Source organism: Bradyrhizobium forestalis, assembly GCF_002795245.1.
GTDB lineage: Bacteria > Pseudomonadota > Alphaproteobacteria > Rhizobiales > Xanthobacteraceae > Bradyrhizobium > Bradyrhizobium forestalis.
This window is the reverse complement of record NZ_PGVG01000034.1, coordinates 1-55084: the sequence shown is the minus strand read 5'-3', so window position 1 is coordinate 55084 and position 55084 is coordinate 1. Positions and strand designations below refer to the sequence as shown.

The following is a 55084-nucleotide window of genomic DNA, read 5'->3' as shown; positions in this document are numbered from 1 at the left end:
AGCGCCTCGGCATCTATTCGATCTGGATGGACGTGCATGGCGACGGCCTGCCCAAAGGCTCGACGGTCAAGCCCGACCGCATCATCCGCTCGCTGATGGAGCTGGTGCCGCAGCAGGCGTAACGGCGCGCCAAATCAAAAACTGAAAAACAACCCCATGCACAGTAGGGCGCCGCTGCAAAATCAAGAACTTACGGATTTTACGAAACGACTTTGACTCGTCGGGCAAAACAGGAGCATGATGTCATCGTCGCGGGGCCTGCGAAAGCTTCTGCGTGAGCCGCATCCGCAACCGGTGCCTGCCGAGCCAGCCGATCGCGAGCGGGCGCAGCCAAGACCGTATCGCAACGCGCCGGTGGAATTTCCCGGTACGCACAGCCGGCGTGATCGGCCTGTCATGACGGCCTGTTAGCCTCGCATCGATCAACCTGAAAGGACAATCCATGGATCTGAAAGCCGGCGATGTCGTGATGCTGAAATCCGGCGGCCAGCCGCTGACGGTTGCGGAAATCAAGGAAGACGAGGTGCTGTGCCTGTGGATGGGCATGGAAGGCGATTTGTTCCGCGAGACGCTGCCGCTGGCCACGCTCGTGCAGGTGGAGGAAGACGAGGAAGAGGACGAGGAGGATGAGGACGAAGACGAGTAGGCACGCCTGAGGCCGCATCCTTGTTGGACCGGACTGCTCGACTCCGGCGCGCTTGATGTTCGCTTCTCTGCCATGGCGGCGCGATGGCGGACATCACCGGCGCCTTTGACCACCAGCCCGTAGGATGGGTTGAGCCCTTGCGAAACCCATCGCCAAAGCCCCCTCTCGCCATATTGAAGACGGACGATGAAGAAGCGTCCAGCCGGAACGAAGTTACGACCGCACGCGGTCATGACGGAACGCTCTCACAAAACGGAAGCGATGGGTTTCGCAAGGCTCAACCCATCCTACGAACTGGGGTGCAACCTCAAGCGATATGCCAATGATGGCTCGCGGCGCTGACGAGCAAATGATCGAGCCCCTGCGCGATGCTGTGCTCTACGTCGACCTGATGCCAACCATCGGCCGTCGCCTCCGCAAGGTATATCGATGGCCCATTCGCCGCGGTCCCGCCCATGCTGGGCTGGTACGCAAACGACACGTCTGCGGCCGCACCGGTCGCGCCGTCTCTCCAGACGAAATTGGCAAGACCGCTGATGGCCGAGCCGTCCGTCAGCGTCTGCGATGGACCGGACGGTTGGAGGCCGATAGAGGCGATTCCGATCGCATCCAGTGTCTTCACCTCGCCCGCTTGCGAGATGCCGTCGCCGTTGGCGTCCTGCCAAATCCGGAACTCGCTCCACCGGCTGTCGGCGGCATCGAGCTGGCTGTTGTGATTGGTATCGAACACTTGCACGAGCGCAGCCATATCGGAGGTCGTGCCCGGCGCCCAGGCCGTGAATACGATCTCTTTGCTCTGATCGATCACGCCGTCGGGCCCAGCACTCCCATCATCACCGAGATCGATTGCCAACAGACCATCGCCCCCGGATATCCACGCCGTGTGTTCGCGACCACCTAGCCCGTCCATGTCGAAGGAAGCGGACGAGCTGGACAAGGGCAAGAGATCGATGCCGTTGCCGTCAAGGTCGAGAACGACGGGAGAAGCTCCGATCACGCCGTCGCCGTTGAGGTCCTGATGGAAAACCGTCTCCAGCGACTTGAGAGACGGATCGGTACCCAGCACCTCCGGAGCGGCGGCAAGAGTCGTCACGAAGTTGCCGTTGCTATCCGTGTTCCAGATCGAGAACTTTCCGGTCGAGGAGTTCTTCCAGGCGACGTCATAGCCACCGCCTGCGACTTGTTCGGCGGCGATGACCGAGTAGGCTCCATAGTTGGCGGCAATCACCTGAGAGCCCTGATACTTCAGAACAGGGCCGGCCCCCGTGCTGGCATTGAGCAGGTAGTAATAGCCGCCATACAGGACCGTGCTGGTCGATCCGTTCGCTTCGATCGAGGGCACACCGATCGTGCCGTCGGCGTTGAGATCCTGATGAAGCGTCGACTCGAGCGCTTTGAGAGACAAGTCGTTTCCAAGCACCTCCGGGGCAGCGGCAAGGGTCGTCAGGAAGTTGCCGTCGCTGTCCGTGCTCCAGACCGAATAATGCGCGTTCGCCGAACCCTTCCAGACAACGTCATAGCCGCCGCCCGACACCTGCTCGGCGGCAATGACGGACCACGATCCCCAATTGGCCGCGATCACCGGAGAGCCCTGATACTTCAGAACAGGTCCGGTGCCGGTGCTGTTGCCGATCAGGTGGTAGTTGCCGGCAGACAGGACCAGGCTGGTCGACCCGAGTGCCTCGATGGTGGCGGGGACGCCGATCGTGCCGTCTCCGTTGAGATCCTGATGGAGCGTCGGCTCCAGCGCCTGGAGAGAGGCATCGTTGCCCAGTACTTCCGGGGCAGCGGCTAGGGTCGCCAGGAAGTTGCCGTCGCTGTCCGTGCTCCACACAGAATAATGCGGCGCGCTCGTCGAACTCTTCCAGACCACGTCGTAGCCACCGCCCGACACCTGCTCGGCGGCAATGACCGACCATGCCCCCCAATTGGCCGCGATCACTGGCGACCCCTGATACTTCAAAACAGGTCCGCTGCCAGTGCTGATGCTGTTCAGGTAATAGTTGCCGCCCGACAGCATCAGGCTGGTCGACCCGGCCGATTCGATCGGCGGCACACCGATCACGCCGTCGCCGTTGAGGTCCTGATGGAAGCTCGGCTCCAGCGACTCGAGCTCGTAACTCGCACCGTGGACGACGCCGCCGGTGCCATTGCCCACGACATTGCCGCTGCTGTCGGTGTTCCAGACCGTGTACTCGTCCGTGCCGGGCAGGCGCAGCGCAAGCTCGTAACCGAAGGCGGTTTGCTCCACGCCGAGAAGCGTCCGGCCTTCCAGCATGTTGGCCGTGAAGGGCAAGCCGCCGTATTTCAGCATGGGTCCGATGCCGTCGGCATAGAAGTAGTAGCTCATCCCGATCTGCATCAGCCTCGTCGAGCCGGCCGTATCGATCGTGGCAAAGCCGGCCGTCAACCCGGCACGGGGCGAGAAGTCGAGCGTCGTGCCGTCGGAGAAGACGAGCTTTTCGATTCGGTCGAGCGGGTCGAGCCAGTTCTGCAACGTGATGCGGTCGGCCATCTGGGCGAGCGCCAGGCCTGGATTGGCGGGATCCTTGATCCCAACGATCAGGTCGTTGCCCGACAGCTGGAAAACCACGTCGGAAGGCTTGATGCCGGCAGCAAAAGCCAGCGCATCGACGCCGCCATCGAGATGGCCGACGACCGTTCCTGACACGACGGTATGGTCGAAGATGGTATCGACACCGTCGCCGCGGCTGAAGACGTAGCTGTCATTGCCAAGCCACCCGTTGAGACTATCAGCCCCCTTGCCGCCTCGCAGGAGATCGTTACCTTGGCCGCCGAAAAGGTTGTCATCGCCGGCGCCGCCATCCAAGAAGTCCGCGCCGCTGCCGCCGCTCACGACATCATTCAGCGCACCACCGACCACGACGTTCTCGCTTGCCGCCACCCCGTAAAAATTGTTCGGCATGTCGTTGCGGCCGAACCAGATGTTGCTGCCGCCCGACGCGGTCACCATCTGGACGCCATTGCTGATCGTGGACGAGGCCGGACCATGGAAACCGGCGGCAGCAAGCCCATCCGTAAAGACGAGCTGGACCGTCTTGCCGGTGGCGTCACTCACCACGTCGGAGTGGCTCGCGAACACCGACAGCGCGCCGGGACTGTCGACGCTGCTGGGGACGTGAATGGCGATGGTGACGCTGCCGTCGCTGCCGTGCTTCACCGACAGGTCCGCGAGGCTGAAGCTCAGCCCCGCCTTGCGGATGGAATCGAGATAGCCCGTCACCATTCCGCCGAGGAAATCCACGGCGCCATAGTGGCTGAGGCCGAGATCCTGCACGCGCGCGAAGGTCGCGGCCCAGCCTTCAGTGAAGGCCGTGTTCGGATTCGCCGCGATCAGCGCGTTGATGACCTCGCGATTGTTCAGATAGCGCTCATAGTCCTGCGCCACCTGAAGATCGCCCGCCAGCGTCAGCATGTCGGCGGCATTGCCGTTGTGATGGGCGCGCTTCAGCAACAGATTGCCGCCGACTACTTCTGTTCCCTGCAGGAGTTCGATGGCGGCCTGACTTGCCGCCTGCTCGGCGGTAGCGTAGTGACTGAGGATGCCAAGGGGACTCCGCGGATTGTCAGGAATATCATTCCCCAGAATGTAGGGTGGGTAGTCCGTTCCAGATGGGGCGATGAAACCAATCACCTTTTGTAGGCTGTGATCGAGAGCAACACCGCCCACTGCCGTAAGATAGGCATTAGTCATGCCGATCGCGGCCTTTCCCATAGCATCAGAAATCGATGGATCGCCTCCGTCCTGCGAGTAAGCGTAGCTCGTCTCATACAGATAAGAGCCTGCCTTAATTCGGTTCTCTGCTACAGGCTGCCAATTGCTGGTCCCGAGTAAGTTTCCGATCAAGGTGCCGAGCGCTGTGCCCAAGAAAGCGCCGACGCCGGGAAGCACGAACCCGAGCACCACGTCGGTGACGACCGCCGCCGCCCCAATGATACCACCCACGGCTCCCGCGACCTGTCCGCCGATCGCGCTGCCGATATTTTCGGCGTGCACGATCTGGTTGGCAAGCAGCGAGCCGATCGAACCGCCGACCGCCGACGTGGCGTTGCTGAAGGCAGAGGTCCAGTTGACCACCCCGCGGGGGGATTTCTAACGGTTGGGCCGGCGTCATACGCAACGGTTATACGTTGCCCGAGGTCAACATACGAATAAAACACTCCGACATGGTATGCTCCCGGTACTTCATCAACTTTAAAATAGTAGATGCCAATCCGATCGTTGGCATCACCTGCGAACAGCGTAGTAGCCATCGCGAAGCCCCCTTCTGGCCGCCCTCAATTGTTCACGCTCACTAAGACTTATTCACTTATTCCTGAGCTGGACCTTTTGAAGCCAACTGCAACTGCCGCCGGTCCCAAATATCAAAATGCTCGAATCGGAATGTGGGAGCATGAACGAGGCACGCCCATTTGATCCGTTGCACACTCGCTCTGTCTTATTGGGAAGAAGATCACGAACGATTTGGGCCGTTGCTGGCTCTAGATAAAAAAGGCTTGTACCTTCCGCAGCAATACAGAAGGTGATCAGACCACCGTCTAGAGGAGCAATGGCGGTCCGAGGGCACGGCATTGGTCCTAGGCGGCCTGGCACAACAGTATCAGGAACGTCCTTCTGCCAAATGATCTGGCCGTTCGCAGCGATGCGCGTAACGCTCAATGGCTTTGCCGAAGGAGGCTTCGACCATGGCTCAGTCCACGCAGATGCAGCGTAAAGGTCGCCCTGTCCAGAAACAACTTTCATTAGCCAAGCAGAGCCTGGAGTTTGAGCCGGCTCTTGACGGACAAGTTGACGACCTAGAAGTCGACCCTCGGTGTCAAACCGCCATAAAGCGACGCGCACACCAGCGCCCACAGGGCTGCCCTCGATAGCTTCGAAAGCCATGACCGCAATCAAATCATTCAATACAGTGACCGAAGCGATTTTGCCTACCCCGAACGTCTTCTCCCAAACTATCTCTCCATCTCCAGATATCCGCGCAAGCCAGTTTGCGTCGTCCTCTCTCCCGACAATCACCGCGTCACCGCCGGGCAAAACCGCTACATCAACAATTGTGTTCTCACGATTGCGCGCAATCTCAATTTCCCGAATCACGTGCCCGGTCGGATCGAGCTTTGCAATGTAGCCATCAGACAAAGGAGTTCCGCCGATCGAACGTCGGATGTTCTGCGTTCCCCCGATCCAGAGCGAGCCGTCGACTGCCACTGCCAAATGGATGGCGGAGGCAGCAAGCATCTTCGCACTCTGAATTGGAACGCGGGTGCCAGCGCCAAGCTCGTTCGCGCCAATCGACAATGCCAGGCGCTTCTCACGATCTTGAAGGACGAGGACCGCCGTGCCGTTCGTCGCTGGAGCAACGTCCAGTATCGTGACCTCCGGGATAGACCAAAGGTATCTTGACGACGATATAAGACTGCTACCGCTACTCGGCTCGGCAGATAGAGGAATGTTCAGACAGGAAAGCGAGCCGAGGAAAAGCAATGCAACTAGGAACGTCCTGTTGATAGGCTCTAGGCAGATCTGGACAATAGATAACAGCCGACCGCGCCAAGCTACACTAGCAAATAGGAGCGGGCAAAAGCGGAAAATTGGCGGCATCGAGCTTACAACTTGCTCGGCTTCATTTGATCGCGCATCTCACTCTCGCCCCCAAACGGCGCAACCACATCGATGATCTTCCTGCTCATCCCACTCTTCCACTCCGCCGGCGTCAGCCGCACATCCCCAGCATCGATCCGCTTCGCGACGATCTCATCCGCCAGCGCCCAGAACGCGACGCCGACCGGCTGCTCGCCCTTGTAGAAAATCCGGAACTGCTGGAGCAGGATCGCCGGCATCACCAGCCATTCGAGATCGCCGAGCGGGATCGCCTTGTGGCGCGGCGACTGCGTCATCAGCCAGGTGATTTCGCCGAGCACCTGCGACACGGTCTTGGGCGGCGAGGCCGCTTGTGCCCCGGCGGCGGAGGCATCGGACTGGCTGGCGGCTTGCGCGCCGTTGGCGTGCGGAGCGCCGCCGGATGCGTCACCGAGGCCGGCGCTCGCCTGCCCTGCCATGTTCGGCGCCGGCTCCTCAACACGCATCGCAGCTCCCGTCTTCGTCATTCGCTTCGCTCCACGCGCCTTCTTCGCGGTGCCCGGCATCGGCTGCTCCTTTTGCGAGATCAGCCTGATATTAGGGCACGCGTCGCCTCATGCACAGCACGGCCGGTTCACGGCCGCGATGCGTCGTTCAGTCCTGTCGTCGTGGGATGTTCATGAGCATCGGCGGCAAGGCGCCGCGACGATGTTCCGGATCTATCGAAAGTCCTGCACTCCCAACCCCTGCGCGTGACGCTAGACGAAACAACCTGGACACATCAAGCAAAAAATTGATGCTGGATTTGGCCGCACGTTGCGCGTGTGGACGTCACGTGCGTGTCATCGGGGAGACGGTGCTGCTGCGCGAGGACGAATGTCACCGTACCCTCCGTCGTTCCGCAGGGCAATCTCATATGACTGTTGGAGGCGCCTGCACGCGCGCGAAGGTCGCCGCCCAGCCTTCGGTGAAGGCCGTGTTCGGATTGGCCGCGATCAGCGCGTTGATGACCTCGCGATTGTTCAGATAGCGCTCGTAGTCCTGCGCCACCTGAAGGTCATCCGCCAGCGTCAGCATGTCGGCAGCGTTGCCGTTGTGATGGGCGCGCTTCAGCAGCAGATTGCCGCCGACCGCCTCGGTGCCCTGGAGCAGATGCGTGGCAAACGACTGTGCCGCATCGAGAGGCAGCTTCTCAATTAACTTCAATCCCTGCCGCGCGGATCACGCGGGCGTACTTCTCAGTCTCTTGGGCGATGAACTCGGAAAATCGTGTTGATGAACCGAGGATGCTCGTTCCCCCGAGTTCCGCAATCCTGGTCTTCATGCTGGGGTTCTCGAGCGCGGCGTTAACTTCCCGGTTGAGCCTTTCGACAATGTCCGTCGGGGTCATTCTGGGAGCACCTATGCCGAACCACGAACCGGCCTCGTAGCCAGGGACAGTCTCGGCGGCACTCGGCACATCGGGCAGACTCGCGGACCTGTTCGAAGTTGTCACCGCAATCGGGATGAGCTCGCCTCGCCTGATGTGCGCAATCGACGAGGGCATGGGATCGAACATCGCGTCAATGCTTCCGGCCAAGAGAGCGGCGAGCGCGGGCGTTGAACCGAGATATGGCACCAGCGCAACATCGATGCCGGTCATCGTCCTGAACAGTTCGATGCCGATGTGCTGAGGCGTACCGTGACCGGCGAATCCGATCTTGAGCTTTCCCGGGTTGGCCCTGGCGTAGGCGATGAATTCCGCGGTCGTCCGGACCGGAACGGAGGGATGCACCTCGATCACCAGCGGGACCCGATACAAGAACGCAACGGGCGCGATATCACGGGCGAAATCGAAGTCGAGCCCTTTGAAAAGCGTCGAGTTGATAGTGTTCACCGGTCCACAAATGAGGAGCGTGTGACCGTCAGGGTCTGACCTGACCACCGATCTCGTCGCCACATTCCCGCTCTGCCCCGGCTGGTTTTCGATGATGAACTCCTGACCGAGTCTCTCGGAAAGCCATGGGGCGATCAAACGACCGGCGATGTCGACCGGCCCTCCGGCGGGAAATCCCACAACAAGTCGTACGCTTCGCGCCGGATAGCCCTCGGCCAAGGCGATCCGGGGCAGGACTGATGTCCCTATCGTCGCCAACGCGGCGTTCACAAAATCGCGCCTCCGCAGTTGCATGTCGACCTCCTTGCTGCCGGCCGTACAACTAACGTTTGGACCGCCATTCCGCTATGATATGCATAGGTCAATCTCGATACTTTTGAGGTATGATGTGGACCTACGTCGCCTTAGATATTTCGTTGCGGTTGCCGAGGAAGGACATATCACCCGCGCAGCGGAGCGCCTCGATATGCAGCAGCCGCCTCTCAGTCGCCAGATCAGCCTGATGGAACGAGATCTGGGCGTTCAGCTTTTCCGTCGCACACCTCGCGGCGTCGAAATGACCGTCGCGGGTCAAGCCCTGCTAAGCGAAGCCAAGGCGGTCCTTGCACAGTTCGATCGCGCGATTGATGCGACCCGGCGTGCGGCACGCGGCGAACAGGGCACCCTGTGTATCGGAATTGCGCCAACAGCGCCCTTTAACCCGCTCGTTCCAGACTCGATTCGTTGCTTCAGGGAAGCCAATCCGCTGGTTTCGCTCGTGTTGCATGAGGGGCTGAGCAATGACATCGTTGCGCAATTCAACAACGACCAGATGGACGTTGCCTTCGTGCGCTCGTCCCAGATCCATGCAGACGGGGTCATCGTCGCCCCTCTCCAAGAGGAGCCTTTGGTCGCTGCCTTGCCAAACCATCATCGCGCGGCAAGAACCAAATCCAAGGCAGTTTCCCTGAAGAGCCTTGCGAACGAACAGTTCATCATGATCGGGCCGGCCGGAACCGGTTTGCACGACGAGACGATCGCAGCTTGCCATAGAGCTGCCTTCACACCTCGTCTTGGCCAGCCGGCCCCCAGAATCACATCGGCACTCGGCCTGGTGGCGGCCGGGCTGGGCATCGCCCTGGTGCCTTCAACGATGCAGAGCGCGCGCATGAAAGGGGTCGCCTATCTTCCTCTTGCAGATGCCTCGGCAAAGGCCTTTCTTGGCTTGGCCTGGCGGCGAGACGATCCGTCGCCGGTCCTCAAGAAATTCTTGAGCCTGGTTCGGGCGATGGCAAAGAAAAGGCCTTCGATCTGACGTCGCCTGGTCGCTTCGGGTCAGGAGGTCCATACCGTCATCAGCCGAGCAATTCCCCGCCGAGTTCCCGTCGCGCGCGACCAGACCCGTAGGATGGGTTGAGCCCTTGCGAAACCCATCGCCAACCGAACGTCTCTCGCCATTTCGAAGAGCGGCCTCGAACGGATCGCTCGCCCGGATCGCGACCGAGTTCGACGCGATGGCGAAACGAAGACGGCGCCCAATCGCACACGCGCTTCACCAGCACAGGCTTGATTGCGCTGGTACGCGATGACGACGTAATGCTGTCGCGAAACAAGAGCGATGGGTTTCGCAAGCGCTCAACCCATCCTACGGGCTGCCGCCCTGTTTCTGGCTTCCAAGGCGAAGGCTGCCGAGTCCGACTCGGATGCTCTACGCGGTACGCCGAAGGACTAGAATCCGAAGTCGGGAGAGGCCACCAGCTGGAGCAGCCTCAATCGCAGCACGCGCCCTTACCATGCTGTTGGACTGGCGGGCACGGGACGGTCCCGTAGGAGCAGAACACACAACACTCCCCGGGCTTGGGCTTAAGTCTCGTGCGGCACGCCGCACAGTCATAAAAAAACTGGCAAGCATCGGTCGGCATGGTCTCTGTGGCCTGATGCTGGCAGACGGGACAAGTCAGGGTCGATTGCAGCTGCATAAGTATCCTATATGCGCGAACCTTAGATTATTGGAGGTAGGCCCTAGTCCGACTAACGCCGATATGCTTTGATGCGTGGAGGCGTGTTGCGCGTGGTGGCCCCCATGTACATGGTCATTCGCAAGTACACCAAGGTTCGTTCGGTAGCGGACGCCGCTCGCCGCGCCAAGAGCGGCGTCGGTGAGATCCTGAGACAATCGCCCGGATTCAGATCTTATTATGTGCTGGATGCGGGCGACGGCGTTGGTATCGCCGTGATGATATTCGACGACCGCGAAAGCGCCAATGCAGCGAACGCCAAGATCCTGGCGTTTGTTCAGGCGAGTCTTCATGACCTCGATCTTGGAGTTCCCGAAATCACCACCGGCGAGGTTTTGCTGAACATAGAGCCTCACGGGTCCTTGGGCGTAGAGTAGCCGAAAGCACTGCCAGCTGCATGGGGTGCCGCCCGCTGCTCGGGTCGTTGGCCCGGGAAATGCGACTGCGCGTACTTTCGAGGAGTGCAACAACATGAAGCAACATACCTCCGAAACATTTTCCCCCACGGCGGTCGGCTGGACACCGCTCGTGCTCATGGGCACCGCGATGCCGCCAAGAGATCCCGATGACGACGAAGAGGACGAAGACGACGACGAGGAGGAAGAAGACGACGCTGACGAACCGGCGGTCGTGCGCGAGCCGGACGAAGACTAGACTGGCGCGTGCTCGGCAGTCCGCGATATATTATCTCCCATGGGCTGGGATGCGAAAGACATAGCGCTCCTCAATAGGCTCTGGTCCGAAGGACAGAGCGCGGCGCAGATAGCGCGCCGTCTCGGGTGCAGTCGTAACGCGGTCTGCGGCATGCTGACCCGTCAGGGCCTGAAGCGCGGCCACAAGCCGCCCACGGCAAGACCCAAGATAAGGTCGGCCCCGAAGCAGAGGCCGACATCGTCGGCGGACTGCGCCCGTCCAGTCGCACAGAAGGTGCCTCGGAACTCGGCGGAGAGGCAGCAGCCCAAGGAATTCAGCAAGCAGCAGCTTTACGCCATTCTGGCTGAAGCAGTCAGGAACACTGGCTAAGAGTTCACCCCCAACGCGGCGGCGCTCCCGTCAGTGCCGGCCCAGCTCGACGGGCTTTCCCGAGGCTTCGGGCTCGGCTGGCGGCCAGGAAGAGGCATGGCTCTGGCACGTTGGCGCCGCAGATAACGGGCAACGCCCGAGACATTCGTTTCAGCTCAGATGGCAGCTCCGGCCAGCAAGAAGGCGCCGCCAAGCGCGACCATCACAAGTCCAGGCCAGTTCGATTTGATGCCGAAGCCGCTCCCTGGCCTTTCAGGTTCCAGGGTATCACGCCCGGAGCGAAGCCACTTTCCACCGCTGAAGCGGCCTCGCCAGATGGGCTGAAACGCCATTTGGAGGACGCCGCCAAAAACAAGGAGCACACCAAGCCATATGAGAGTCATGCTCACCTCCTCTACCCGCGAACGCCGAAAGGTGCGGCGCCGAGAACCGTCGTGCATTCAGCGTCTGCCCGCTGCTCTCGGAATCACACCGACCTTGAAAGTCGCCGGACGCACCAACGCCTCCACGTAGGCCGCTGGGCTATCGCATTTGAGAGCTTTTCTCCGCTGCCATCCTTCGAGACGCCCGCTTTAGGCGGGCTCCTCAGGATGAGGGCGGAGTGTGCGGCAGCAGTTTCAACGGGCACTGAGGCCGATTAGCCTCATCCTGAGGAGGCGCGTCAGCGCCGTCTCGAAGGACGAGGCGTGCGCGCAGGCTGCCGCCACGAGTCATATGCGATAGCCCTGACGTAGGCCGGGAGACCGCGCTCACCGGAGCTCAGGCCACGTCTGAGCGCCCTGCTTAGTCCTCGTGCGGTTCGTCGGTTTGGCTCCCTTCATCGTCTTGTCTTTCCTCCCATCCTCTTCGTCGTCATCAGGATCTCGGGGGGGCATCGTGTTGGCCATGATCGCGGAAGACATGCCGGTCGATCATAGCGGGAACCAGCTCGGGGAGCAGGGTCATATTGCTGCTCCTCGGAGGTGACCCTGGGGCACCCTACCCCTTTTTTGGCGGGGCAGACGCGAAATTGGCAACCAGCGGACGCACCGGGACAGTGCACTCAATGGCGCCAGCAGCATATCGCGTGCGACGACGTGCGGCTCGAGGCTGAGGCGCAGCCCGAGGTGCTGCGATGGTCGGGTGCGGCCAGATGGAGGCTGGCTGTTCAGCCCCGGCGCCCCGGTCCTCCGGCTTGATCTAGCGCAAGATTCTGCATCGCTCTCAGCAATAGCTTCAATCTTTCAATGGTTCGTTGGAGGCCACAATGATCATTGAGCGTCTGTCCCAAGAACACCGCAATATTGAAACGCTGCTCGCCGTGCTTGAGCACGAGCTTGAGATTTTCGATCGCGGGGACCACCCCGACTATGAAGTCATTCGCGCAATCATCAGCTATTTCGAACTTTATCCCGAGATATACCATCATCCCCTGGAGGAGTTGGTCCTTGCCAAACTAGAGCTTCGGGATCCGGCTGCGGCGGCAAGCGTCGGCAATCTGAGACTCGAGCACAAAAAGGGCGCCGATCGTCTGCACCGCGTTGCGCAGGCGATCGAGAGCGTTCTTTCGGATCGGGAGATCCTCCGGCAAAACGTGGACAATATCGTTCGCGATTTCATCGAGAGCGAGCGGCGTCACATCATGATTGAAGAGCGCGATTTCTTTCCTGCCGCTCTCAAGGCTCTGAGGCCTGCAGATTGGAGCGAGATCGCTTCGAGCTCAACCAATCATGAGGATCCGCTGTTTAGCGAGGCTGCCGAAGAGACCTTCGGCGCGCTACGACAGCGCATCTTGCAGATGGAGCACGAATCTGAAGTCGGACGACGCTAGAAGCAGCTCCGGCTGGCGCATCATAAAGCTAGAGATCGCAGCGCCGCCGGTTGGGATCCGCGCCGTCAATGCCTCGACCGTCTATCAGATCAGCTGCCTCGCAGCCGCCGAGATCATCACCAGCCCGCCCGTGATCACTGCAACGTCGAGGATCGCAGTGTGAATGTGCACCGGCATCCGTTCCACAAAAGCCTTTGCGAGAAATGCGCCCGGCACGGCCATTCCCCCGATCAGAAGCGCGAAGGCGAGCACCTGCGCCGTCACGGCGCCGGCGAGGCCGAACACCGAGATCTTGATGAGGCCGGTGCCGAGCGAGATCATCGCGTCGGTCGCGATCACGGCGGCGCCTTCGAGCCCTGCGGCCATCAAGAGCGAGAGCAGGATCACGCCGGAGCCGGAGGTGCCGCCGACCAGCACGCCGTAACCCACCGAGCCGGCGGCGAGACCAGTGTCGCCGATCTTGACCTCGCGGCGGCGGAGCACGCGGCGCAGCGGCACGCTCAGGATCAGCATGGTGCCGATCACGAGCGCCGCGCCGGCATTGGTGAGGCGCGTATAGCCGTAGGCGCCGAGCGCCGTCGTCAAGCCTGCGCAGGCGAGCACGATCAGCGCGCGGCGGCGATCGGCATGGCGGACATAGGCAAGCGCGCGGCTCGCATTGGTCAGCATCGCGGAGATCGCGATGATCGGCACCACGGGCTCGGCGCCGACCAGCGGCACCAGCACCAGCGGCATCAGGGCGCCCGTGCCGTAGCCGGCGAGACCGCCGACGATCGAAGCAAACAACGCCATCGTTGCTACCACAGAAGCTGAAGGATCGAGATGTCGGCGAAGCCCGAAACGATGGTCACGATTTCCCGTCGCGGCTGATGCGAGCCGCAGCTTGATCGGCGATGGCAGCGAGCGCGGCTTCCTCTAGGGGAAAATCCGCCGCAAGCCAAGCGTCCTCGGCGAGCGTCAACACATGTCCGAGCGCGGGTCCTTCGGCGAGACCGCGCGCAATGAAGTCGGCGGCCTTCAGTGGAAATTTCGGCGCGGTCCAGCGCTGCGGCAGCTCGGCGAGCGCATGCCAGCGCATTGAGGTGACATCGCCGCCGTCCCTCGCCCAGCCGAGCAACACGCGATCGTGATAGCGCTCGGGGCCGAGCCGGTAGAGCAGCCGCCGTGCGTTGGCTTCGTCCTTGGTGGCGAAGCGCCACCAGCGGTGACCCATCGAATCCAGCGCCTTGGCCTCGGCATTGGAGAGCCGCAAGCGCACGGCGACGCGCTTGGCATCTTCGGTGACGGCGACCGCCAGCGCGGCGAGGCGTCGCGTGCTGCTTGCGGGAAGGCCCAGCTCGCGCTCGATCGCGATCATCGTCGCCAAGGGGCCGGTATAGACGACGCCGCCGATCAGCGCTTGCAGCAATCCGCCCTCGGCCATGGCCTTTACGGCCGCGGCTGCACCGCCCGCCACCAGCAGCTTCAGCATCTCCATGCGCACCCGCTCGGCCGACAGGCTGGCCAGGCCCGCACGTCCCCGGATGCAGGCGAGATAGCCGGCGCGGTCGGGCTCGCCGGCGCCGAAGGCGGCGTGGATGCGGAAGAAACGCAGGATGCGCAGATAATCCTCGGCGATGCGCTGGTCGGGATCGCCGATGAAGCGCACGCGGCGCGCTTTGGCATCGGCGATGCCGCCGACATAGTCGTAGACGACACCATCAGCATCGACCGACAGGCCGTTCATGGTGAAGTCGCGCCGCTCGGCATCCTTCACCCAGTCGCGGCCGAACGCGACCTTGGCCTTGCGGCCGAAGGTCTCGGTGTCCTCGCGCAGCGTCGTGATTTCATAGGGGTGCCCGTCGATCACCAGCGTGACGGTGCCGTGGTCGATGCCGGTCGGCACGCCCTTGATGCCGGCGGCCTTGGCGCGCCGCATCACCTCCTCCGGCAGCGCCGTGGTCGCGATGTCGATGTCACCAGGCTTAAGACCGAGCAGCGCATTGCGCACGGCGCCGCCGACCACCCGCGCCTCCTCGCCATCAGCGCCGAGCAGCTCCAGGACGCGCGCGGTCCCGCCGGCGGTCAGCCAGGGCGCATGGGCAAGTAAAGGCTTCGCGCTCATCGATCGGCCCCTATTTTTCCACGCCCGGCACGAGCTTGCCGTTCTCGATATGGGCGGGAACGTAGGTCGAATCCGGCGGCGCGCCGGAGAAATGCGCAAGGCCGATCAGGCCCGCGATGACCAGCGCGAGCGCCGCCAGCGCAAGGCGCGCGACGATCGCGACCGGCCAGGAGGATCGCGCGAACAGGCCGGAGCGCGTGGCGGCCAGGAACAGCGCATAGACGGCAAAGGGGATGAGGAAGATTCCGAGCTCGGTCAGAACCGTCCGGATCATGAGGAATAGATCCGCTCATACAGCACACGCAGCATTCCCGCCGTCGCCCCCCAGATGTAGCGTTCCGCGAACGGCATCGCGTAGTAGGACCGCGCCATGCCGCGGAATTCCTTGCTGTGCACCTGGTGGTTCACCGGGTTCATCAGGAAGGATAGCGGCACCTCGAACGCATCATCAACCTCGGAATGGTTGATGGTGAGCGAAAAGCCCGGCCTGACCCTCGCCACCGTCGGCAGGATGCGGAAGCCGAAGGCGGTGCCGTAGAGATCGAGATAGCCGAGCGGCTCGATGAAATCCCGGGACAGCCCGACCTCCTCCTCCGCCTCGCGCAGCGCAGCGTCGAGCGGCGAGGCATCGGTCGCATCGATCTTGCCGCCGGGAAACGCGATCTGACCGGCGTGGTCGTTGAGGTGCGCCGAGCGCTGCGTCAGCAGGATGGTCGGCTCGGGATGGTCGACCACCGCGATCAGGACCGCTGCGGGGCGCACCGGCTGCTCGCGCGCGATGATCTCGAGCATCTTGTCGGTGCCGGGATCGCCCGAGGCGGGGATGATGTTGGGATCGTAGAGGCCGGCGGGCACGTCGAAGCCGAGCCGCGCCCTGGAGCGGGCGAAGAAATCCGCCGCGCCTAAGATGGCGGGATCACCCTCAGCCTCGCTCTTGGGGATAGGCTTGTTCAAAGCGCGGCCCTCACCTGCTCCGCATCGGCCATGGCGAAGAATTCGCCGGCCGACTCGACACCGAACATCGGCTGGCCATCGACCATCCGCTCCTCGCCCATGTCAACCAGATCGTAATAGAGCGCACGGGTCACCTTGGCCCAGAGATCGGCACGGACGTGCAGATAGGGCGTCAGTCCGCCGTCAGCCGCCTGCTCGAAGCGCAGCCGGTGCGCGGCATCGCAAATCACCCAGTCGTCGACGTTGGTGCGGAAGGTCAGCACGCGATGGTTGTCCTCGCCGCTCTTCAACATCTCGACTGCCATGAACGGCGCATCGTCGACGCGGATGCCGACCTTCTCCACCGGCGTCACTAGGAAATGCTTGTCGCCCTCGCGCTTCAGGATGGTCGAGAACAGGCGGACGAGGGCGTGACGCCCGATTGGCGTCCCCATGTAGAACCAAGTACCATCGGAGGCGATTCGGATGTCGAGATCGCCGCAAAACGGCGGATTCCACAGATGCACCGGAGGCAGGCCCTTTTTGGCGCCTTCGGCATTGGCAGCGCTTTTGGCGGCGGCAGTCAGCCCCTCAAGACCGCGATCGGCGCTCTGCCCTTGGTTCGCCATGGTTTGCCCTGACTCTGTGATTGGCACGATTGGTGCAGGTCTACGTTGTACTCGGGTGCGCGGTTCCATCCGGAATAGTCCGGTGTGGGAGGTCGCCACTTCGTGATGCCGTACATACCCCGAAGCCGATAAGGTGGGGATAGGTTAATTCAACGAATACATGGCCTTCCTGCAAGTCTAGCATAGGGCCCATGATCCGAACGATGTGCTGACGCGACGATGCAAGCAAGCCGCGCGGCAGGCTGAAGGAGCGAGCGAATGGCGGAGAGTGTCGAGAAACTCGAGGACGGGATCGTCCGATCGGCCGAGCAGGTGTCGAGCCAGATTCGCGCGGCCAAGGACGCGATCGCCTCCGTCATCTTCGGCCAGGATCGCGTGATCGAGAACACGCTGGTCACCATCCTCTCCGGCGGCCATGCGCTCTTGATCGGCGTGCCCGGTCTCGCCAAGACCAAGCTGGTCGAGACGCTTGGCGTCACGCTCGGTCTCGATGCCAAGCGCATCCAGTTCACGCCCGACCTGATGCCCTCGGACATCCTCGGCGCCGAGGTGCTGGACGAGAGCACCGCGGGCAAGCGCGCCTTCCGCTTCATTGCCGGTCCCGTGTTCGCGCAGCTCCTGATGGCCGACGAGATCAACCGCGCCAGCCCGCGCACGCAGTCGGCGCTCTTGCAGGCGATGCAGGAGCAGCACATCACCGTGGCCGGTGCGCGCCACGATCTGCCGAAGCCGTTCCACGTGCTCGCGACGCAAAACCCGCTGGAGCAGGAAGGCACCTATCCGCTGCCGGAGGCGCAGCTCGACCGCTTCCTGATGGAGATCGACGTCGACTATCCCGATCGCGATGCCGAGCGCCGCATCCTGTTCGAGACCACCGGCGCCGAGGAGACGCTGGCCAAGGGCGCGATGACGCCCGACGCGCTGATCACCGCGCAGCGGCTGATCCGGCGCCTGCCGGTCGGCGATTCCGTGGTGGAGGCGATCCTGTCGCTGGTGCGCTTGGCCCGCCCGGGTCCGGACGCCGGCGAAGCCGGCAAGTTCATCGCCTGGGGACCCGGCCCGCGCGCCAGCCAATCCCTGATGCTGGCGGTGCGCGCGCGTGCGCTGATCGACGGACGCCTCGCGCCCTCGGTCGACGACGTGCTGGACCTTGCCGAACCCGTGCTGAAGCACCGCATGGCGCTGACGTTCCAGGCGCGCGCCGAAGGCCGCACGATTCCGGACGTGATCCGGCAATTGAAGACACGGATCGGTTGATGGCAGCAGAGAACGGGCACGCAGCGAAGGAGACACTGGCGATCCGACGTGCCGATGGCGAAAGCCGCACGCTCGCCGCTTCGCTGCCGCGCCTGGTGCTCGAGGCCCGCCGCGTCGCCGCCAACGTCATCCACGGCCTGCATGGACGGCGCCGCGCCGGCTCCGGCGAAAATTTCTGGCAGTACCGCCGCTTCGTCTCGGGCGAACCGTCGCAGAACGTCGACTGGCGCCGCTCGGCGCGTGACGACCATCTCTATGTCCGCGAGCTCGAATGGGAAGCCTCGCACACGGTCTGGATCTGGCCGGACCGCTCGCCCTCGATGGCGTTCGCCTCGAAGACCGCGCGCGAGTCCAAGCTCGAGCGGACGCTGATCGTCGCCTTCGCGCTGGCCGAGCTGCTCGTCGCCGGCGGCGAGCGCGTCGGTATTCCCGGACTGATGGCGCCGACCGCAAGCCGCAGCGTGATCGACAAGATGGCGCAGGCGATGCTGCATGACGATGCCGACCGGCTGAGCCTGCCGCCGTCCTTTGTCCCCGCGGCGCTGGCCGAGATCATCGTGCTGTCGGATTTCTGGTCGCCGATCTCCGAGATCAGGATGACGCTCGCAGGGCTCTCCGGCTCCGGCGCGCATGGCACGATGGTGCAGGTCGTCGATCCCGCCGAGGAGTCGTTTCCCTATTCCGGCCGCGTCGAGTTCGTCGAGCCCGAAGGCTTCGGCGTGATCACCGCCGGCCGCGCCGAGAGCTGGGCACAGGACTACACCGCGCGGCTCGCGCTGCATCGCGACCAAATCCGCGCCGAGACCAACAAGCTGGACTGGCTGTTCACGACGCACGCGACCGACCGCTCGGCCGCCGAGCTGCTGCTGTTCCTGCATGCGGGCATGCAGGTGAGCAAGTCGGGCGCCCGCACCACCACGATCAAGGCGGGGCCGGCCGCATGATGGGATTGCCGCTCGCCTTCACGCAACCGCTGCTCCTGATCGGCCTCGTCAGCCTGCCCGTGCTGTGGTGGCTCTTGCGCGTGATGCCGCCGCGGCCGCGCCGCATCGAGTTTCCGCCGACGCGGCTGTTGTTCGACATCGCACCGAGGGAAGAGACGCCCTCGCGGACACCGTGGTGGCTAACCGCGCTCCGCCTGCTCGCCGCCGCGCTGGTGATCTTCGCCGCCGCCGGCCCGATCTGGAACCCGCAAACAGGCCTCGCCGGCAGCAAGGCGCCGCTGATGATCATGTTCGACGACGGCTGGAGCGCCGCATCGCACTGGGACGTCAGGATCAGGACCGCGGACGAGCTGATCGCCAAGGCCGACAACGACGGCCGCGGCATCGCGCTGGTGCCGCTGTCCGAGCCGAACCGCGACATCACCCTGATGCCGGCGGGGGCGGCGCGCGTCGCGCTGCGGCAACTCGCGCCAAAGCCCTATTCGATCGATCGCGTCGAGACGCTGGCCGCGGTCGACCGTTTCCTCAAAGTCACCGGCGACTGCGAGATCGCCTGGCTGTCCGACGGCGTCGACACCGGCCGCGGCGAGGACTTCGTGGCTGGCCTCGGCAAGACCGTCGGCGATCGCAGCCTGACCGTGTTCGAAGGCGGCACCTCCTCGCCGCTGGCGCTGGTCGCGGCCGAGAACGCCGCGGCGAAGATGATAGTGAAGGTGTTGCGCACCGACAGCGGCATCGCCGCCGGCACCGTGCGCGCGCTGGACCAGAAGGCGTCGCCGATCGGCGAAGCCCGCTATTCGTTCGGTCCGCAGGACAAGGAGACCGAAGCCGCGTTCGACCTGCCGGTCGAGCTGCGCAACGACATCACCCGGCTCGAAATCTCGGGCGAGCGCTCCGCCGGCGCGGTGCAGCTGCTCGACAAGCGCTGGCGCCGCCGCGCCATCGGCATCGTCTCGGGCTCGACCAGCGAGACCGCGCAGCCGCTGCTGGCGCCGACCTTCTATCTCACCCGCGCGCTGGCCCCGTTCGCCGACGTGCGGCTCGCCGACAAGGGCTCGCCGCAGCAGGGCATCACACAATTTTTGGACCAGAAGCTGCCGATGATCATCCTCGCCGATGTCGGCACCATCGCGCCTGAACTGCGCGAGCGGCTCAATGCCTGGGTCGACCAGGGCGGCGTGCTGGTGCGGTTCGCGGGACCAAGGCTGGCGCAGGCCGAGGACGATCTCGTGCCGGTGAAGCTGCGCAAGGGCGGCCGCACGCTCGGCGGCAGCCTGACCTGGGAGAAGCCGCAGCATCTCGCTGCCTTCGCGGGCGACGGCCCGTTTGCCGGCGTCGCGGTGCCCAAGGACGTCACCGTGAGCCGCCAGGTGCTGGCCGAGCCCGATGCCGTGCTCGCCACCAAGAGCTGGGCGTCGCTGGAAGACGGCACGCCGCTGGTGACCGGCGAGCATCGCGGCAAGGGCCTCGTGAGCCTGTTCCACGTCAGCGCCGACATGCGCTGGTCTGACTTACCGATGTCCGGCACTTTCGTCGAAATGCTGCGGCGGGTGGTCGACATGTCCGGCTACACCTCCAAGCCGGGCGCGGGTGTTGCCAGCGAACCGACTGCCGAGACGGTGGCGCCGCTGCACATCCTCGACGGTTTTGGCGCGTTCGGTCCGCCGCCGGCGACCGCAAAGCCGCTGCCTGCGGATTTTCGCGACCGCGCCACGTCAGATCATCCGCCCGGCTTCTATGGTCCGGCAGAAGGACCGCTCGCCGTGAACACGCTTGCCGCCGCCGATCGCATCGCGGCCCTGAACACCACAGCCCTGCGCGCCCGGCACGCCACCTACACCAATGCCGAGCCGCAGGATTTGCGTGGCTGGCTGCTGTCGACGGCGCTCGCGCTGTTCCTGATCGACGCCATCATCGTCGCGGTGCTCGGCGGCGGGATTGCCGCGCTGCTTCGCCGCCGCGCCGCACCGGCCATGATCGTGCTCGCCTTGCTCGCAGGATTCGCGTCGCTCTCGCCCGCGCCGTCGCGCGCCGATGGCGTATCCGACGAGTTCGCGATGAAGGCGGTGTCGCAGACCCGCCTCGCCTATGTCGTCACAGGCAATGCCGACGTCGATTCCATCGTCAAAGCGGGGATGAACGGGCTGACGCTGTTCCTGGCCCAGCGCACGGCGCTGGAGGCCGGCGATCCCGTCGGCGTTGATCCCGCGCGCGACGAGCTCGCCTTCTTCCCGCTGATCTACTGGCCGATCGTGCCGGGCGCGCCGAAGCCGCCGCAGGACGCCATCAACAAGATCGACGCCTACATGAAGCAGGGCGGCACCGTGCTGTTCGACACCCGCGACGCGATCGAGGCACCGCCCGGCGCAAACGGGGCGTCGCAGACCCCGGGCATGCAGACGCTGCGCGAGATCCTGTCGTCGCTCGACGTGCCCGAGCTCGAGCCGGTGCCGCGCGAGCACGTGCTGACCAAGACCTTCTATCTGCTGCGCGACTTCCCCGGCCGCTTTACCGCCGGCCAGACCTGGGTCGAGACCCTGCCGCGCGACGAGGACGAGGACAGCGCGCAGCGGCCGGCGCGCGGCGGCGACGGCGTCTCGCCGATCATCATCACCTCGAACGATCTTGCCGGCGCCTGGGCGGTGCGGCCCGATGGACACGCCATGCTGCCGGTGATCGGCGGCGACACCCGCCAGCGCGAATTCGCCTACCGCGCCGGCGCCAACATCGTGATGTACACGCTGACCGGCAACTACAAGGCCGACCAGGTGCACGCACCGGCGCTGATCGAACGGCTGGGGCAATAGGATCGACATGAATTACGGCATCGCATTCACGCCGCTTGTTCCCGCGATCGTGCTGTGGCTCGCGCTCGCCGCGGTTGTCGTCCTTGCAATCGTGCTGCTGGTGGCACGTGCGCGCGGCGCCGCGGTGCGCGTGGCCGCGCTGGCGCTGTTCCTGCTGGCGCTCGCCAATCCCTCCTTCACACGCGAAGACCGCGATCCCCTCACCTCGGTCGCCGCAATCGTCGTCGACAAGAGCCCGAGCCAGAACTTCGGCAGCCGCAATCGCGAGGCCGCGGCGGCGCAGGAAGCGCTGGTCGACAGCCTGAAGAAGATCAAGGGCCTCGAAGTCCGCGTCGTCGAGGCCGGACAGGCCGACGGCGAGACCGACGGCACGAAGCTGTTCGGGGCGCTGGCCTCGGCCTTGTCGGACGTTCCCGTCGACCGCGTCGCCGGCGCGTTCCTGATCACCGACGGCCGCGTCCACGATATTCCGGCGAACGCCGCTGCGCTCGGTTTCCAGGCCCCGGTGCACGCGCTGGTCACCGGGCAGAAGGACGAGCGCGACCGCCGCATCGCGATCACGGCAGCGCCGCGCTTCGGCATCGTCGGGCAGACCCAGACCATCAGCTACCGCCTCGACGACCAGGGCGTCTCCGGCGAGCGCGCCAAGGTCACGATCCGCAGGGACGGCGAGGTCATCAACGAGCGCACGCTCTCGAGCGGCCAGGCCGCCAGCGTCGACGTCGACATCAAGCATGCCGGCCCGAACATCGTCGAGATCGAGGCCTCGCCGCTCGAGCGCGAATTGACGCCGGTGAACAACCGCGCCGTCGTTGCCATCGACGGCGTGCGCGACAAGCTGCGCGTGCTCTTGGTCTCGGGCGAGCCGCATTCCGGCGAGCGCACCTGGCGCAATCTGCTCAAATCCGATGCCAGCGTCGACCTCGTGCATTTCACCATTCTGCGTCCGCCGGAGAAGCAGGACGGCACGCCGATCAACGAATTGTCGCTGATCGCGTTTCCGACCCGCGAATTGTTCCAGCAGAAGATCAACGAATTCCAGCTGATCATCTTCGACCGCTACGCCCGCCAGGGCGTGCTGCCGATCGCCTATTTCGACAATATCGCGCGCTATGTCCGCTCGGGCGGCGCGGTGCTGGTCTCGGCCGGTCCCGACTACGCCTCCAACACCAGCATCTGGCGCACGCCGCTGGATTCGGTGCTGCCGGCCGAGCCGGTCGGCGTGACCGAGAAGCCGTTCTATGCGCATCTGTCGGACATCGGCAAACGCCATCCGGTCACACGCGGCCTCGAGGGCTCCGCCAGCGAGCCGCCGCGCTGGAGCCGGTTCTTCCGCACCGTCGACACCCGCAATGCGGTCAACCCGCCTGTCATGACCGGCGTCGACGGCAAGCCGCTTCTGTTCCTGTCGCGCTTCGGCGAGGGCCGCGTCGCGCTCTTGCTCTCCGACCACATCTGGCTGTGGGCGCGCGGCTATGAAGGCGGCGGTCCGCATCTCGATCTGCTCCGGCGGATGTCGCACTGGCTGATGAAGCAGCCTGATCTGGATGAAGAAGCGCTGCGCCTCCAGGTGCAGGGCAAGGACCTCGTCGTTGTGCGCCAGACCATGTCGGACAGTGTCCAGCCTGTCAGCGTGACCTCGCCGTCAGGCGTGTCGCAGGACCTGACGCTGAGCCCCGGCGATCCCGGCGAGTGGCGCGCCAGCCTGCCGGCGAACGAGCTCGGCCTGTGGCAGGCCACCGACGGCACGCTGAAGGCGCTGATCAATGTCGGCCCGACCAATCCGAAGGAGTTTTCGGAGGTCACCTCCACCGTCGATACCTTGAGGCCGCTGACACAGGCAACGGGCGGCAACGCTGTGCGCGTGGCCAGTGGCGCCAGCGTCGAGCTGCCGCGCATCCTGCCGGTGCGCTCGACGAGCGTCTTTGCGGGCGACGGCTGGATGGGCGTGCGGATGCGCGACGCCAGCGTGGTGAAGGGCGTCGGCGTGCTGCCGATCTTCTCCGGCCTGATCGGCCTGTTGCTGCTGCTCGGCGCCTTCGCCGCGACCTGGGTGCGCGAGGGGCGGTGAGCTCCTGAGCCGGAATGGATTAGGTCGGTCGCAGTGACCCACCTCTCCCCAAAGGGGCCCCAAAGGGGAGAGGTCGGATTGCTATGGCACGCAATTGCGCGCCTGAGCAATCCGGGTGAGGGGCCGCAGCACACCGTGAGACTGCAGGCCCTCACCCGGATCGCATCTTCGATGCGATCCGACCTCTCCCTATGGGAGAGGTGAACCCTCGGCTCGCATCGATTCAACCAATACTCATTCCGCTTTAGTTGCCGGAACGACACATCGTCTGGGCGGCCTGCATGCGTCGATCCGCCCGCCGTTGACATCCGCAGACTGATCGGGTGATGTTACATTATAACGTCGCGGCGCCCAGGGATTGGCCGCTCGCGACGTGGGGGTGGCGTTTCCAGATGAAGTGGTTCCGGTCGAATAGCAGGCACGGCGCCCGGCTCGCGTTGTTCGCGATGCTGGTGCAGCTCGCGCTGACGTTCGGCCACAGCCACTGGTTCGCGCAGGCCGCGCCCCTCGCCCAATCCTCAGCCCAGCAGATCGACGGCGCCAAGGACAGTGCCACGGGCGTGGCTGCGATCGACCGCGCCGCGGTCCAGAAGCAATCGCCCGCCGGCCCAGGCCGTGAGCAGCCGGGCGAGGACAATTGCGCGATCTGCGCTGTCGTCGCGATGGCGGGCACCGTCGTGTTCGCGACACCGCCCGTGCTGCTGCTGCCACAGGCGATCGAGCTGCTCCACCGCACCACCGATGCGGAATTTCTCCATCTGAAATCGGCCGGCACGGCGTTCCAGCCGCGCGCCCCTCCCGCGTCCTGACCTCCAACGCTTGATCACGCCCAGCCTCGCCGACGCCGGCGAATGAATGGGAGAAGTTGAAGTCGAATTCCGTCGCGCCGCGACGGCAGGCCGCCTCCGATCAGCAGAGCATCATCCGGACGGCGCCTGACTGGAATCAGGACCATGTCATTTCAATTGCGACGCGCGCAGCGTCTGGGCGGAGCAAGCCTGCTCCTGCTCGGTGCTGCCGCCACGCCCGCCTTCGCTCAAGAGCCCGCCCAAGACAAATCATCGACCGAGATCCCCGCCGTCACCGTGACGGCGCCGAGCCCCATCGTGCGCAGAGCGGTGGTGCCGTCGCGTAACGCGGGCCGCGGCACGCGGACCGCGCGGGTGCGCAGCCGCCAGCAGACGGCGGAAGCGGCGCCGGCAGCCCCAGTGCCCGCCGCACCTCAGCAGGGCGTGCTGCCTGTTGTGACCAACCAGTTCGCCACCGTCACCGTGGTGCCGAACGAGGAGATTCGCCGCGAGGGCGGCGGCCAGCTCGGCGACCTCCTGTTCTCCAAGCCCGGCATCACCGGGTCGAGCTTCGCGCCCGGCGCATCCAGCCGGCCGATCATCAGGGGTCTCGACGTCAACCGCGTCGGCATCGTCGAGAACGGCACCAATGGCGGCGGCGCCTCCGACCTCGGTGAGGATCATTTCGTCCCGATCGATCCGCTCGCCACCAACCAGGTCGAAGTGGTGCGCGGGCCGGCGGCGCTGCGCTACGGCTCGACCTCGATCGGCGGCGTCGTCAGCGCCACCAACAACCGCATTCCGGATGCGCTGCCCTCCTGCGCGCCGTCGTTCCAGGCTTACGGCCTGCCGACCAAGGCGCCGCTCGCGAGCGCTGCGACCTCGCCTTGCGTCACCGCCGAGACACGCACCGCCTTCAGCTCGGTCGATCGCGGCGTTGAAAGCGGCGTGCTGCTCGATACCGGCGGCGGCAATTTTGCCTTCCATGCCGACGCCTATGGCCGCACCACCTCGGACTATTACATCCCGAGCTATCCTTATCTGACCGACCAGTCGCGTCCCGTGAACGGTCGCCAGCCGAACTCGGCGACGCGCTCGGACGGCGCTTCGATCGGCGGCTCCTATTTCTTCCAGGGCGGCTATATCGGCGCGTCGATCACGCAGAACGATTCGCTCTACCACATCCCCGGCATCGACGGCGCCGACCACAAGACGCGGATCGACGGCCACCAGACCAAGATCAACGTCAAGGGCGAGTACCATCCCGACGCGGCCGCGATCGACGCCATCCGCTTCTGGGCCGGCGCCACCGACTACCGCCACAACGAGATCGGTCTTGCCGATCCCGCCGACCTCAACAGCGACGGCATCCGGCAGACCTTCACCAACAAGGAGCAGGAGATCCGCACTGAGGTGCAGCTGATGCCGTTCAACGCGCGATTCGCCGAGGTGACGACGGCGCTGGGCTTCCAGGTCGGGCATCAGGAATTGAGCGCGCCGAGCCCCGACAATCCCGGCACGCTGTTCAACGGCCTGTGGGACCCCAACAACAACACGCGCGTCGCGGCTTACGCCTTCAACGAGTTCAAGTTCTCGGAAGCAACGCGGGCGCAGATCGCCGGCCGCATCGAGCATGTCGAGCTGCACGGCACGACGCCTGACTTCCCGGCGGACTTCCTGCCCGACGGCACGCCGCAGGCGGCGATCGCGCGCAATCCGTCCTTCACGCCGAAGAGCGGCAGCATCGGCCTGTTGCAGGACCTGCCGGGCGGCATGGTCGGCAGCATCACCGCGCAATATGTCGAGCGCGCGCCGAAGGCGGCCGAGCTGTTTTCCCGCGGCGGTCATGACGCGACGGCGACCTTCGACATCGGCAATCCGAACCTCACGATCGAGACCGCAAAATCGGTCGAGCTCGGCGTACGCAAGGCAACGGGACCGTTCCGCTTCGAGGCGACCGTCTACTACACGCACTTCGACAATTTCATCTATCGTCGCCTCACCGGGGTGATGTGCGACGATGATTTTGCCTCGTGCGGCGCGCCCGATGGCGAGCTGAACCAGGCGGTCTACTCGCAGCGCAATGCGAATTTCCGCGGCGGCGAATTCCAGTCGCAGCTCGATATCGGCGCGTTCCAGGGCGGCATCTGGGGCATCGAGAACCAGCTCGACGTGGTCCGCGCCACCTTCAGCGACGGCACCAACGTGCCGCGGATCCCGCCGGTCAGAATGGGCGGCGGCGTGTTCTGGCGCGACGACAACTGGCTGATGCGCGTCAACCTGCTGCACGCCTTCGCGCAGAACAACATCGCGGTGATCGCGGAGACGCCGACAGCGGGCTACAATCTGTTGAAGGCGGAGGTAAGCTACAAGACCAAGCTCGCCCCGAACTGGTTCGGCGCGCGCGAGATGATGGCCGGCATCGTCGGCAACAATCTCCTCAACGAGAACATCCGCAACTCGGTGTCCTACACCAAGGACGAGGTCTTGATGCCCGGCATCGGCGTGCGGGCGTTCGCGAACTTCAAGTTCTGAGCGTGAGCCAGTCGGGGCCTACGGGCCCCGACAGGCGCCGCTACGCCTTGCTCCAGTCGGGGCCGACCGCGCCCGACACGCCTTCGAAGGCGCCGTCGACCAGCTCGAACACCAGGATGCGGGCGGCGTCGACGGGGCCCGGCATGGTGACACGGCCCTTGGGGACCGGCTTGAAGCCGACGCGGCTGTAATAGGGCTCGTCGCCGACCAGGAGCACGAGGCGATGACCTTTTTCCCTGGCGTCCTTCAGCGCGCGCTCCATCAACAGACGGCCGATGCCGCGGTCGCGGAACGGCGGCTCGACGGTGAGCGGCCCAAGCAGCAGCGCCGGCGTGTCGCCAATCAGGATCGGCAATTGCCTGACCGAGCCGACCAGCAGCGTGCCGATGCGGGCGGTGAAGGACAGTTCGAGCAGATGGTCGACGTGCTCGCGAATCCGGTAGGCGCTCAGCACGAAGCGGCCGGGGCCGAAGGTACGTTCGTGCAGCCGCTCGATCGCCTGAGCGTCGCCGGCGGCCTCGGGAAGGATGGTCACTGAGAGATCGTTCATGTCAATTCGCGGAGTAGCACTTGCGCATGCGAAGGTCCATGGGCGGTGTCAGCGCCCGGGTTCGCCTCTCCCCAGCAGCAGAGCTAGCGCATTTGAGAGCGTTTCCCTGCAGCCATCCTTCGAGACGCCCGCTTTGGGCGGGCTCCTCAGGATGAGGGCGGAGTGTGCGGCAGCAGTTTCAGCAGGTCCCGTGCCAATTAGCCTCATCCTGAGGAGACCGCGCAGCGGTCGTCTCGAAGGACGGGGCGCTTGCTCAGACCGTTCCGATTGCCAGGCCCCAGCGAGAGAGGTGATGCAGCCTTGGCTCAACCTGCGTCCCGTTTCAACGCCGGCTGGGACAGGTAGGCCAGCATCTTCATCTCCCGCCGCCCTCGCGTGACCGTGTCGAGCACGAGCCCCGACGACGCCGACAGCAGGGCCATGATCATCAGGCCCATCGACAGCACGGCGGTGGGCAGCCGCGGCACGAGGCCGGTCTCGATGAAGGTGATCACGATCGGGATCGCGAGGATCACCGAGACCAGCGCCAGCAGGATTCCGATCGCCGTGAAGAAGCGCAACGGCCGCTCCGAACGGTAGAGCTTCAGCATGGTGCCGAGGATGCGAAGGCCGTCGCGCCAGGTGTTGAGCTTCGAGAACGAGCCTTCGGGGCGCGCGTAATAGGGCGTCTCGACCTCGGCGACCGGCAGCGACAATTCCAGCGCATAGACCGCGAGCTCGGTCTCGATCTCGAAACCGTCGGAGAGGACGGGGAAGGATTTGACGAAGCGGCGTGAGAACACCCGGTAGCCGGACAGGATATCCTTGAAAGCGTGACCGAAGGTCGACGACAGGAAGCCGGTCAGCATGCGGTTGCCAGTGCGATGGCCAAGCCGGTAGGCGGCCGGGACCTGATCGACGCGAAGGCCGACCACCATGTCGAGATGATCGTCGAGCAGCCTGTCGATCATGCGTGGTGCGCTCGGCGCATCGTAGGTGGCATCGCCGTCGACCAGCACATAGACGTCGGCCTCGACGTCCGCGAACATGCGGCGCACGACGTGACCCTTGCCCTGCCGGCGCTCGCTGCGCACGATCGCGCCGGCTTCGCACGCGACCGCGGCGGTACGGTCGCGCGAATTGTTGTCGTAGACGTAGATCTCCGCCGAGGGCAGCGCCTTGCGGAAACCGGCAACGACGGCCGCGACCGCCGCCTCCTCGTTGTAGCAGGGCACCAGCACGGCGATGCGAAGTTGCGTTGAGGTCACCGCGACGGCACTCCGAGGCTTGTCGGCTCGCGCCCGAGCGACGCAGCCTGCCGTACCTGCTCCGGCTGCATCAGCCGGGCGAACGAGGTGCTCCACAGGGAGAGCATCGCGATCGGCACGATGTAATAGGGCGTGAAGATCGGATGGCTCAGGAAGAAGCCGAGGTTGACGACGAGATTGCCGGCGACGACGAGGGCCACCTGCCGTACGCTCCCCTGACCTACCCGCAGCAGCCAGGCCGTGGAGCCGATCGCCAGCACGATCAGCACGAATTGCATGTCGCGCACGTACTGACCGAGCACGGCAAGGTCGAAGGCCGGCGCAACCACATCGGCACTGCCGTAGGTCGTGGCCAGCGGGCTGCCGGCGTTGACGGCCTGGGCGAGCAAGGTCGGGGCCATGCCGACGAGGACAGCGGCGGCGAAGCCGAGCCCCTGCGCGAAGGCCGACAGCGTCCGCATCCGCAGGAACGCGACGGCCAGATAGATGGCATAGCCGGCCGCGAGCAGCGCATTCGGCAATCTGAAATTGACCGACGCGCCGAGCAGGAGGCCAATCAGCGCAATCAGCAGCACGCTGCGTTTCTCCCTGGTCAGCCACAACGCCGTCAGGAAGCCCGCGACGGCGCACACCGCCATGGTCGGCGCCACCGAATAGCTCGCCTTGGCCGGGTTGATCATGAGATAGACGGCGAGCGCGCCGAACAGGCCGGCACCGACGAGCGAGGGCAGCGTGCGTGCCATGGCAATGCCAGACAGCGCAAGGCCGCAGACGATCAGGCTCGCGGCGATGTAGAGCGGCGCCACCTGGTGCCCTTCCGGAAACAGCGCCAGCAGGAATCCCGTGCCCGGCGGATATTGCATCACGTCCTTGCCGCTCGGCATCGGGTTGTGGCACGGCCAGCGGATCGGGTCCTGCCATTCGGCGAACGCGATCTGTTTCATCTTGCCTTCGAAATAGCCGTCGTAATCCAAAGCAGCATTGGTGTTGAGCCCACCGAGCCCCAAGCGCTGGAACAGATGCGCCTGCCTGAGATAGCAGATGTCGTCATAGACCCCGCGCGCCTCGCTCCAGCGCGACATCGTGACGACGTTGCTGGCGAGGATCGCAAGACAGATCAGACCGAAGGCGAGCTTGGCAATCTTCATCCGGTTTTCCGTGGCGTCCGTCGGGCCGGTTACTAGCACAGGCCGCCCTCAGCGCCACGTCGCAATCGGGGGCTTGCCATCCAGCACTTCCGCGATCCGCAGCCGCGTGCCGGGCGTGGTCCCCTCGGGCAGCGCGGTGATGGCGAAGAAGCCGCATTCGACGATCTCGCGGTTGGGCTCGGGCGGGCGATCCTGCCTGAATTGCCTGACCACGTAGACCGCGACGTGGTCGCGGCGGGAGACGTGGCTGTTGAGGAAGATGCCGTGCAGGGCCGCCTCGCCGGTGAGATCGATATCGCCTTCCTCCTTGAGCTCGCGCCGCAGCGCCTCTTCCATGGCCTCACCGAGATCGACGCCGCCGCCCGGCAGGTACCAGCCGCTGACGTAGCTGTGCCTGACCAGGAAGACCCGGTCCTCGGCATCCAGCACCACGGCGCGGACGCCGAGCGTCATGCCGCGGACGAGCAGGAAATAGACATGGAAGATCCGCCGCAGCAACGGCTCGAATTTCCGTCGGACCTGGTTCAGACGTTCTCCCATCAGACTTCCTTGCGGCCGCGATTCAGGCCCTGCTTGCGCGTTCCTCGCGACCTTGCCATTACAGCGGAGCAATAGCGAGGCAATCGCGCGCCATGACTCACAACACGCTGGCCCCCTTCACGCTCGCCCATCTGTCCGATCCGCATCTAGCGCCCTTGCCGAAGCCGCGGCTGATCGAGCTCGCGGGCAAGCGCGCGCTCGGCTACGTCAACTGGACGCGCAACCGCCACAAGTACCAGCGCCGCGAGGTTCTCGACGCACTGGTCGCCGACATGAAGGCGCAGGCGCCCGACCACATCGCGGTGACGGGCGATCTCGTCAACCTGGCGCTGGAGGCGGAATTCGCGCCGGCCCTGTCCTGGCTCGAAAGCGTCGGCCCGCCCGACCGCGTGACCGCGATTCCCGGCAATCACGACGCCTATGTCAGCGCGACGCGTCATCGCTTCGGCGAGACGTTCCTGCACTACATCGCCGCGGACACGCCTGGCGCCGCGGCCTTTCCCGCCGTGCGCCGGCGCGGGCCGCTGGCGCTGATCAGCCTGTCCACGGCGGTGCCGACCCTGCCGCTGATGGCGACCGGCACGCTCGGGCGCGATCAGCTCGCCGCGCTCGCGGAGGTGCTCGAACGGCTCGCGACGGAGGATGTCTTCCGCGTGCTGCTGGTGCATCATCCCCTCAAGTCCGATGCGCGCCAGAAGCGGATGACGGACTCTGCCGACCTGCTGGCGCTGCTCAAGCGCCACGGCGTCGAGCTGATCCTGCACGGGCACGACCACATTCATTCGACGATGTGGTTCGAGGGGCCGAACGGCAACATTCCCGCGCTCGGCGTGCCCTCGGCCTCCGCGCTCGCGCACGGACGCTATCCCGCGGCGGCGTATAATTTGTTCAAAATCGAGAAAGACAATGCCGGCTGGCGCTGCGAACAGACGGTGCGGGGGCTGGGGGCTGGATTTCAGATTCGAGAGATCAAGCAGGCAAGGTTGATTTAGTCCCACGCCGTCATTCCGGGGCGCGCCAACGGCGCGAGCCCGGAATCCATCGGGCGGCAGAGTTGGTGGATAAATGGATTCCGGGTTCATGCTTCGCATGCCCCGGAATGACGGCGGAGAAAAATTCACCAGCTCCGCAAAACCGCCAGCACGGCGACGCCGAACAACGCGGCGGCACCGAGCACAAACCCAAACACGAACGGCCACACGCGCGAGCGACGCGGCGGCGCCGCCTCGGGCTTCGGTTCGGGCGGGACCACCATCGCACGCTCGCGCTCGACCATGCGGCGCGCGACATAGTCGGTGACGGCCTCGACGATCACAGCGGTGTCGTGCGATTCGGCGAGCACGATGCGACCGAAGCGGGTGTCCTGGACGAAGCGGTACATCCGCTTGTCGCGCCCCATCACGATGTGGGCGACGACGTCGATCCACAGTCTCGGCGTATCGCCCTGGCTGATGCCGCGATCGAACAGGTCGACCTTATCAGGCACCTGCGCGAACAGGGGATCGAGCGCATCGTTGAGGATCTCGAGCCGCGCCACCTCGGCGTCCCTGAGATCGACGACGACGCCGGTCCGGTCGGCGGCCTCGATCCGTGCGCGCAGCAGCGCGTCGCGCAGCCGCACCGGGCGCGGCTGGCCGGGATGGGTCCCGCTGGTCTCGGGCTCTGACATTGTCGGCCTCGTCCTCGACTTTCCTTCATTAACCTATCAGCAACCACCCCCTCCGCAAAGACCCACAATTCCAGATACTTACGGCACCCACAGCCGTTTCACCTGTACCAAAAACAGACGATCCCACCCAGGCTTGAGGCCTGGATGGGACCATCCGTCCTTGGACGTCTTCTTAATTCAGCTCGGCTGCCGCCTGATCAGGCTGCCGGGGCGCGCTGCGGCTCTTCCACGATCGAGAAGCGGACACCGGCCTTGTGGCGGCTCTCTTCCGACACCTCGCGCCAGCAGTCCTCGGCTTCCTTGCGGGACTTGAACGGACCTTTGACCTGGGCCGAGCCTTCCACGAGCTTGTGGAAGTTCATCGAACCGAACTCGCCGCCGATCACCCAGAAATTGCTGCCTTTGGTCATTGTCAGTTTCCTTTCGAACTTTCGCGATGCGTTAGCCGAACTGGTTCATGGTGTTGTGAGCGCCGCCCGCCTTCAGGGCAGCTTCACCCGCGAAGTACTCCTTGTGGTCGTCGCCGATGTCGGAGCCGGCCATGTTCTGGTGCTTCACGCAGGCGATGCCCTGACGGATCTCGGCGCGCTGGACGTTCTTGACGTAGCCCAGCATACCCTGCTCGCCGAAATACTCCCTGGCGAGGTTGTCGGTGGACAGCGCGGCCGTGTGATAGGTCGGCAGCGTGATCAGGTGGTGGAAGATGCCGGCGCGCTTGGCCGAATCCGCCTGGAAGGTGCGGATGCGCTCGTCGGCTTCCTTCGCCAGCGGCGTGTCGTCGTACTCCGCCTTCATCAGCTCGGCACGGTTGTACTTGCTGACGTCCTGGCCCGCTTCCTTCATCGCGTCGTAGACCTGCCAACGGAAGTTGAGGGTCCAGTTGAACGACGGCGAGTTGTTGTAGGCGAGCTTGGCGTTCGGAACCACCTTGCGGATGCGGTCGACCATGCTGGCGATCTGCTCGATATGCGGCTTCTCGGTCTCGATCCAGAGCAGGTCGGCGCCGTTCTGCAGCGAGGTGATGCAGTCCAGCACGCAGCGGTCCGCACCGGTGCCGGGACGGAACTGGTAGAGGTTGGAGGGCAGCCGCTTCGGACGCATCATCTTGCCGTTGCGGTTGATGATGACGTCGCCGTTGCGGGCGTTCTCCGGCGTGATTTCCTCGCAATCGAGGAAGCTGTTGTAGAGGTCGCCGATGTCGCCGGGCTTGTGGCTGACGGCGATCTGCTGCGTCAGGCCGGCGCCGAGCGAGTCGGTGCGGGTCACGACGACGCCGTCTTCGACGCCGAGCTCGAGGAAGGCGTGGCGGCAGGCGCGGATCTTCGCCAGGAAGACCTCATGCGGCACGGTGACCTTGCCGTCCTGGTGGCCGCACTGCTTCTCGTCCGAGACCTGGTTCTCGATCTGCAGCGCGCAGGCGCCCGCTTCGATCATCTTCTTGGCGAGCAGATAGGTCGCCTCCGCATTGCCGAAGCCGGCATCGATGTCGGCGATGACGGGCACGACATGGGTCTGGAAGTTGTCGATCTTCTCGATCAGCTCCTTCTCGCGGATCTTGTCGCCTTCCTTGCGCGCCTTGTCGAGGCTGCGGAAGATGTCGTTGAGCTCGCGCGAGTCCGCCTGCCGCAGGAAGGTGTAGAGCTCCTCGATCAGCGCCGGCACCGAGGTCTTCTCGTGCATCGACTGGTCGGGCAGCGGACCGAACTCGGAGCGCAGCGCCGCGATCATCCAGCCCGAGAGATAGAGATAGGTGCGATCGGTCTTGCCGAAGTGCTTCTTGACCGAGATCAGCTTCTGCTGGGCGATGAAGCCGTGCCAGCAGCCCAGCGACTGCGTGTACTTGGTCGGGTCCTTGTCATAGGCCGCCATGTCGGCCCGCATCAACGCCGCGGTGTAGCGGGCGACGTCGAGGCCGGTCTTGAAGCGGTTCTGCAGACGCATGCGGGCGACGGCCTCGGCCGACACGCCGTTCCAAGTCGGCTGGGTCTCGAGGAGCGCCTGGGCCGCCTTGACCTCGTCCAGATACGAGGACGGGCGCTGGAGCGCGTTGATGCCGCGGGGCTGATAATTCATGTGCCTGATCCTTTCGCTGACGATGGCGATGGCTTGCCATCGACATTCTTGACAGTGCATTGCGATATCCGTGTCAGGAGCTAAACGCGAAAACAGAAACTTCGTATAGATACCTTGTATTTTATTGGTGATGTCATGTAACATCAGAACATGTAACAGATGTTACTTTGTAAAGTTTGTAAATATTAGTCAGCGATACTGACCTTGATGAGTCTGGAGAACTGAGACATGGCCGCCGATTCCGGCAAGAAACTCTTCGTCGGTCCGCGCTTCCGGCGGATCCGGCAGCAATTGGGGCTGTCGCAGACCCAGATCGCCGAGGGGCTCGGGATCTCGCCGAGCTATGTCAACCTGATCGAGCGCAACCAGCGCCCGGTCACGGCCCAGATCCTGCTGCGGCTGGCCGAGACCTATGACCTCGATTTGCGCGACCTCGCCACCGCCGACGAGGACCGCTTCTTCGCCGAGCTCAACGAGATCTTCTCCGATCCCTTGTTCCGCCAGATCGACGTGCCCAAGCAGGAGCTGCGCGACCTCGCCGAGCTCTGCCCCGGCGTCACCCATGCGCTGCAGCGGCTCTACGCCGCCTATACCGAGGCCCGCCAGGGCGAGACGCTGGCCGCCGCGCAGATGGCCGACCGCGATGTCGGCACGCGCTTTGAGGCCAATCCGGTCGAGCGCGTGCGCGAGCTGATCGAAGCCAATCGCAACTATTTCCCGGAGCTGGAGCAGGCCGCGGAGAATCTGCGCGATGAACTGAACGTGCCCGCCGAAGGGCTCTATGCGGCGCTGGCCGCGCGGCTGCGTGAGAAGCACTCGATCCAGACCCGGATCATGCCGGTCGATGTGATGCGCGAGACGCTGCGGCGCTTCGACCGCCACCGCCGGCAGCTCCTGATCTCCGAGCTGGTCGATCCGCCCGGCCGCGCGTTCCAGCTTGCCTTCCAGCTCGGCTTAGGTGAATGCGCGCAAGCCCTGGAGACCATCATCGGCCGCGCCGGCCCGCTCGACGATGCGCCGCGGCGGCTGTTCCGCATCACGCTCGGCAACTACTTCGCAGCGGCGGTGATGATGCCCTACCCCGCCTTTCTCGCCGCAGCCGAAGCGCTCAATTACGACATCCACGTGCTGGCGCAGCGTTTCAATTCGGGCTTCGAGCAGGTCTGCCATCGCCTCACGACATTGCAGCGGCCGAACGCGCGCGGCATTCCGTTCTTCCTCTTGCGTGTCGACAATGCCGGCAACGTCTCCAAGCGGTTCTCCTCCGGCACCTTCCCGTTCTCGAAATTCGGCGGCACCTGTCCCTTGTGGAACGTGCACTCGACCTTCGACACGCCGGATCGCCTGCTCAAGCAGGTGATCGAGCTGCCCGACGGCACGCGCTATTTCTCGATCGCGCAGATGGTGCGCCGCCCGGTCGCGCCGCATCCGCTGCCGCAGCCGCGCTTCGCCATCGGCCTCGGCTGCGAGATCCGCCACGCCGCGCGCCTGACCTACGCCGCCGGCATGGATCTGGAGAAAACAGAGGGCACGCCGATCGGCGTCAACTGCCGCCTCTGCGAGCGCGAAAACTGCGCCCAGCGCGCCGAGCCGCCGATCACACGCACGCTGATCCTTGACGAGACGACGCGGCGGGTGTCGAGCTTCGCGTTCTCGAATGCGCGGGAGTTGTGAGGCGGCGCGCTTAGTGGCAAGCAGCGCGCCACTCACTCCGCCGTCATGCCCCGCGAAGGCGGGGCATCCAGTACGCCGCGGCCTATCGGTTCAATCACTATGGCCTCGGAGTACTGGATTGCCCGCCTTCGCGGGCAATGACAGCTGAACAAGTGCCAACATCCAGCCCTCACGCCAGCGTATGCACGATCACCGGCCCCGCTACGGCGCGCGCGTCGCCGGCCAGCAGCGGGCCCAGATCCTTCTCGATCCAGGCGATGGCACGCTTGTTTGCCTCCTCCGCCTGCTCGAACTTGTCGAAGATCGAGATCGCGGTCACCGTGTCGTCTCCAGCATAGACGACGTAATAGGCGCGAAAACCCTCGACGTCGCTGATGATCGGAACGGCGCCGTCCTTGATGCGGCGCGCCAGCTCTTCCGCGCTCCCGCTTTTCGCCTTGGCCTGACGGATGGCGGCATACATGGCATCCTCCTTCCGGCTACTGATGTGAGGGCCTGGGGCCCGGACAGGATGTTACGCCGAAGCGCACCGCCAATCTACGCTTGGTTAACCCGATCCTAATCCGCCTCCGCGATCTGCAACCAAGGGTTAAGCACACCTCAACATCGGTGCCTTAGTCTCGTCGCACTCACTTTTCGCAAACAACGGCGGCCTATTGTGCCGGGCGAAGTGACATCAGGGGGTTCATCATGCGCATTGCGTTGCTGCTGACCGCAACCATCGTCGGCGCGCTCTTCGCCAATTCGTCCCATGCCGGATCGCTCGATGCCGAGGCGGCGCAGCCGCTGCCGCCGGGCTTCCAGAGCTACCGCGGCTACATGTTCGACCTGTCGGAGAACTCCGATCGCAAGGACGTCGACAAGCTCACCGACAATCTGAAGCAGCAGATCGACACCGTCGAAGCGGCCGGCCTGTCGCCGCGCGTGCTGCGCTTCTTCCGCACCGTGCCGATCATCGCGAGCGAGCTCGCCTGCCTCGACGAAGGCGCCGCAACCGCCTGCTACGGCCGCGTCGCTCCCAACGTCGAGCGCCGCGTGCCGCGGTCGCTGACGGTGTGGGACCACGACAAGCAGCGCTGGACCAATCCGAACGCCGTCGACCTCGCGGTCGATTCGGGGCTCGGCGTGATCATGCTGCGGCCGGACATGATGCGCTACGAAAAGGAGGCTGTGCTGCTGCACGAGCTCCTGCACGCCTATCACGCGCGGCTGCTGCCGGACGGCTACGCCAACAAGGGCGTGATCGTCTATTACGCCCTCGCCAAGTCCAAGGACCTGTTGCCCAAGGAAGCCTATGCGATGAAGAATCCCATGGAGTTCTTTGCGGTGACCGCCAGCATCTTCCTGGCCGGAAAGAGCGAATTCCACGATCCGAAGTCGCGCGAGGCGCTCAAGGAGAAGATGCCGGACTACTACAAATACCTGGTCGGCGTGTTCGGCTTCGATCCCGAGCCGGCGGCGTCGAACGGCCCGGTGGCCTCGCTGAAGTGAGGCGGACCTGGCGTCTTCTCAGGCCAAGCCAGCCAAAAGAGCCGCGCGAAATGCGCGGCTTTCTTGTTTTGACAGCCGGAAGCTGCGGATGACGCGCCGGCGGGAATTGCCAAGGCGGGGCCCGATCTGCATAGTCCCGCCCGCATCGATATCGTTTTTCGAAGGGGATAAGAGAACATGGCGGACGCCGACCTGGATGTCGTGATCCGGCAACTGGCCAGACAGCTGCATACGGGCCTGATGACCCGCGCCAAGGAGCGGCGGGATCGCTTCAACGGCCTTGCGGCCAAGGCCAAGGGCAAGGAGACCGGCGAGCGCTTCAAGATGATGGCCAAGGCCACCATGGAGCAGGCCACCGCCGCCGCCAAGCGCCTGCAGATGTCCGCTGACAACGTCGCCGACAGCTACGCGCGATCGATGCGTCTGGCCGCCAGCACGCCGGTGGCGGTGAAGGCGGAAAAGAAGGCTAAGGACGAGAAGCCGGCGAAGAAGGCTGCCAAGGCGAAGACGGCAAAAGCCAAGAAGGCGAAGTAAGGCGAAGGCTTCTTCCTTCTCCCCTTGCGGGAGAAGGCCGCCTATGCCGCCCTCTCCCACAAGGGGAAAGGGGAAGAGCCGCAGCTCTGGATATTTCTACCGCCGCGGCGCCGACATCTGCGTCGGCTCGGCGCTGGCAAGCTCGGCGAGCTTGGCGCGCGCGGCCTCTCGCGCACGGCCGTCCTTGCCGGCGGGCAGCGTCAGCGCGGCCTCGAAATCGGCGCGGGCGTCGTCGGCCTGGCCGCGGGCGAGGAACGCCAGACCGCGATCGAGACGGGCCTGCGCATCGGAGGGGTCGAGGCGGACCGCCGTGTTGTAGCTCAGGATGGCGCGATCGAGATCGCCCATGGCGGCGAGCGCGAGCCCGCGCTGGTGATAGGGCGCGGCGCGCTTGGGATCATGCGCGATCGCCTCGTCGTAATCCGCAACCGCAAGCTCCAGATCGCCGTTCTGCCGGCGCGCCAGCGCCCGGTCGCGATAGAACGAGGCGCGGTTGGGATTGAGATGGATGGCCTCGTCGAAATCAGCGATCGCCCGCTTGAAGTCGCCGTGACGCAGCGCGATCCGCCCGCGCCCCTCATAGGCGAAAGCGATCAGCGAGCCGCGGAGCGGCGAGAAGCCGATCACAGCCGAGCAGAGGTCGGGATCGTCCTCGTCGCCGCAATTGACGACCATGTGCGTGGACAGGCCGACGAGCACGCAAAGGACGATCAGCAATGGTACGGCAGCTCGGGTCATCTTCGACGATGGCCGGCGGAGGACCGGCCACGCATCCCCTTTCGAAGGAATGGTCACGCCGAGGTGTTAACACCGGCGGGGACGACCCTGTGTGCGCCAGGTCACAAAGCCGGACGCAAATCCTCACCGGTTCCGTCAGCCCCAGGGTCCACGAGAGGGGTCACGCGAGGAGCGGCCCCAGGGACCGCGCGGCGGGTAGTTCTCGTTGGCGCCGACCGACGGCGCCGACCGCGCGCCGAGCTCGGCCGCGAGCTGCTGGAGGGCGGCGATGCGGTTCTGCGTCGAGGGATGGGTAGCGAACAGATTATCCACGCCGTGGCCCGACAGCGGGTTGATGATGAACATATGCGCGGTCGCGGGGTTTCGCTCGGCCTCGTAGTTCGGCACCTGGTGCGCGGCGCCTTCGATCTTCACCAGCGCGGAGGCCAGCCACATCGGCTGCCCCGCAATGCGCGCACCGAGATTGTCCGCGGCATATTCGCGGGTGCGGCTGATCGCCATCTGCACCAGCATGGCGGCGAGCGGGGCGAGAATCATCATCAGGATCGATCCGACGATGCCGAGACCATTGTTGTTATCGCGATGGCCGCCGAAGAACATGCCGAACTGCGCGAGCATGGAGATGGCGCCTGCGATGGTCGCGGTAATGGTCATCAAGAGCGTGTCGTGATGCTTGATGTGCGCAAGCTCGTGCGCGATCACGCCTGCGAGTTCCTCGCGGCTGAGCTGCTGCATCAGACCGGTGGTGACGGCGACCGCGGCGTTCTCGGGATTGCGCCCGGTCGCGAACGCATTCGGCTGCGGCTCGTCCATCACGAACACGCGCGGCATCGGCAGGCCGGCGCGGCCCGCGAGCTCGGCAACGAGGCCGACGAGGTCCGGTGCGCTGGCACGGTCGACCTCATGGGCGCCGTACATGCTGAGCACCATGCGGTCGGAGTTCCAGTAAGTGAAGAGATTGGTCGCGGCGGCAATGACGAGCGCGATCATGGCGCCGGAGGCGCCGCCGATGAGATAGCCGACGCCCATGAACAGGGCGGTGAGGCCAGCGAGAAGAATTGCGGTGCGAAGATAGTTCATCGTCGTTTCCCTGCTGCCGTGGCCAGCCCGCCGCAACAGACTCCAATGAGCTAGGGATTTGCCCTCCGGCACTTCAAGGGGCGCTTCCTGCGTCGACGCGCCGCGGTGAAGGGCAGGCGTTTTCGCGCTTCAAGAACCCGAGGCGTTCAGCCTTTTTCTCCCGGTGGCTGGTACTTGATCGACGAGGCCTTTTTCAGCGCGGCGAGCGTCTCCTCCACGGTCAGCAAGACAGTCGTCTGCATGGTGCTCAGCGCACCGCCGGCGCCGATCGCGAGCGCCGTCGCCGCCATCGAGACGTTATCCGGAGCCTCCCATAAAGTGTATCCGTCGTGATCGCCGAAGGCGTACCAGAAGCCGTGCAATTTTCCGCCAACCCCTTTGATGTATTCCTCGGCAGCCGTTCGGCGATCCTCGGGATTCTTGATGAGCTTGGCCCATGTTGCCGGCGTGTAGCTGAACCTGGTCAAGTAGAGGGTCATAGGTTTCCTCCGTCGCTCTTTGAGAGCCACCGGGCAGCCAAATCGCGCCACGTCGTCAAGCCTGAGCCGGCGCCTGCCCGCGATCTTCCGCCGAGTATATGCGAGGTAAAGGCGGAGCGCGACACGCCGAGCGACGGAACAGAGCGAGATTGGCGCACGCGAGGGTATGGCACGTGTCCGGCATTTCACCTAAACTTTGGCAGATTCCACGTGCTTCCTCCCTGCCGGAAACCCCATGATCCAGACCCGACTTGCGATCGCGGCCGTCGCAGCTATCGCTCTCGCCTTTCCCGCTTCCGCGCAATTGCTGCCGCCGCCCGCAAAGCCGGTGACGCCGAAACCGGCCGCCCCCTCGCCGCGCGCGGCGTCGTGTCACAATGGCGCGAGCTTCGACCGTTTCCTCGCCGACGTGAAGAGCCAGGCGGTCGCCGCCGGCGTGTCGCAGCGGACGATCGCAGAGACCTCGCCCTACCTCATCTACGACCAGGGCATCGTCAACCGCGACCGCGGTCAGCGCGTGTTCGGCCAGCTCTTCACCGAGTTTGCCGGCCGCATGGCCGCGCCCTATCGCATGCAGAACGGGCAGCAGCACATCAAGCAATATGCTGCCGCGTTCGCGCGCGCCGAGAAGGAATATGGCGTACCGCCGGCCGTGATCGCCGCCTTCTGGGGCCTCGAGAGCGATTTCGGCGCCAACATGGGCAACCTGCCGACGCTGAAATCGCTGGTGTCGCTCGCCTATGATTGCCGACGCTCGGAGATGTTCGTGGGCGAGACCATCGCCGCGCTGAAGATCATCGATCGCGGCGATCTGCATCCCGACGAGATGATCGGCTCCTGGGCCGGCGAGCTCGGGCAGACGCAATTCCTGCCCGTGCATTACGTCAACTACGCCGTCGATTACGACGGCGACGGACGGCGTGACCTGTTGCGCTCGGGGGCCGATGTGATTGGCTCGACAGCGAACTACATCGCCAACGGATTGAAGTGGAAGCGCGGCGAGCCGTGGCTGGAGGAGATCAAGGTGCCGCAAAACCTGCCGTGGGAGAAGACCGATCTCACGGTGCGCGAGCCGCGTTCGACATGGGCGCAGCTCGGGGTCACCTATCCCGACGGACGGCCGCTGCCGAACGACAATCTTGCGGCGTCCGTGCTGCTGCCGATGGGACGCTTTGGTCCCGCCTTCATGGCCTACCCGAATTTCGCCGCCTACACCGAGTGGAATAACTCGCTGATCTACTCGACCACCGCGGGCTATCTCGCCTCGCGCATCGCCGGTGCCGCGCCGATGCGCAAGCCGACGGCGCCGGTCGCGCAATTGCCGTTCAACGAGCTCAAGGAATTGCAGCAGCTGCTGGTCCGCGCCGGTTTCAATGTCGGCAAGGTCGACGGTGTGCTGGGCCAGCAGAGCCGCACTGCGGTGAAGGCGATGCAGATCAAGCACGGCCTGCCCGCGGATTCCTGGCCGACAGCGGAGCTGCTCGCGCGCATGCGCGGCGGCGGCACGGCGCAGGCGCAGCCGGCGGGGGTGATCCGTTAAATCTATCCGTAGTCATTCCCCGCGAAAGCGGGGAGTCCAGTACGCCGCGGTCTCTCGATTGAACCACGACCATCTCGGAGTACTGGATCGCCCGGTCGAGCCGGGCGATGACAGCGAGTGTGGGGCGGCGATGACAGCGAGGATGTGAAAGGAGAATTTTCGCATCGCACAAGCCGCTTCCGCGATTGCATTTTTCCATGACGCTCCCATGTGAGTGACTCAGGTTTTCTCCTGAGTTTCCCACCATGAGAGCGAGCATCACATGTCCTTCTACGACGCCGTCGTCCCCGCCTATTTGCAGATGTTGAACAGCCTCACCGGCCTGCTCAGCAAAGCCGAGGCGCATTGCGCGGCCAAAAAGATCGACCCCAGCGTCCTGCTGGGCTCCCGCCTGTTTCCGGACATGCTGCCACTGTCGAAGCAGATCCAGCTCGTCAGCGATTTCGCCACCAAGGGCTGCGCGCGGCTGACCCACAGCGAGGTGCCTTCGAATCCCGATACCGAAAAGACGTTCGAGGAATTGAAGCAGCGGCTCGCCAGGACCATCGACTACGTGAAGTCGTTCAAGCCCGAGCAGTTCGAAGGTGCCGATGCCAAGGACGTCACCTTCCCGACCGGGCCCGATAAGACCACGACCCTGAAGGGCCAGCAGTTCCTGAGCGCGTTCTCGCTGCCGAACTTCTATTTCCACTGCGCGACCGCCCACGGCATCCTCCGTCACAACGGCGTCGAGATCGGCAAGCGCGATTTCATGGGCGCAAACTGATTGCGAAATCGCACGGCCGCGTAGCGGAATTCTGCTGTCGCGGCCGAAATTGCACACGAATTATGCTGCGCGGTCCTTGCCGCGCAGCTCGCCTGCACTTTCCGTATGGCTCGTCCCTTGCGTCTGATGTCGCGATGCACAAGTGTCCCAGACCTCTCACCGCCTGGAAGCATTCCCATGAGCCGTTCGACCAAATTGTTTGAGACCTACAAGCTCGGCCCGATCACGCTGGCTAACCGCCTTGTCATGGCGCCGCTGACGCGCAACCGCGCCGTTCCCGGCACATTCGTGCCCGGCGCCCTCGCCGCCGACTACTACGCCCAGCGCGCCTCCGCAGGCCTGCTGGTCACCGAAGCGAGCCAGATTTCACAGCAGGGGCAGGGCTACCAGGACACGCCCGGCATCTACTCGAAGGACCAGATCGCCGGCTGGCGCAAGGTCACCGACAAGGTCCACGCGCGTGGCGGCAAGATCTTCATCCAGCTCTGGCATGTCGGCCGCATCTCGCATGTCGATCTCCAGGCGAACCGCGCAGCTCCGGTGGCGCCGAGCGCGATCCGCGCCAAGGGCAAGACTTTCGTCAACGGCGGCTTCGCCGACGTCTCCGAGCCGCGCGCGCTCGAGCTTGCCGAAATTCCAGGCATTATCGACGACTTCAAGCGTGCGACGAAGAACGCGCTGGAAGCCGGCTTCGACGGCGTCGAGATCCACGGCGCCAACGGCTACCTGCTCGACCAGTTCGCACGGGATGGCGCCAACAAGCGCACGGATGCCTATGGCGGCTCGATCGAGAACCGCGCGCGGCTGATGCTGGAAGTCGCCAAGGCCGTCGCCAGTGAGGCCGGCAGCGATCGCACCGGCATCCGCATCTCGCCGGTGACGCCGGCCAACGACCTCTCCGACTCCAATCCGCAAGCCTTGTTCGACCACATCGTCGACGGCCTCAGCGCGCTCAAGCTGGTCTATCTCCACGTCGTCGAGGGCGCCACCGGCGGCCCGCGCGACATCGCGCCGTTCGACTATGCGTCCTTGCGCAAACGCTTCTCCGGCGCCTACGTCGCCAACAACGGCTACGATTTCGACCTCGCGACCAAGGTGCTGGACACCAACGCGGCCGATCTCATCGCCTTCGGCAAGCCGTTCATCTCCAACCCCGACCTGGTCGAGCGGCTGAAGCAGGGCGCAGCGCTGAACGACTGGGACAAGAACACCTTCTACGGCGGCGGCGCCAAGGGGTATACGGACTATCCGACGCTGGCGGCCGAGCCGGCGGAGTGAGGACCAATCACACGACGACTGTCATTCCCCGCGAAGGCGGGGAATCCAGTACGCCGCGGCTTCTCGGTTCGATCACAACCGTCTCGGAGTACTGGATTGCCCGCCTTCGCGGGCGATGACAGCGAGTTTGTGGAAACGGCGCGCCTCACCAACAACAAAAAGGCCGGGATCGCTCCCGGCCTTTCGTGCTTTCTCTACCCGCCGCTTACTTCGCTTCCGCGCGCTTCGGGGGAGTGGCCGGCCACGACTTGATCAGCGTGTCGTAGTCGACCGTCTCGCCCTTCGGCTTCTCGTTGGCGAGCTTGCGCTGGGGCGCGATGGTGCCGTCCTTCTCAGCCTTTGCGAACCAGTACTCCGGCTTCTCCTTCTTGTGGAGCTTCGGACCGCAGGCGCCCTGCACGCCGGACTTCTCCAGACGCTCCATCACGGAGTCCTGGGCAGCCGCAAGGGCATCCATCGCGGCTTGCGGCGTCTTCGCACCGGACGACGCATCGCCGATGTTCTGCCACCACAGCTGCGCGAGCTTCGGATAGTCGGGCACGTTGTTGCCGGTCGGGGTCCACTGCACGCGCGCGGGCGAGCGGTAGAACTCGATCAGGCCGCCGAGCTTCGGCGCACGCTCGGTGAACGACTTGTCCCAGATGTCGGATTCACGGATGAAGGTGAGACCGACATGGCTCTTCTTCAAGCTCACCGACTTGGAGATGATGAACTGGAGATAGAGCCAGGCTGCCTTGCGGCGATCCGCCGGGGTCGACTTCAGAAGCGTCACGGAGCCGGCGTCCTGGTAGCCGAGCTTCATGCCTTCCTTCCAGTACGAACCGTGCGGCGACGGGGCCATACGCCATTTCGGCGTACCGTCCGCGTTCATCACGGCGATGCCCGGCTTCACCATGTCGGCGGTGAAGGCGGTGTACCAGAACATCTGCTGGGCGATGTTGCCCTGCGCCGGCACGGGGCCTGCCTCGGAGAAGGTCATGCCCTGCGCCTGCGGCGGCGCATACTTCTTCAACCAGTCGAGGTATTTGGTGATCGAGTAGACCGCGGCCGGACCGTTGGTGTCGCCACCACGCTCCACGCTCGAGCCCACCGGGCGGCAGCCTTCCATGCGGATGCCCCATTCGTCGACCGGCAGGCCGTTCGGAATGCCCTTGTCACCGTTGCCGGCCATCGACAGCCAGGCGTCGGTGAAGCGCCATCCGAGCGAGGGGTCCTTCTTGCCATAATCCATATGGCCGTAGACCTTGACGCCGTTGATCTCCTTGATGTCGTTGGTGAAGAACTCGGCGATGTCCTCATAGGCGGACCAGTTCACGGGCACGCCGAGCTCGTAGCCATACTTGGCCTTGAACTTGGCCTTGTAGTCGGGATTGGTGAACCAGTCGTAGCGGAACCAATAGAGGTTGGCGAACTGCTGGTCCGGCAGCTGATAGAGCTTGCCGTCCGGCCCCGTGGTGAACGACTTGCCGGTGAAGTCGTTGACGTCGAGCATGGGATCGGTGACGTCCTTACCCTCGCCCGCCATATAGTCCGACAGCACGACCGTCTGGCCGTAGCGGAAATGCGTGCCGATCAGGTCGGAGTCGTTGATCCAGCCGTCATAGACGTTCTTGCCCGACTGCATCTGGGTCTGGAGCTTCTCGACGACGTCACCTTCCTGGATGAGGTCATGCTTGAGCTTGATGCCGGTCAGCTCGGAGAACGCCTTGGCCAGCGTCTGCGATTCATATTCGTGGGTGGTGATGGTCTCGGAGACGACGTTGATCTCCATGCCCTTGAAGGGCTCGGCGGCCTTGGCGAACCACTCCAGCTCCTTCTTCTGGTCTTCCTTCGACAGCGTCGAGGGCTGGAATTCCGCGATCCACTTCTGGATCACGGCGTCGTCGGCGGCGCGAACCGGCGCCGAGACGGCGAACGACACTGCTACGATCGCAGCGGCGCTGGACATGGTCAGAAAGCTATTCTTGGTCAATGGACCTTTCCTTCTCCTAAACTGTCGCATGTTGTTCCTCCGTTGCAGCGACAAACTTTTATACAGGCCCGGGTTGCCCCCCGGATCTGGCCGTCCCTTCGCGAGCTTCAGACCGTGCGAAAAATGAGCACGGCCGTGGCCAGCGAAATTCCACTTGCGAGCCACAGGCTCGAAATCTCAAGACCATCCTCGCCGACCGGCAGCGTGGCGATCGGATCGGTGCCGACGAGGCCGATCCACACGAGGTGGATGACGGCGGCCACGATCAACGAGACGAACAGGCGATCGCCGCGCGTCGTCGGGATGCGCAGCACGCCGACGCGCTCGGCCTCGGGATAGACCGCGGCGAGCCAGGTCATCACGGCGAGCGTGCAGGCCAGCGCGGCGAAGAAGATCGCGGTCGGCAGCGTCCAGGCCATCCATGCGATAGACTCCATGGTTGCCCCCTTACACGCGGCCGAGCGCGAACCCGCGCGCGATATAGTTGCGGACGAACCAGATCACGAGCGCGCCCGGAATGATGGTGAGCACGCCGGCTGCCGCCAGCAGCCCCCAATCCATGCCGGCGGCCGACACCGTGCGCGTCATGATCGCGGCGATCGGCTTGGCCGACACCGAGGTCAGCGTGCGCGCGAGCAAGAGCTCGACCCAGGAGAACATGAAGCAGAAGAAGGCGGCGACGCCGATGCCGCTCGCGATCAGCGGCACCAGGATCTTGATGAAGAAGCGCGGGAAGGAATAGCCGTCGAGGAAGGCGGTCTCGTCGATCTCGCGCGGCACACCGGAGACGAAGCCTTCGAGGATCCAGACCGCCAGCGGCACGTTGAAGATGCAGTGCGCGAGCGCGACGGCCCAGGGTGTGTCGAACAGGCCGATCGCCGAATAGAGGTTGAAGAACGGCAGCGCGTAGACCGCGGCCGGCGCCATGCGGTTCGACAACAGCCAGAAGAACAGGTGCTTGTCGCCGAGGAAGCGGTAGCGCGAGAACGCATAGGCCGCCGGCAGGGCCACCGCGATCGAGATGATGGTGTTGAGGACGACGTATTCGAGCGAGTTGATGTAGCCGGAATACCAGCTCTCGTCGGTGAAGATGCGCTTGTAGTGCTGCAGCGTCGGCGTATGCGGCCACAGCGTCATCGTCGAGACGATCTCGCTGTTGGTCTTGAAGCTCATGTTGACGAGCCAGTAGATCGGCAGCAGCAGGAAGACCAGGAACAGCCCCATGATGAGGCGGCGGCCGGGGATCGAATGCATCAGGCCACTCCTTCCTTTGGCTTGAGTGCGGGCACGGGCTTGAGCCCGACCGAAGGCTTGGGTTCCACCGCCGGCTCGCTCGAAGCCTGGACTTTGCGTTCGACGCCGGCATTGGTCATGACGGTGTAGAAGATCCAGCAGACGATCAGGATGATGAGATTGTAGACGAGCGACAGTGCCGCGGCCTTGCCGAGGTCGAACTGGCCGAGCGCGATCTTGACGAGCTCGATCGACACGAAGGTCGTTGAATTGCCGGGCCCGCCGCCAGTGACGACGAACGGCTCGGTGTAGATCATGAAGCTGTCCATGAAGCGCAGCAGCACGGCGATCAGCAGCACGCGGTTCATCTTCGGCAGCTGGATCGCCTTGAACACGGCCCACCGCGAGGCGCCGTCGATCTGGGCAGCCTGGTAATAGGCTTCGGGAATCGACTTCAGGCCGGCGTAGCAGAGCAGCGCGACGAGGCTGGTCCAGTGCCAGACGTCCATCACGATGACGGTGACCCAGGCATCGATGTCGTTGGAGACATAATTATAGTCGAAGCCGGCAGCGTTGAGCACATAGCCGAGCAGACCGATGTCCGGTCGGCCGAAGATCTGCCAGATCGTGCCGACCACGTTCCAGGGAATCAGCAGCGGCAGCGCGAGGATCACGAGGCAGGCCGCGACGGTCCAGCCCTCGCGCGGCATCGACAACGCGACGACGATGCCGAGCGGCACCTCGATCGCGAGGATCACCAGCGAGAAGAACAGGTTGCGGCCGAGCGAGGCGAGGAAGCGGCCACCGAGATCGGTCGAGGGATCGAGCAGCTCCTTGAACCAGCCGACGCCGTTCCAGAAGAACTGGTTGTTGCCGAAGGTGTCCTGCATCGAATAGTTCACCACCGTCATCAGCGGCAGCACCGCCGAGAAGGCGACGACCAGGAACACCGGCAGCACCAGGAACCAGGCTTTTTGGTTGACGGTCTTGTCCATCAGGCGGCTCCCTCCACCAGAAGGCTGTCGGCATAGACGTGCACATGCGACGGATCGAATTTCAGCCCGGCGGTGCCGTCCGCGCTGGTGAAGCCCGCCGGCGCCCGCGCCGCGAGCTTGGCGTCGCCGACGCGCACGCGCGCGAAGCGGATGCGGCCGAGATCGTCGATGCGTTCGATCCTGGCGGTGAGCAGGCCCGGCGCGGGCCCGACGACCTCGACGAATTCGGGACGCACGCCGATCTCGATCTTGGCGCCCGCAGGCAGATTGTCGTACGCGCGGTTGAGCGCGATGACGTGGCCGCCGACCTTGGCCTCGCGTCCCTGCACCTCCGCCGGCAGGATGTTCATGCCGGGCGAGCCGATGAAGTAGCCGACGAAGGTGTGCGCGGGCTTGTCGAACAGCTCGGCGGGCGTGCCGCTCTGCACCACGCGGCCGTCATGCATGACGACCACGGTGTCGGCGAAGGTCAGCGCCTCGGTCTGGTCGTGGGTGACGTAGATCATCGTGAGGTCGAGTTCGCGATGCAGCGCCTTCAGCTTGGAGCGGAGCTGCCATTTCAGCTCGGGATCGATCACCGTCAGCGGCTCGTCGAACAGCACGGCGGCGACGTCGGAGCGGACGAGGCCGCGGCCGAGCGAGATCTTCTGCTTGGCATCGGCCGTGAGCCGCGTCGCCTTGCGGTTCAAATAGGGCTCGAGGTCGAGCACGCGGCCGATCTCGGCAACGCGCTTGTCGATCTCGGCCTTGGGCACGCCGCGGTTCTTCAACGGAAACGCCAGGTTCTGCCCGACCGTCATGGTGTCGTAGATCACCGGAAACTGGAACACCTGGGCGATGTTGCGCTTCTGGGTCGACAGCGGTGTGATGTCCTTGCCGTCGAACAGGATCTGTCCGCGCGACGGCGTGATGATGCCGGAGATGACGTTGAGCAGCGTGGTCTTGCCGCAGCCGCTTGGGCCGAGCAGCGCATAGGCGCCGCCCTGCCGCCAGGTCATGGTGACGGGCTTCAGTGCAAAGCTTTCCTGCGGCGCATTGTTGCCGCCGTAGGAATGCGCGAGATCGACGAGGTCAATGCGGGCCATGGCGCATCCCCTCAAGATTTGGGAGCAGCGACCAAGCGGTCGGCTGCGTCAAAGACGAAAACGTCGTTGGGATCGAGCACGGCATCGATGGTCTGGCCGGGTTCGAACTCGTGCACGCCGTGCAGCACCGCCACCCAGTTCGATCCGTCGCGGGTCAGATGCACGAAACTCTCCGAACCGGTGATCTCGGTCACCGTGACAGTGGCGTGGAAGGCGTGGCGGTCTGTCTGGCCGTTGGCAAGCCCAAGCTGGTGGGCACGGAAGCCGACGCGATAGAATCCGTCGGGAAGCCCCGCATAAAGTCCGGACGCCGGTGCGGCGCTGCCGCCGGCATATTGCACCATGCCATCCCCCTTCTCGAGGCCCACGAGGTTGAGCGGCGGATCGGAAAAGACCTGCGCGACGCGCAAGGTCTGCGGCCGACGGTAGACATTGGCGGTCTCGCCCATCTGCAGCGCCTGCCCCTCCCACATGCACACCGTGTTGCCGCCGAGCAGCAGCGCCTCGGTCGGCTCGGTGGTGGCGTAGACAAAGATCGCGCCCGAGGCCTCGAAGATGCGCGGCAGCTCGGCGCGCAGCTCCTCGCGCAGCTTGTAGTCGAGATTGGCGAGCGGCTCGTCGAGCAGCACGAGATCGGCGCCCTTCACCAGCGCGCGCGCGATCGCGGTGCGCTGCTGCTGGCCGCCGGAGAGCTGCAGCGGCGTGCGCTTCAGGAACGGCTCGAGCCGCAGCAGCTTTGCGGCTTCAGCGACGCGCACCTCGATCTCGTCGCGCGGCTTGCCCTGCACGCGCAGGGGCGAGGCGATGTTCTCATAGACCGTCAGCGAGGGGTAGTTGATGAACTGCTGATAGACCATGGCGACCGAACGCTGGCGCACGTCGGCGCCGGTGACGTCCTTGCCGTTGACCAGAACCCTGCCTGATGTCGGCTTGTCGAGGCCGGCGAGCAATCGCATGATCGAGGTCTTGCCTGACAGCGTCGGCCCGAGCAGCACGTTGAGCGTACCGCTCTCCAGCGTCAGCGAGACGTCGCGGATGTGCTCGACGCCCTCGACGGTCCGGGTCACGTGATCGAGTGTCACGGTCATGAGCGTCCTCCTGCTTCCAGCAGGGGACTTTGCGGCACGGCGTGGGTCCTGATCCAGTCGTCAAGCGCCGCGATCTCGTCGGCAGATAGTCGCAGGCCGAGCTTGGAACGGCGCCAGACGATGTCCTCGGCGGTGACGGCCCATTCATTGGCCATGAGATAGCGGACCTCGCGCTCGGTCAGGGTCGCACCGAAGGCCTGGCCGAGATCGGCCGCCGATTTCGCATCGCCGAGCAGCTTGATCGCCCGTGTGCCGTAGGCGCGCGCGAGCCGCCGCGCATGCTCATGGCTGAGGAAGGGATAGCCGCGCTGGAGCTCAGCGATCAGCCCGTCGATATCGGACACATCCATGTCGCCGCCGGGCAGCGGCCATTTGCCGGTCCAGCCCTCGCGCGCTTTCGCACTGCGAAGATAGGGCGCCAGGCGTTCCAGGGCCTCCTCGGCAAGCCTCCGATAGGTCGTGATCTTGCCGCCATAGATCGACAGCAGCGGAACGCCACCGGGCGTGTCGAGCTCGAACACGTAGTCCCGCGTCGCGGCCTTGGCTTCGCTGGCGCCATCGTCATAAAGCGGACGCACGCCGGAATAGGTCCAGACCACGTCCTCCGGCATCACGGGCTTGGCCAGATATTCACTCGCCGCCTTGCAGAGATATTCGATCTCCTCGGCCGTCGCCTTCACCTTGGCGGGATCCCCGTCATAGTCGCGGTCGGTGGTGCCGATCAGCGTGAAATCGTCCTGGTACGGGATCACGAAGATGATGCGGCCGTCCGCGTTCTGGAACATGTAGGCGCGGTCGTGATCGTAGAGTTTTTTCACGACGATGTGCGAGCCCTGCACCAGGCGGACTTTTGCCTTGGCATTGACGCCGGCGCCGCGGCCGAGCACGTCCTCGACCCAGGGACCACCGGCATTGACCAGTGCGCGCGCCTGGACCTGCGAGCGCTCGCCGGTCAGCGTGTTGACCATGCTGACGGTCCAGAGGCCGTCGGACTGGCGAATCTCGGTGGCGCGGGTGCGGGTGCGGATCTCGGCGCCCTTGTCGGCGGCATCGCGCGCGTTGAGCACGACGAGGCGGGCGTCGTCGACGAAGCAATCCGAATATTCAAAGGCGCGGCTGTAGCGATTCGGGATCAGCGGCTTGCCGACCTCATCGCGCTTGAGATCGACCGAGCGGGTCGCCGGCAACAAATGGCGGCCGCCGATGTGGTCATAGAGGAAGAGGCCGAGGCGCAGCAGCCAGGCCGGGCGCAGGCCGGCGTGATGCGGCAAAACGAAACGCAGGGGACGGATGATGTGGGGCGCGATGCCCCAGAGAATCTCGCGCTCGATCAGCGCCTCGCGGACCAGGCGAAACTCGTAATATTCGAGATAGCGCAGGCCGCCATGCACCAGCTTGGTCGACCAGGACGACGTCCCACTCGCCAAATCGTTCATTTCGCACAGGAAAACCGTGTTGCCGCGCCCCACCGCGTCGCGCGCGATGCCGCAGCCGTTAACACCGCCTCCGATGATGGCGAGATCGAAAATACGCTCCAACAGACGCATCCCCCGGGCGACCGCCCGTTCGTCGGGCGGTTACTTTCGTTTTTGATTAGATCACACCAAAAAACGAAAGCAAGATGAAAGAGAGGCGAGAGGAAGTGAAAGAGGAACTTTTTCAGCGCCAATGAGGCGAAGAAAGTAGCAACAAGAACGGGAAAGTTTGGAGGCAAACGGCCCGATTGAGTGGCAAAGCGCCGACCACCTTGAATGTAGCAACATATCTACATATAGTTGTTGATCGTAAAGCATTGCTGCGACGAGGACGCGCTGACGATGGTAACCACCCTGACCAGCCGAGAATTCAACCAGGATACGAGCGGCGCCAAGAAAGCCGCCTCGCAGGGGCCCGTCTTCATTACGGACCGCGGCCGCCCGGCCCATGTCCTGCTGACCATCGAGGACTATTTGCGCCTGAGCGGCGGGCACATGAGCCTCGCCGACGCTCTGGCACAGGCGAACGCGGACTTCGATTTCGACGCGCCTCGCATGGGCGGCATCTCAAGGCCCGCCGATCTCGACTGATGTTTCTGCTGGATACCAATGTCATTTCCGAACTGAGGCGGCCGGACAAGGCTGATCGCAACGTCGTCGCCTGGGCCAATGCGGTGCCCGCGGCAAATTTCTTCATGTCCGCCATCTCGATTCTTGAAATTGAACTTGGCGCGCGCCTGATCGGGCGCAAAGACGCAGTGCAAGGTGCCGTCCTGCGTGCCTGGATCGACGATCACATTCTGGCCCGTTTCGAGGGGCGGATCCTGGCTATCGATACGGCGGTCGCACAGCGTTGTGCGCAACTTCATGTTCCCAATCCGCGGGCTGAACGCGATGCCCTCATTGCAGCGACCGCGCTTGTTCACGGCTTGACCGTTGTGACGCGCAATGTCGGGGATTTCGAACCTACCGGCGTGGCGCTGCTCAACCCGTGGAGCAGTACGTAAGTTCTATCTCAGCCGCACCACCGGCGCGGCTTCCGGTGCCGCATCCTGGGCATCGGCCGGTGCATCATCGATATCCGCCCCCTTCGGCAGCGCCTCCACCACTTCGATGCCCTTGCTGTGGCAGATCGTGGCGAGGCGCTCGGGGAGCTCCTGGTCGGTGACGAAAGTCTGGATCTGGGTGATATGGGCGATGCGCACCGGCGCGCTGCGGCGCAGCTTGGTGGAATCGGCAACCAGCATGACGCTGCGGGCGTTGGCGATGATGGCCTGCGCCACCTGCACCTCGCGATAGTCGAAGTCGAGCAGCGCGCCCTCCTCGTCGATCGCGGACGCGCCGATGATGGCGTAGTCGACCTTGAACTGGCCGATCAGCTGCGTCGCGGTCGAGCCGACCACCGCCCCGTCGGCACGCCGCACCGTGCCGCCGGCGACCACCACCTCGATGCGGGGATGGCGGTACAGCAGCATCGCGACGTTGAGATTGTTGGTGATGACGAGGAGGTCCTCGTGCGAGGTCAGCGCACTCGCGACCTCCTCGGTCGTGGTGCCGATGTTGATGAACAGCGAGCATCCGTTCGGGATCAGCGAGGCGGCGGCGGCGCCAATGGCCTTCTTCTCGTCGGCGGCGACGAAGCGGCGCGCCTCATAGGCGAGGTTTTCGACGCCGGAGGCGATGATGGCGCCGCCATGGATGCGGGTCAGCGATCTCCGCTCACAGAGATCGTTGAGATCCTTGCGGATGGTCTGCGCGGACACCTCGAACCGGCGCGCGAGCTCCTCGACCATGACACGGCCGGAGGCCCGCGCGATGTTGAGGATTTCGGCTTGGCGATGGGTCAGTCCGGTCACGGCAACGGCCTCAAATCAGAATGATGCATGGTGCGGCGGTTCGCGCCTTCGGTCAATGCGCGCGCCGATCACGGTTAATGGATGAAGAGGCCTCACCACGCCATTTCTTACCAGGTCATGACGCTCGCGAGACGCGCGAGCAGCGCCGGATCGTCGAAGGCGCTGGCGGACGTGACCGCGCCTGATGCAACCAGGTCAGCATGGCTGAGGCTGGTCCGGATGCCGATGGTCGGAATGCCTGCCGCCGTGGCCGATTGCACGCCGGTGCGGGAGTCCTCGAATGCGATCGAGGTTTCCGGCCTCGCGCTGACGAAACGCAGCCCTTCCTGATAGGGGAGCGGATGCGGCTTGCCATGCGGCAGCTCGGCGCCGATCACGAGCGCCTTGAAGCGATGCGTGATGCCGAGGCCGGAGAGCAGCAGCTCGGCGTTGAGACGCGGCGCGTTGGTCACGGCGACCATGGGGATGCCGGCGCTATCGGCCCGGTCGAGCAGCGCCATCAGTCCGGGCAGAGGCGCGATCTGCCCGGCCACCAGCGTGCGGAAGACCTCTTCCTTCTCGTCGAGGATCAGGGCGCGCCTCTCCGGCGCCTCGTGGGGCAGAAAGCGCTCGCCGATCGCGACATTGGCGAAGCCTTGCAGCTCCCGGGAGAAGCGTGCGTGATCGAAGACATGGCCGTGAGGACCGAGCACCTTGTTGAAGGCCTTCAGGTGCAACGGATCGGTGTCGGCGAGCGTGCCGTCGATGTCGAACAACAACGCCCTGCCCATCGCATCGTAGCTGGCCTCGATCATTTCCGTACTTTCCCAAATGCGCGACGCATCGATACGGAAGACGTATCAATACGACCTCGATCGCGCAATGACGCATCCACATGACCGCCACGTGACACTCGACAAAGCCGCGCGCGGCTGCAACACTCGGCGCAAGATCAAAAAGGAGGAAACGATGACGATCAACCGACGCGATCTGGCTCTCTCGACTCTTGCCGTCTCGGCGCTTGCGCTCACGACACCAGTGCTCGCAGCCTCGGCCGACGAAGAGGCCGTGGCGAAGAAGGTCGAGGCCTTCCGCCTCGCCCAGATCGCGGCCGACCCGAAGGCGCTCGGCGCACTGTGCTGGGACGATCTGAGCTACAGCCATTCCAGCGGCAAGGTCGAAGACAAGGCGACCTTCATCGCCAACGCCACCGACGGCAAATCGAAATTCCTGTCGATCGAATACAAGGATCCCACCATCAAGGTCGTCGGCCCTGCCGCGATCGTACGCTTCCACTGGCTGGGCGAGCAGGAGATGGCGGCCGATGGGAAGAAAGTATCGACCAACCTTCACATCCTGATGAACTGGCAGAAGCAGGGCGACGATTGGAAGCTCTTGTCGCGGGCCGCGACGAAGCTGTGATGACGTTCTTACCCTCTCCCCCTGTGGGCTAAGGCGTGCACATATCTCGGAGCCTCCAACCGGCTGACATTTGCTTGAAGCGGTGCCACCCTCTGCGCATAGTGATGGGACCTGGTGGCCGCTCCGAGGCGTAGCCGGTCCATCCTCCGAGGC

At 64.5% G+C, this 55084-nt stretch carries 54 protein-coding genes and 1 pseudogene (1 of these 55 cut by a window edge); 23 read left to right on the top strand and 32 right to left on the bottom strand.

All coding sequences use genetic code 11. The annotated features are described in order from the left end of the window. Positions 1–122, top strand: the 3' end of a protein-coding gene (locus CVM73_RS30000; RefSeq protein ID WP_100235392.1) for an HAD family hydrolase. Its footprint begins 628 nt before the window's first position; 122 of the gene's 750 nt are visible here — the last part of the coding sequence; its start codon lies off the left edge, out of view; its stop codon occupies positions 120–122. Positions 123–442: 320 nt separating this feature from the next. Continuing rightward, positions 443–646: a YodC family protein gene (locus CVM73_RS29995; protein ID WP_100235391.1), complete on the top strand. Its 204-nt coding sequence runs from the start codon at positions 443–445 to the stop codon at positions 644–646. 307 nt (positions 647–953) lie between these two features. Here CVM73_RS29995 and CVM73_RS39835 read toward each other — a convergent pair whose 3' ends face one another. The 5 genes from CVM73_RS39835 to CVM73_RS29965 form a co-directional block, all read right to left on the bottom strand. After that, on the bottom strand, positions 954–4745 hold the full coding sequence (locus CVM73_RS39835; protein ID WP_158237617.1) for a calcium-binding protein: 3792 nt from the start codon (positions 4743–4745) through the stop codon (positions 954–956). A gap of 228 nt (positions 4746–4973) precedes the next feature. Beyond that, positions 4974–5903: a hypothetical protein gene (locus tag CVM73_RS39390; RefSeq protein WP_146006672.1), complete on the bottom strand. Its 930-nt coding sequence runs from the start codon at positions 5901–5903 to the stop codon at positions 4974–4976. Positions 5904–6271: 368 nt separating this feature from the next. Then, positions 6272–6772, bottom strand: a complete 501-nt coding sequence (locus CVM73_RS29975) for a toxin-activating lysine-acyltransferase (protein ID WP_167407139.1) — start codon at positions 6770–6772, stop codon at positions 6272–6274. Positions 6773–7157: 385 nt separating this feature from the next. Next, positions 7158–7451: a hypothetical protein gene (locus CVM73_RS29970; RefSeq protein ID WP_100235389.1), complete on the bottom strand. Its 294-nt coding sequence runs from the start codon at positions 7449–7451 to the stop codon at positions 7158–7160. Beyond that, a complete protein-coding gene (locus CVM73_RS29965) occupies positions 7438–8415 on the bottom strand; it encodes a Bug family tripartite tricarboxylate transporter substrate binding protein (protein ID WP_100235388.1) in 978 nt (325 codons plus the stop codon). The genes CVM73_RS29970 and CVM73_RS29965 overlap by 14 nt, the downstream gene beginning before the upstream one ends. Here CVM73_RS29965 and CVM73_RS29960 point away from each other — a divergent pair. After that, a complete protein-coding gene (locus CVM73_RS29960) occupies positions 8414–9415 on the top strand; it encodes a LysR family transcriptional regulator (RefSeq protein WP_100235387.1) in 1002 nt (333 codons plus the stop codon). The two genes, CVM73_RS29965 and CVM73_RS29960, sit on opposite strands and share 2 nt — an antisense overlap. Positions 9416–9869: 454 nt before the next feature. Here CVM73_RS29960 and CVM73_RS41215 read toward each other — a convergent pair whose 3' ends face one another. Continuing rightward, the gene (locus CVM73_RS41215) at positions 9870–10079 is read right to left on the bottom strand and encodes a GDCCVxC domain-containing (seleno)protein (RefSeq protein WP_100235386.1); all 210 of its coding nucleotides are present in this window, start codon (positions 10077–10079) and stop codon (positions 9870–9872) included. 104 nt (positions 10080–10183) lie between these two features. On the opposite strand from CVM73_RS41215, the gene CVM73_RS29950 reads away from it, so the two are divergent. From CVM73_RS29950 to CVM73_RS29940, 3 genes are all read left to right on the top strand, one after another. Continuing rightward, on the top strand, positions 10184–10495 hold the full coding sequence (locus tag CVM73_RS29950) for a hypothetical protein (protein WP_100235385.1): 312 nt from the start codon (positions 10184–10186) through the stop codon (positions 10493–10495). Between the two features lie 94 nt (positions 10496–10589). Continuing rightward, positions 10590–10772: a hypothetical protein gene (locus CVM73_RS29945; protein WP_100235384.1), complete on the top strand. Its 183-nt coding sequence runs from the start codon at positions 10590–10592 to the stop codon at positions 10770–10772. A 39-nt stretch (positions 10773–10811) separates the two neighbouring features. Continuing rightward, the gene (locus CVM73_RS29940) at positions 10812–11141 is read left to right on the top strand and encodes a GcrA family cell cycle regulator (RefSeq protein ID WP_100235383.1); all 330 of its coding nucleotides are present in this window, start codon (positions 10812–10814) and stop codon (positions 11139–11141) included. Between the two features lie 155 nt (positions 11142–11296). Here CVM73_RS29940 and CVM73_RS29935 read toward each other — a convergent pair whose 3' ends face one another. Further along, on the bottom strand, positions 11297–11524 hold the full coding sequence (locus CVM73_RS29935; protein ID WP_100235414.1) for a hypothetical protein: 228 nt from the start codon (positions 11522–11524) through the stop codon (positions 11297–11299). Between the two features lie 863 nt (positions 11525–12387). Between CVM73_RS29935 and CVM73_RS29930 the strand changes: the two genes are divergently transcribed. Beyond that, on the top strand, positions 12388–12951 hold the full coding sequence (locus tag CVM73_RS29930; RefSeq protein WP_100235382.1) for a hemerythrin domain-containing protein: 564 nt from the start codon (positions 12388–12390) through the stop codon (positions 12949–12951). 84 nt (positions 12952–13035) lie between these two features. Here CVM73_RS29930 and CVM73_RS29925 read toward each other — a convergent pair. The 5 genes and pseudogenes from CVM73_RS29925 to CVM73_RS29905 form a co-directional block, all read right to left on the bottom strand. Beyond that, a pseudogene (locus tag CVM73_RS29925) lies at positions 13036–13802 on the bottom strand (sulfite exporter TauE/SafE family protein). Further along, the gene (locus tag CVM73_RS29920; protein ID WP_100235381.1) at positions 13799–15055 is read right to left on the bottom strand and encodes a CCA tRNA nucleotidyltransferase; all 1257 of its coding nucleotides are present in this window, start codon (positions 15053–15055) and stop codon (positions 13799–13801) included. The pseudogene CVM73_RS29925 and the gene CVM73_RS29920 overlap by 4 nt, the downstream one beginning before the upstream one ends. Before the next feature lie 10 nt (positions 15056–15065). Beyond that, entirely contained in the window at positions 15066–15329 is a 264-nt protein-coding gene (locus CVM73_RS29915) for a DUF6111 family protein (protein WP_100235380.1), read from the bottom strand. Continuing rightward, the gene (locus CVM73_RS29910) at positions 15326–16009 is read right to left on the bottom strand and encodes a CoA pyrophosphatase (RefSeq protein WP_100235379.1); all 684 of its coding nucleotides are present in this window, start codon (positions 16007–16009) and stop codon (positions 15326–15328) included. The genes CVM73_RS29915 and CVM73_RS29910 overlap by 4 nt, the downstream gene beginning before the upstream one ends. Then, complete coding sequence (locus CVM73_RS29905) at positions 16006–16617, bottom strand: DUF1285 domain-containing protein (protein WP_100235378.1); 612 nt, start codon at positions 16615–16617, stop codon at positions 16006–16008. The genes CVM73_RS29910 and CVM73_RS29905 overlap by 4 nt, the downstream gene beginning before the upstream one ends. A gap of 258 nt (positions 16618–16875) precedes the next feature. Here CVM73_RS29905 and CVM73_RS29900 point away from each other — a divergent pair, with 258 nt between their 5' ends. The 6 genes from CVM73_RS29900 to CVM73_RS29875 all read left to right on the top strand — a co-directional run bounded on the left by CVM73_RS29900 (position 16876) and on the right by CVM73_RS29875 (position 27019). After that, positions 16876–17874, top strand: coding sequence for an AAA family ATPase (locus tag CVM73_RS29900; protein WP_100235377.1), 999 nt, complete (start codon positions 16876–16878; stop codon positions 17872–17874). Beyond that, positions 17874–18818: a DUF58 domain-containing protein gene (locus CVM73_RS29895; RefSeq protein WP_100235376.1), complete on the top strand. Its 945-nt coding sequence runs from the start codon at positions 17874–17876 to the stop codon at positions 18816–18818. Before CVM73_RS29900 ends, CVM73_RS29895 begins: the two co-directional genes overlap by 1 nt. Beyond that, entirely contained in the window at positions 18815–21625 is a 2811-nt protein-coding gene (locus tag CVM73_RS29890) for a DUF4159 domain-containing protein (protein WP_100235375.1), read from the top strand. Before CVM73_RS29895 ends, CVM73_RS29890 begins: the two co-directional genes overlap by 4 nt. A gap of 7 nt (positions 21626–21632) precedes the next feature. Then, positions 21633–23696 (top strand): hypothetical protein, encoded by a 2064-nt coding sequence (locus CVM73_RS29885; RefSeq protein WP_100235374.1) that lies wholly within the window; start codon positions 21633–21635, stop codon positions 23694–23696. 392 nt (positions 23697–24088) lie between these two features. Beyond that, the gene (locus tag CVM73_RS29880; protein WP_167407138.1) at positions 24089–24505 is read left to right on the top strand and encodes a DUF2946 family protein; all 417 of its coding nucleotides are present in this window, start codon (positions 24089–24091) and stop codon (positions 24503–24505) included. A gap of 144 nt (positions 24506–24649) precedes the next feature. Next, the gene (locus CVM73_RS29875) at positions 24650–27019 is read left to right on the top strand and encodes a TonB-dependent receptor (protein ID WP_100235372.1); all 2370 of its coding nucleotides are present in this window, start codon (positions 24650–24652) and stop codon (positions 27017–27019) included. A gap of 40 nt (positions 27020–27059) precedes the next feature. Here CVM73_RS29875 and CVM73_RS29870 read toward each other — a convergent pair whose 3' ends face one another. The 4 genes from CVM73_RS29870 to CVM73_RS29855 form a co-directional block, all read right to left on the bottom strand. Further along, on the bottom strand, positions 27060–27569 hold the full coding sequence (locus CVM73_RS29870; RefSeq protein WP_100235371.1) for a GNAT family N-acetyltransferase: 510 nt from the start codon (positions 27567–27569) through the stop codon (positions 27060–27062). 305 nt (positions 27570–27874) lie between these two features. Further along, a complete protein-coding gene (locus CVM73_RS29865) occupies positions 27875–28816 on the bottom strand; it encodes a glycosyltransferase family 2 protein (protein WP_100235370.1) in 942 nt (313 codons plus the stop codon). Next, on the bottom strand, positions 28813–29964 hold the full coding sequence (locus tag CVM73_RS29860) for a hypothetical protein (protein WP_100235369.1): 1152 nt from the start codon (positions 29962–29964) through the stop codon (positions 28813–28815). The genes CVM73_RS29865 and CVM73_RS29860 overlap by 4 nt, the downstream gene beginning before the upstream one ends. A gap of 48 nt (positions 29965–30012) precedes the next feature. Continuing rightward, positions 30013–30504, bottom strand: coding sequence for an NUDIX domain-containing protein (locus CVM73_RS29855; protein WP_100235368.1), 492 nt, complete (start codon positions 30502–30504; stop codon positions 30013–30015). A gap of 107 nt (positions 30505–30611) precedes the next feature. Here CVM73_RS29855 and CVM73_RS29850 point away from each other — a divergent pair, with 107 nt between their 5' ends. Then, positions 30612–31496 (top strand): metallophosphoesterase family protein, encoded by an 885-nt coding sequence (locus CVM73_RS29850; protein WP_100235413.1) that lies wholly within the window; start codon positions 30612–30614, stop codon positions 31494–31496. 125 nt (positions 31497–31621) lie between these two features. On the opposite strand, the gene CVM73_RS29845 is transcribed toward CVM73_RS29850, so the two are convergent. The 3 genes from CVM73_RS29845 to CVM73_RS29835 all read right to left on the bottom strand — a co-directional run bounded on the left by CVM73_RS29845 (position 31622) and on the right by CVM73_RS29835 (position 34246). Beyond that, on the bottom strand, positions 31622–32173 hold the full coding sequence (locus CVM73_RS29845; RefSeq protein ID WP_100235367.1) for a hypothetical protein: 552 nt from the start codon (positions 32171–32173) through the stop codon (positions 31622–31624). Positions 32174–32370: 197 nt separating this feature from the next. After that, the gene (locus CVM73_RS29840) at positions 32371–32583 is read right to left on the bottom strand and encodes a DUF4170 domain-containing protein (protein ID WP_027575539.1); all 213 of its coding nucleotides are present in this window, start codon (positions 32581–32583) and stop codon (positions 32371–32373) included. Positions 32584–32614: 31 nt separating this feature from the next. After that, entirely contained in the window at positions 32615–34246 is a 1632-nt protein-coding gene (locus tag CVM73_RS29835; protein ID WP_100235366.1) for an isocitrate lyase, read from the bottom strand. Between the two features lie 228 nt (positions 34247–34474). Here CVM73_RS29835 and CVM73_RS29830 point away from each other — a divergent pair, with 228 nt between their 5' ends. Then, complete coding sequence (locus CVM73_RS29830) at positions 34475–35920, top strand: helix-turn-helix domain-containing protein (RefSeq protein ID WP_100235365.1); 1446 nt, start codon at positions 34475–34477, stop codon at positions 35918–35920. 169 nt (positions 35921–36089) lie between these two features. On the opposite strand, the gene CVM73_RS29825 is transcribed toward CVM73_RS29830, so the two are convergent. Then, on the bottom strand, positions 36090–36383 hold the full coding sequence (locus tag CVM73_RS29825) for an antibiotic biosynthesis monooxygenase (protein ID WP_100235364.1): 294 nt from the start codon (positions 36381–36383) through the stop codon (positions 36090–36092). A gap of 227 nt (positions 36384–36610) precedes the next feature. Between CVM73_RS29825 and CVM73_RS29820 the strand changes: the two genes are divergently transcribed. Both CVM73_RS29820 and CVM73_RS29815 read left to right on the top strand, forming a co-directional pair. Next, complete coding sequence (locus CVM73_RS29820) at positions 36611–37411, top strand: hypothetical protein (RefSeq protein ID WP_100235363.1); 801 nt, start codon at positions 36611–36613, stop codon at positions 37409–37411. 177 nt (positions 37412–37588) lie between these two features. Next, positions 37589–37945 carry a hypothetical protein gene (locus tag CVM73_RS29815; protein ID WP_100235362.1) on the top strand — a complete coding sequence of 119 codons (357 nt, stop codon included), beginning with the start codon at positions 37589–37591 and terminating at the stop codon, positions 37943–37945. A 96-nt stretch (positions 37946–38041) separates the two neighbouring features. On the opposite strand, the gene CVM73_RS29810 is transcribed toward CVM73_RS29815, so the two are convergent. From CVM73_RS29810 to CVM73_RS29800, 3 genes are all read right to left on the bottom strand, one after another. Further along, on the bottom strand, positions 38042–38683 hold the full coding sequence (locus CVM73_RS29810; protein WP_208639259.1) for a tetratricopeptide repeat protein: 642 nt from the start codon (positions 38681–38683) through the stop codon (positions 38042–38044). A gap of 135 nt (positions 38684–38818) precedes the next feature. Continuing rightward, positions 38819–39763, bottom strand: coding sequence for a zinc metalloprotease HtpX (htpX, locus tag CVM73_RS29805; protein ID WP_100235360.1), 945 nt, complete (start codon positions 39761–39763; stop codon positions 38819–38821). 146 nt (positions 39764–39909) lie between these two features. Beyond that, positions 39910–40242 carry a GYD domain-containing protein gene (locus CVM73_RS29800; RefSeq protein WP_100235359.1) on the bottom strand — a complete coding sequence of 111 codons (333 nt, stop codon included), beginning with the start codon at positions 40240–40242 and terminating at the stop codon, positions 39910–39912. Positions 40243–40477: 235 nt separating this feature from the next. On the opposite strand from CVM73_RS29800, the gene CVM73_RS29795 reads away from it, so the two are divergent. The 3 genes from CVM73_RS29795 (at position 40478) to CVM73_RS29785 (ending at position 43826) form a co-directional block, all read left to right on the top strand. After that, positions 40478–41782, top strand: coding sequence for a lytic murein transglycosylase (locus tag CVM73_RS29795; protein ID WP_100235358.1), 1305 nt, complete (start codon positions 40478–40480; stop codon positions 41780–41782). A gap of 262 nt (positions 41783–42044) precedes the next feature. Continuing rightward, on the top strand, positions 42045–42548 hold the full coding sequence (locus CVM73_RS29790) for a DUF1993 domain-containing protein (protein ID WP_100235357.1): 504 nt from the start codon (positions 42045–42047) through the stop codon (positions 42546–42548). A 177-nt stretch (positions 42549–42725) separates the two neighbouring features. Next, entirely contained in the window at positions 42726–43826 is a 1101-nt protein-coding gene (locus tag CVM73_RS29785) for an alkene reductase (protein WP_100235356.1), read from the top strand. Positions 43827–44031: 205 nt separating this feature from the next. Here CVM73_RS29785 and CVM73_RS29780 read toward each other — a convergent pair whose 3' ends face one another. From CVM73_RS29780 to glpD, 7 genes are all read right to left on the bottom strand, one after another. Then, entirely contained in the window at positions 44032–45774 is a 1743-nt protein-coding gene (locus tag CVM73_RS29780) for an ABC transporter substrate-binding protein (protein ID WP_167407140.1), read from the bottom strand. 131 nt (positions 45775–45905) lie between these two features. Further along, a complete protein-coding gene (locus CVM73_RS29775; protein ID WP_100235354.1) occupies positions 45906–46235 on the bottom strand; it encodes a DUF2160 domain-containing protein in 330 nt (109 codons plus the stop codon). Between the two features lie 10 nt (positions 46236–46245). Continuing rightward, positions 46246–47052, bottom strand: a complete 807-nt coding sequence (locus tag CVM73_RS29770; protein ID WP_100235353.1) for a carbohydrate ABC transporter permease — start codon at positions 47050–47052, stop codon at positions 46246–46248. After that, a complete protein-coding gene (locus tag CVM73_RS29765) occupies positions 47052–48026 on the bottom strand; it encodes a carbohydrate ABC transporter permease (protein WP_100235352.1) in 975 nt (324 codons plus the stop codon). Before CVM73_RS29765 ends, CVM73_RS29770 begins: the two co-directional genes overlap by 1 nt. Further along, on the bottom strand, positions 48026–49111 hold the full coding sequence (locus CVM73_RS29760; RefSeq protein WP_100235351.1) for an ABC transporter ATP-binding protein: 1086 nt from the start codon (positions 49109–49111) through the stop codon (positions 48026–48028). The genes CVM73_RS29765 and CVM73_RS29760 overlap by 1 nt, the downstream gene beginning before the upstream one ends. An 11-nt stretch (positions 49112–49122) precedes the next feature. Then, positions 49123–50199, bottom strand: coding sequence for an ABC transporter ATP-binding protein (locus CVM73_RS29755; RefSeq protein WP_100235350.1), 1077 nt, complete (start codon positions 50197–50199; stop codon positions 49123–49125). Further along, positions 50196–51746 carry a glycerol-3-phosphate dehydrogenase gene (glpD, locus tag CVM73_RS29750; protein ID WP_100235349.1) on the bottom strand — a complete coding sequence of 517 codons (1551 nt, stop codon included), beginning with the start codon at positions 51744–51746 and terminating at the stop codon, positions 50196–50198. The genes CVM73_RS29755 and glpD overlap by 4 nt, the downstream gene beginning before the upstream one ends. Before the next feature lie 270 nt (positions 51747–52016). Here glpD and CVM73_RS29745 point away from each other — a divergent pair, with 270 nt between their 5' ends. Together CVM73_RS29745 and CVM73_RS29740 are read left to right on the top strand one after the other, a co-directional pair. Further along, the gene (locus CVM73_RS29745) at positions 52017–52265 is read left to right on the top strand and encodes a type II toxin-antitoxin system Phd/YefM family antitoxin (protein WP_100235412.1); all 249 of its coding nucleotides are present in this window, start codon (positions 52017–52019) and stop codon (positions 52263–52265) included. After that, positions 52265–52681, top strand: a complete 417-nt coding sequence (locus tag CVM73_RS29740; protein WP_100235348.1) for a type II toxin-antitoxin system VapC family toxin — start codon at positions 52265–52267, stop codon at positions 52679–52681. Before CVM73_RS29745 ends, CVM73_RS29740 begins: the two co-directional genes overlap by 1 nt. Positions 52682–52684: 3 nt before the next feature. On the opposite strand, the gene CVM73_RS29735 is transcribed toward CVM73_RS29740, so the two are convergent. Together CVM73_RS29735 and CVM73_RS29730 are read right to left on the bottom strand one after the other, a co-directional pair. Beyond that, the gene (locus CVM73_RS29735; RefSeq protein ID WP_035699976.1) at positions 52685–53530 is read right to left on the bottom strand and encodes a DeoR/GlpR family DNA-binding transcription regulator; all 846 of its coding nucleotides are present in this window, start codon (positions 53528–53530) and stop codon (positions 52685–52687) included. Positions 53531–53637: 107 nt separating this feature from the next. Further along, positions 53638–54324: an HAD family hydrolase gene (locus CVM73_RS29730; protein WP_100235347.1), complete on the bottom strand. Its 687-nt coding sequence runs from the start codon at positions 54322–54324 to the stop codon at positions 53638–53640. Positions 54325–54478: 154 nt separating this feature from the next. On the opposite strand from CVM73_RS29730, the gene CVM73_RS29725 reads away from it, so the two are divergent. After that, entirely contained in the window at positions 54479–54931 is a 453-nt protein-coding gene (locus CVM73_RS29725) for a nuclear transport factor 2 family protein (RefSeq protein ID WP_100235411.1), read from the top strand. Positions 54932–55084 lie beyond the last annotated feature (153 nt).

What these genes read in the sequence shown, in the direction of transcription:
- CVM73_RS29745 (WP_100235412.1), top strand. Translation starts at nt 52,017, where the DNA reads ATGGTAACCACCCTGACCAGCCGAGAATTCAACCAGGATACGAGCGGC.
- CVM73_RS29860 (WP_100235369.1), bottom strand. Translation starts at nt 29,964, where the DNA reads ATGAAGATTGCCAAGCTCGCCTTCGGTCTGATCTGTCTTGCGATCCTC.
- CVM73_RS29800 (WP_100235359.1), bottom strand. Translation starts at nt 40,242, where the DNA reads ATGACCCTCTACTTGACCAGGTTCAGCTACACGCCGGCAACATGGGCC.
- CVM73_RS29945 (WP_100235384.1), top strand. Translation starts at nt 10,590, where the DNA reads ATGAAGCAACATACCTCCGAAACATTTTCCCCCACGGCGGTCGGCTGG.
- CVM73_RS29820 (WP_100235363.1), top strand. Translation starts at nt 36,611, where the DNA reads ATGCGCATTGCGTTGCTGCTGACCGCAACCATCGTCGGCGCGCTCTTC.
- CVM73_RS29770 (WP_100235353.1), bottom strand. Translation starts at nt 47,052, where the DNA reads ATGCATTCGATCCCCGGCCGCCGCCTCATCATGGGGCTGTTCCTGGTC.
- CVM73_RS29890 (WP_100235375.1), top strand. Translation starts at nt 18,815, where the DNA reads ATGATGGGATTGCCGCTCGCCTTCACGCAACCGCTGCTCCTGATCGGC.
- CVM73_RS29730 (WP_100235347.1), bottom strand. Translation starts at nt 54,324, where the DNA reads ATGATCGAGGCCAGCTACGATGCGATGGGCAGGGCGTTGTTGTTCGAC.
- CVM73_RS29760 (WP_100235351.1), bottom strand. Translation starts at nt 49,111, where the DNA reads ATGGCCCGCATTGACCTCGTCGATCTCGCGCATTCCTACGGCGGCAAC.
- CVM73_RS29995 (WP_100235391.1), top strand. Translation starts at nt 443, where the DNA reads ATGGATCTGAAAGCCGGCGATGTCGTGATGCTGAAATCCGGCGGCCAG.
- CVM73_RS29905 (WP_100235378.1), bottom strand. Translation starts at nt 16,617, where the DNA reads ATGGCGAACCAAGGGCAGAGCGCCGATCGCGGTCTTGAGGGGCTGACT.
- CVM73_RS29935 (WP_100235414.1), bottom strand. Translation starts at nt 11,524, where the DNA reads ATGACTCTCATATGGCTTGGTGTGCTCCTTGTTTTTGGCGGCGTCCTC.
- CVM73_RS29870 (WP_100235371.1), bottom strand. Translation starts at nt 27,569, where the DNA reads ATGAACGATCTCTCAGTGACCATCCTTCCCGAGGCCGCCGGCGACGCT.
- CVM73_RS29785 (WP_100235356.1), top strand. Translation starts at nt 42,726, where the DNA reads ATGAGCCGTTCGACCAAATTGTTTGAGACCTACAAGCTCGGCCCGATC.
- CVM73_RS29855 (WP_100235368.1), bottom strand. Translation starts at nt 30,504, where the DNA reads ATGGGAGAACGTCTGAACCAGGTCCGACGGAAATTCGAGCCGTTGCTG.
- CVM73_RS29965 (WP_100235388.1), bottom strand. Translation starts at nt 8,415, where the DNA reads ATGCAACTGCGGAGGCGCGATTTTGTGAACGCCGCGTTGGCGACGATA.
- CVM73_RS29755 (WP_100235350.1), bottom strand. Translation starts at nt 50,199, where the DNA reads ATGACCGTGACACTCGATCACGTGACCCGGACCGTCGAGGGCGTCGAG.
- CVM73_RS29740 (WP_100235348.1), top strand. Translation starts at nt 52,265, where the DNA reads ATGTTTCTGCTGGATACCAATGTCATTTCCGAACTGAGGCGGCCGGAC.
- CVM73_RS29725 (WP_100235411.1), top strand. Translation starts at nt 54,479, where the DNA reads ATGACGATCAACCGACGCGATCTGGCTCTCTCGACTCTTGCCGTCTCG.
- CVM73_RS29940 (WP_100235383.1), top strand. Translation starts at nt 10,812, where the DNA reads ATGGGCTGGGATGCGAAAGACATAGCGCTCCTCAATAGGCTCTGGTCC.
- CVM73_RS29815 (WP_100235362.1), top strand. Translation starts at nt 37,589, where the DNA reads ATGGCGGACGCCGACCTGGATGTCGTGATCCGGCAACTGGCCAGACAG.
- CVM73_RS29765 (WP_100235352.1), bottom strand. Translation starts at nt 48,026, where the DNA reads ATGGACAAGACCGTCAACCAAAAAGCCTGGTTCCTGGTGCTGCCGGTG.
- CVM73_RS29920 (WP_100235381.1), bottom strand. Translation starts at nt 15,055, where the DNA reads ATGAGCGCGAAGCCTTTACTTGCCCATGCGCCCTGGCTGACCGCCGGC.
- CVM73_RS29885 (WP_100235374.1), top strand. Translation starts at nt 21,633, where the DNA reads ATGAATTACGGCATCGCATTCACGCCGCTTGTTCCCGCGATCGTGCTG.
- CVM73_RS29950 (WP_100235385.1), top strand. Translation starts at nt 10,184, where the DNA reads ATGTACATGGTCATTCGCAAGTACACCAAGGTTCGTTCGGTAGCGGAC.
- CVM73_RS29880 (WP_167407138.1), top strand. Translation starts at nt 24,089, where the DNA reads ATGAAGTGGTTCCGGTCGAATAGCAGGCACGGCGCCCGGCTCGCGTTG.
- CVM73_RS29845 (WP_100235367.1), bottom strand. Translation starts at nt 32,173, where the DNA reads ATGTCAGAGCCCGAGACCAGCGGGACCCATCCCGGCCAGCCGCGCCCG.
- CVM73_RS29840 (WP_027575539.1), bottom strand. Translation starts at nt 32,583, where the DNA reads ATGACCAAAGGCAGCAATTTCTGGGTGATCGGCGGCGAGTTCGGTTCG.
- CVM73_RS39390 (WP_146006672.1), bottom strand. Translation starts at nt 5,903, where the DNA reads ATGCTTGCTGCCTCCGCCATCCATTTGGCAGTGGCAGTCGACGGCTCG.
- htpX (WP_100235360.1), bottom strand. Translation starts at nt 39,763, where the DNA reads ATGAACTATCTTCGCACCGCAATTCTTCTCGCTGGCCTCACCGCCCTG.
- CVM73_RS29975 (WP_167407139.1), bottom strand. Translation starts at nt 6,772, where the DNA reads ATGACGAAGACGGGAGCTGCGATGCGTGTTGAGGAGCCGGCGCCGAAC.
- CVM73_RS29960 (WP_100235387.1), top strand. Translation starts at nt 8,414, where the DNA reads ATGTCGACCTCCTTGCTGCCGGCCGTACAACTAACGTTTGGACCGCCA.
- CVM73_RS29875 (WP_100235372.1), top strand. Translation starts at nt 24,650, where the DNA reads ATGTCATTTCAATTGCGACGCGCGCAGCGTCTGGGCGGAGCAAGCCTG.
- CVM73_RS29835 (WP_100235366.1), bottom strand. Translation starts at nt 34,246, where the DNA reads ATGAATTATCAGCCCCGCGGCATCAACGCGCTCCAGCGCCCGTCCTCG.
- CVM73_RS29825 (WP_100235364.1), bottom strand. Translation starts at nt 36,383, where the DNA reads ATGTATGCCGCCATCCGTCAGGCCAAGGCGAAAAGCGGGAGCGCGGAA.
- CVM73_RS29830 (WP_100235365.1), top strand. Translation starts at nt 34,475, where the DNA reads ATGGCCGCCGATTCCGGCAAGAAACTCTTCGTCGGTCCGCGCTTCCGG.
- CVM73_RS41215 (WP_100235386.1), bottom strand. Translation starts at nt 10,079, where the DNA reads ATGCAGCTGCAATCGACCCTGACTTGTCCCGTCTGCCAGCATCAGGCC.
- glpD (WP_100235349.1), bottom strand. Translation starts at nt 51,746, where the DNA reads ATGCGTCTGTTGGAGCGTATTTTCGATCTCGCCATCATCGGAGGCGGT.
- CVM73_RS29780 (WP_167407140.1), bottom strand. Translation starts at nt 45,774, where the DNA reads ATGTCCAGCGCCGCTGCGATCGTAGCAGTGTCGTTCGCCGTCTCGGCG.
- CVM73_RS29775 (WP_100235354.1), bottom strand. Translation starts at nt 46,235, where the DNA reads ATGGAGTCTATCGCATGGATGGCCTGGACGCTGCCGACCGCGATCTTC.
- CVM73_RS29810 (WP_208639259.1), bottom strand. Translation starts at nt 38,683, where the DNA reads ATGACCCGAGCTGCCGTACCATTGCTGATCGTCCTTTGCGTGCTCGTC.
- CVM73_RS29795 (WP_100235358.1), top strand. Translation starts at nt 40,478, where the DNA reads ATGATCCAGACCCGACTTGCGATCGCGGCCGTCGCAGCTATCGCTCTC.
- CVM73_RS29895 (WP_100235376.1), top strand. Translation starts at nt 17,874, where the DNA reads ATGGCAGCAGAGAACGGGCACGCAGCGAAGGAGACACTGGCGATCCGA.
- CVM73_RS29790 (WP_100235357.1), top strand. Translation starts at nt 42,045, where the DNA reads ATGTCCTTCTACGACGCCGTCGTCCCCGCCTATTTGCAGATGTTGAAC.
- CVM73_RS29930 (WP_100235382.1), top strand. Translation starts at nt 12,388, where the DNA reads ATGATCATTGAGCGTCTGTCCCAAGAACACCGCAATATTGAAACGCTG.
- CVM73_RS29915 (WP_100235380.1), bottom strand. Translation starts at nt 15,329, where the DNA reads ATGATCCGGACGGTTCTGACCGAGCTCGGAATCTTCCTCATCCCCTTT.
- CVM73_RS29900 (WP_100235377.1), top strand. Translation starts at nt 16,876, where the DNA reads ATGGCGGAGAGTGTCGAGAAACTCGAGGACGGGATCGTCCGATCGGCC.